Source organism: Methylobacterium sp. JK268, assembly GCF_054052225.1.
The window spans coordinates 56,601-112,723 of record NZ_JBSVZN010000034.1; the positions used below are offsets into that span (position 1 = coordinate 56,601).

General features: G+C 72.1%; 46 protein-coding genes (2 of these 46 cut by a window edge). 22 read left to right on the forward strand and 24 right to left on the reverse strand.

Going from position 1 to position 56,123, the window contains the following annotated elements; genetic code table 11:
* The 3 genes from ACW9J6_RS27620 to sciP form a co-directional block, all read left to right on the forward strand.
* A protein-coding gene (locus ACW9J6_RS27620) for a flagellar hook-length control protein FliK (protein WP_457119551.1) crosses the window boundary here: on the forward strand, positions 1–215 show its final stretch. Its footprint begins 982 nt before the window's first position; 215 of the gene's 1,197 nt are visible here — the last part of the coding sequence; the start codon falls outside the window, past its left edge; the stop codon is at positions 213–215.
* A gap of 18 nt (positions 216–233) precedes the next feature.
* Positions 234–917, forward strand: a complete 684-nt coding sequence (locus ACW9J6_RS27625) for a flagellar hook assembly protein FlgD (protein WP_457119552.1) — start codon at positions 234–236, stop codon at positions 915–917.
* 119 nt (positions 918–1,036) lie between these two features.
* Positions 1,037–1,312: a CtrA inhibitor SciP gene (gene sciP / locus ACW9J6_RS27630; protein ID WP_238241235.1), complete on the forward strand. Its 276-nt coding sequence runs from the start codon at positions 1,037–1,039 to the stop codon at positions 1,310–1,312.
* A gap of 55 nt (positions 1,313–1,367) precedes the next feature.
* On the opposite strand, the gene flbD is transcribed toward sciP, so the two are convergent.
* The 6 genes from flbD to ACW9J6_RS27660 form a co-directional block, all read right to left on the reverse strand.
* Positions 1,368–2,732 carry a sigma-54-dependent transcriptional regulator FlbD gene (flbD, locus tag ACW9J6_RS27635; RefSeq protein ID WP_457119553.1) on the reverse strand — a complete coding sequence of 455 codons (1,365 nt, stop codon included), beginning with the start codon at positions 2,730–2,732 and terminating at the stop codon, positions 1,368–1,370.
* 44 nt (positions 2,733–2,776) lie between these two features.
* Positions 2,777–3,127: a flagellar motor switch protein FliN gene (gene fliN, locus ACW9J6_RS27640; protein WP_457119554.1), complete on the reverse strand. Its 351-nt coding sequence runs from the start codon at positions 3,125–3,127 to the stop codon at positions 2,777–2,779.
* Between the two features lie 18 nt (positions 3,128–3,145).
* Positions 3,146–3,796 (reverse strand): FliH/SctL family protein, encoded by a 651-nt coding sequence (locus tag ACW9J6_RS27645; RefSeq protein ID WP_457119555.1) that lies wholly within the window; start codon positions 3,794–3,796, stop codon positions 3,146–3,148.
* Positions 3,796–4,848, reverse strand: coding sequence for a flagellar motor switch protein FliG (gene fliG, locus ACW9J6_RS27650; RefSeq protein WP_457119556.1), 1,053 nt, complete (start codon positions 4,846–4,848; stop codon positions 3,796–3,798). The genes ACW9J6_RS27645 and fliG overlap by 1 nt, the downstream gene beginning before the upstream one ends.
* 30 nt (positions 4,849–4,878) lie before the next feature.
* The gene (gene fliF / locus ACW9J6_RS27655; RefSeq protein ID WP_457119557.1) at positions 4,879–6,498 is read right to left on the reverse strand and encodes a flagellar basal-body MS-ring/collar protein FliF; all 1,620 of its coding nucleotides are present in this window, start codon (positions 6,496–6,498) and stop codon (positions 4,879–4,881) included.
* Positions 6,499–7,062: 564 nt separating this feature from the next.
* Positions 7,063–7,347 carry a hypothetical protein gene (locus ACW9J6_RS27660; RefSeq protein WP_457119558.1) on the reverse strand — a complete coding sequence of 95 codons (285 nt, stop codon included), beginning with the start codon at positions 7,345–7,347 and terminating at the stop codon, positions 7,063–7,065.
* Positions 7,348–7,548: 201 nt separating this feature from the next.
* Between ACW9J6_RS27660 and ACW9J6_RS27665 the strand changes: the two genes are divergently transcribed.
* The 5 genes from ACW9J6_RS27665 (at position 7,549) to ACW9J6_RS27685 (ending at position 11,201) form a co-directional block, all read left to right on the forward strand.
* Complete coding sequence (locus ACW9J6_RS27665) at positions 7,549–7,761, forward strand: hypothetical protein (RefSeq protein WP_457119559.1); 213 nt, start codon at positions 7,549–7,551, stop codon at positions 7,759–7,761.
* Positions 7,762–7,906: 145 nt separating this feature from the next.
* Positions 7,907–8,338, forward strand: a complete 432-nt coding sequence (locus tag ACW9J6_RS27670) for a hypothetical protein (protein ID WP_457119560.1) — start codon at positions 7,907–7,909, stop codon at positions 8,336–8,338.
* 142 nt (positions 8,339–8,480) lie between these two features.
* A complete protein-coding gene (locus ACW9J6_RS27675; RefSeq protein ID WP_457119561.1) occupies positions 8,481–9,104 on the forward strand; it encodes a periplasmic heavy metal sensor in 624 nt (207 codons plus the stop codon).
* 157 nt (positions 9,105–9,261) lie between these two features.
* Complete coding sequence (locus ACW9J6_RS27680; protein WP_457119562.1) at positions 9,262–9,957, forward strand: response regulator; 696 nt, start codon at positions 9,262–9,264, stop codon at positions 9,955–9,957.
* Positions 9,954–11,201 (forward strand): sensor histidine kinase, encoded by a 1,248-nt coding sequence (locus ACW9J6_RS27685; protein WP_457119563.1) that lies wholly within the window; start codon positions 9,954–9,956, stop codon positions 11,199–11,201. The genes ACW9J6_RS27680 and ACW9J6_RS27685 overlap by 4 nt, the downstream gene beginning before the upstream one ends.
* Positions 11,202–11,497: 296 nt before the next feature.
* On the opposite strand, the gene ACW9J6_RS27690 is transcribed toward ACW9J6_RS27685, so the two are convergent.
* Both ACW9J6_RS27690 and ACW9J6_RS27695 read right to left on the reverse strand, forming a co-directional pair.
* Positions 11,498–11,824, reverse strand: a complete 327-nt coding sequence (locus ACW9J6_RS27690) for a hypothetical protein (protein ID WP_457119564.1) — start codon at positions 11,822–11,824, stop codon at positions 11,498–11,500.
* 14 nt (positions 11,825–11,838) lie between these two features.
* Complete coding sequence (locus ACW9J6_RS27695) at positions 11,839–12,804, reverse strand: hypothetical protein (protein WP_457119565.1); 966 nt, start codon at positions 12,802–12,804, stop codon at positions 11,839–11,841.
* 458 nt (positions 12,805–13,262) lie between these two features.
* Between ACW9J6_RS27695 and ACW9J6_RS27700 the strand changes: the two genes are divergently transcribed.
* Positions 13,263–14,387, forward strand: coding sequence for a helix-turn-helix transcriptional regulator (locus ACW9J6_RS27700; protein ID WP_457119566.1), 1,125 nt, complete (start codon positions 13,263–13,265; stop codon positions 14,385–14,387).
* 269 nt (positions 14,388–14,656) lie between these two features.
* On the opposite strand, the gene ACW9J6_RS27705 is transcribed toward ACW9J6_RS27700, so the two are convergent.
* Positions 14,657–18,094 carry a hypothetical protein gene (locus ACW9J6_RS27705; RefSeq protein WP_457119567.1) on the reverse strand — a complete coding sequence of 1,146 codons (3,438 nt, stop codon included), beginning with the start codon at positions 18,092–18,094 and terminating at the stop codon, positions 14,657–14,659.
* A 224-nt stretch (positions 18,095–18,318) separates the two neighbouring features.
* Between ACW9J6_RS27705 and ACW9J6_RS27710 the strand changes: the two genes are divergently transcribed.
* Positions 18,319–18,783, forward strand: a complete 465-nt coding sequence (locus ACW9J6_RS27710) for a peroxiredoxin (RefSeq protein ID WP_457119568.1) — start codon at positions 18,319–18,321, stop codon at positions 18,781–18,783.
* Positions 18,784–18,862: 79 nt separating this feature from the next.
* On the forward strand, positions 18,863–20,071 hold the full coding sequence (locus ACW9J6_RS27715; RefSeq protein ID WP_457119569.1) for a peptidoglycan DD-metalloendopeptidase family protein: 1,209 nt from the start codon (positions 18,863–18,865) through the stop codon (positions 20,069–20,071).
* Positions 20,072–20,103: 32 nt separating this feature from the next.
* Here ACW9J6_RS27715 and prfB read toward each other — a convergent pair.
* The 5 genes from prfB to ACW9J6_RS27740 all read right to left on the reverse strand — a co-directional run bounded on the left by prfB (position 20,104) and on the right by ACW9J6_RS27740 (position 25,852).
* Positions 20,104–21,232 (reverse strand): peptide chain release factor 2 gene (gene prfB, locus ACW9J6_RS27720; protein ID WP_457119570.1). Its coding sequence is split into 2 segments (ribosomal slippage): positions 20,104–21,162 and positions 21,164–21,232, totalling 1,128 coding nucleotides; the frame shifts between segments, so codons are not numbered across the junction.
* 76 nt (positions 21,233–21,308) lie between these two features.
* Positions 21,309–21,605, reverse strand: coding sequence for an addiction module antidote protein (locus ACW9J6_RS27725; RefSeq protein ID WP_457119571.1), 297 nt, complete (start codon positions 21,603–21,605; stop codon positions 21,309–21,311).
* Complete coding sequence (locus ACW9J6_RS27730; protein ID WP_457119572.1) at positions 21,598–21,903, reverse strand: type II toxin-antitoxin system RelE/ParE family toxin; 306 nt, start codon at positions 21,901–21,903, stop codon at positions 21,598–21,600. The genes ACW9J6_RS27725 and ACW9J6_RS27730 overlap by 8 nt, the downstream gene beginning before the upstream one ends.
* Before the next feature lie 84 nt (positions 21,904–21,987).
* Positions 21,988–24,414, reverse strand: coding sequence for a penicillin-binding protein 1A (locus ACW9J6_RS27735; protein ID WP_457119573.1), 2,427 nt, complete (start codon positions 24,412–24,414; stop codon positions 21,988–21,990).
* Between the two features lie 148 nt (positions 24,415–24,562).
* Complete coding sequence (locus ACW9J6_RS27740; protein ID WP_457119574.1) at positions 24,563–25,852, reverse strand: N-acetylmuramoyl-L-alanine amidase; 1,290 nt, start codon at positions 25,850–25,852, stop codon at positions 24,563–24,565.
* A 701-nt stretch (positions 25,853–26,553) separates the two neighbouring features.
* Here ACW9J6_RS27740 and ACW9J6_RS27745 point away from each other — a divergent pair.
* The gene (locus tag ACW9J6_RS27745) at positions 26,554–29,712 is read left to right on the forward strand and encodes an Rne/Rng family ribonuclease (RefSeq protein ID WP_457119575.1); all 3,159 of its coding nucleotides are present in this window, start codon (positions 26,554–26,556) and stop codon (positions 29,710–29,712) included.
* A gap of 499 nt (positions 29,713–30,211) precedes the next feature.
* Positions 30,212–31,567 carry a methyl-accepting chemotaxis protein gene (locus tag ACW9J6_RS27750; RefSeq protein ID WP_457119576.1) on the forward strand — a complete coding sequence of 452 codons (1,356 nt, stop codon included), beginning with the start codon at positions 30,212–30,214 and terminating at the stop codon, positions 31,565–31,567.
* Between the two features lie 9 nt (positions 31,568–31,576).
* Here ACW9J6_RS27750 and ACW9J6_RS27755 read toward each other — a convergent pair whose 3' ends face one another.
* Positions 31,577–32,512 carry a LysR family transcriptional regulator gene (locus ACW9J6_RS27755; RefSeq protein ID WP_457119577.1) on the reverse strand — a complete coding sequence of 312 codons (936 nt, stop codon included), beginning with the start codon at positions 32,510–32,512 and terminating at the stop codon, positions 31,577–31,579.
* 125 nt (positions 32,513–32,637) lie between these two features.
* Between ACW9J6_RS27755 and ACW9J6_RS27760 the strand changes: the two genes are divergently transcribed.
* The 5 genes from ACW9J6_RS27760 to ACW9J6_RS27780 are packed head-to-tail and all read left to right on the forward strand — an operon-like array spanning position 32,638 to position 36,930.
* Positions 32,638–33,585, forward strand: a complete 948-nt coding sequence (locus ACW9J6_RS27760) for an ABC transporter substrate-binding protein (RefSeq protein ID WP_457119578.1) — start codon at positions 32,638–32,640, stop codon at positions 33,583–33,585.
* Positions 33,582–34,436, forward strand: a complete 855-nt coding sequence (locus ACW9J6_RS27765; RefSeq protein WP_457119579.1) for an ABC transporter permease — start codon at positions 33,582–33,584, stop codon at positions 34,434–34,436. The genes ACW9J6_RS27760 and ACW9J6_RS27765 overlap by 4 nt, the downstream gene beginning before the upstream one ends.
* Positions 34,429–35,208, forward strand: coding sequence for an ABC transporter ATP-binding protein (locus tag ACW9J6_RS27770; RefSeq protein WP_457119580.1), 780 nt, complete (start codon positions 34,429–34,431; stop codon positions 35,206–35,208). The genes ACW9J6_RS27765 and ACW9J6_RS27770 overlap by 8 nt, the downstream gene beginning before the upstream one ends.
* Positions 35,205–36,110: a polysaccharide deacetylase family protein gene (locus ACW9J6_RS27775; RefSeq protein WP_457119581.1), complete on the forward strand. Its 906-nt coding sequence runs from the start codon at positions 35,205–35,207 to the stop codon at positions 36,108–36,110. Before ACW9J6_RS27770 ends, ACW9J6_RS27775 begins: the two co-directional genes overlap by 4 nt.
* Positions 36,103–36,930 carry an alpha/beta hydrolase gene (locus tag ACW9J6_RS27780; protein ID WP_457119582.1) on the forward strand — a complete coding sequence of 276 codons (828 nt, stop codon included), beginning with the start codon at positions 36,103–36,105 and terminating at the stop codon, positions 36,928–36,930. The genes ACW9J6_RS27775 and ACW9J6_RS27780 overlap by 8 nt, the downstream gene beginning before the upstream one ends.
* Before the next feature lie 685 nt (positions 36,931–37,615).
* Here the strand turns inward: ACW9J6_RS27780 and ACW9J6_RS27785 are convergent.
* Positions 37,616–39,004: a peptidoglycan-binding domain-containing protein gene (locus tag ACW9J6_RS27785; protein WP_457119583.1), complete on the reverse strand. Its 1,389-nt coding sequence runs from the start codon at positions 39,002–39,004 to the stop codon at positions 37,616–37,618.
* 139 nt (positions 39,005–39,143) lie between these two features.
* Between ACW9J6_RS27785 and ACW9J6_RS27790 the strand changes: the two genes are divergently transcribed.
* On the forward strand, positions 39,144–44,426 hold the full coding sequence (locus ACW9J6_RS27790; protein WP_457119584.1) for an alpha-2-macroglobulin family protein: 5,283 nt from the start codon (positions 39,144–39,146) through the stop codon (positions 44,424–44,426).
* 204 nt (positions 44,427–44,630) lie between these two features.
* Positions 44,631–46,712, forward strand: coding sequence for a penicillin-binding protein 1C (pbpC, locus tag ACW9J6_RS27795; protein WP_457119585.1), 2,082 nt, complete (start codon positions 44,631–44,633; stop codon positions 46,710–46,712).
* 209 nt (positions 46,713–46,921) lie between these two features.
* Here the strand turns inward: pbpC and hemC are convergent, their stop codons facing one another.
* The 3 genes from hemC to ACW9J6_RS27810 form a co-directional block, all read right to left on the reverse strand.
* Entirely contained in the window at positions 46,922–47,857 is a 936-nt protein-coding gene (hemC, locus tag ACW9J6_RS27800; RefSeq protein WP_457119586.1) for a hydroxymethylbilane synthase, read from the reverse strand.
* A gap of 81 nt (positions 47,858–47,938) precedes the next feature.
* Positions 47,939–48,109 (reverse strand): hypothetical protein, encoded by a 171-nt coding sequence (locus ACW9J6_RS27805; protein ID WP_457119587.1) that lies wholly within the window; start codon positions 48,107–48,109, stop codon positions 47,939–47,941.
* A 58-nt stretch (positions 48,110–48,167) separates the two neighbouring features.
* On the reverse strand, positions 48,168–48,467 hold the full coding sequence (locus ACW9J6_RS27810; RefSeq protein ID WP_457119588.1) for an antibiotic biosynthesis monooxygenase family protein: 300 nt from the start codon (positions 48,465–48,467) through the stop codon (positions 48,168–48,170).
* Between the two features lie 189 nt (positions 48,468–48,656).
* Here ACW9J6_RS27810 and ACW9J6_RS27815 point away from each other — a divergent pair, with 189 nt between their 5' ends.
* Positions 48,657–49,085, forward strand: a complete 429-nt coding sequence (locus tag ACW9J6_RS27815) for an RNA polymerase subunit sigma-70 (protein ID WP_457119589.1) — start codon at positions 48,657–48,659, stop codon at positions 49,083–49,085.
* A gap of 79 nt (positions 49,086–49,164) precedes the next feature.
* Here the strand turns inward: ACW9J6_RS27815 and ACW9J6_RS27820 are convergent, their stop codons facing one another.
* Positions 49,165–49,632, reverse strand: coding sequence for an Hsp20 family protein (locus ACW9J6_RS27820; RefSeq protein ID WP_457119590.1), 468 nt, complete (start codon positions 49,630–49,632; stop codon positions 49,165–49,167).
* Positions 49,633–49,861: 229 nt separating this feature from the next.
* Here ACW9J6_RS27820 and ACW9J6_RS27825 point away from each other — a divergent pair, with 229 nt between their 5' ends.
* Complete coding sequence (locus ACW9J6_RS27825; RefSeq protein WP_457119591.1) at positions 49,862–50,866, forward strand: alpha/beta hydrolase; 1,005 nt, start codon at positions 49,862–49,864, stop codon at positions 50,864–50,866.
* A 1-nt stretch (position 50,867) separates the two neighbouring features.
* Here the strand turns inward: ACW9J6_RS27825 and hisN are convergent, their stop codons facing one another.
* From hisN to ACW9J6_RS27845, 4 genes are all read right to left on the reverse strand, one after another.
* The gene (hisN, locus tag ACW9J6_RS27830; protein ID WP_457119592.1) at positions 50,868–51,656 is read right to left on the reverse strand and encodes a histidinol-phosphatase; all 789 of its coding nucleotides are present in this window, start codon (positions 51,654–51,656) and stop codon (positions 50,868–50,870) included.
* 75 nt (positions 51,657–51,731) lie between these two features.
* A complete protein-coding gene (locus ACW9J6_RS27835; RefSeq protein ID WP_457119593.1) occupies positions 51,732–53,744 on the reverse strand; it encodes an AI-2E family transporter in 2,013 nt (670 codons plus the stop codon).
* Between the two features lie 508 nt (positions 53,745–54,252).
* The gene (gene pncB / locus ACW9J6_RS27840; protein ID WP_457119594.1) at positions 54,253–55,545 is read right to left on the reverse strand and encodes a nicotinate phosphoribosyltransferase; all 1,293 of its coding nucleotides are present in this window, start codon (positions 55,543–55,545) and stop codon (positions 54,253–54,255) included.
* A gap of 119 nt (positions 55,546–55,664) precedes the next feature.
* Positions 55,665–56,123, reverse strand: the 3' portion of a protein-coding gene (locus ACW9J6_RS27845; protein ID WP_457119595.1) for a pyridoxamine 5'-phosphate oxidase family protein. 51 nt of this gene lie beyond the right edge of the window; 459 of the gene's 510 nt are visible here — the last part of the coding sequence; its start codon lies off the right edge, out of view; its stop codon occupies positions 55,665–55,667.

Genomic DNA, 56,123 nt, shown 5'->3' on the forward strand with positions numbered 1-56,123 from the left:
CGCTGGCGCAGGCCGGCTTCTCGGGCACGGAGACCGCGCTCAGCTTCTCGCTTCAGGACGGGTCCGGCGGCCAGGGCCAGCCCCAGCGCGACGGTGCCGCCGCCCAGGCCGGGCGGGACGGGCCCGGCGCCCCGCAGCCTCCCCCCGATCCCGACCCGATCCCGCTCGCGCGCCTCTCCGGCGGCGGGCGGCTCGGCCTCGACATCCGCATCTAGCCCTCGCCCGAGACAGCCATGACCACCGGCATCAGCAGCGCGCTCTCCAGCCTCACGGGCACCGGCACCACCGCCTCGGCGACGAGCGACGCCTCGACCATCGCGGGCAACTTCACCCAGTTCCTGACGCTGCTCACCACGCAGCTGCAGAACCAGAACCCCCTCGATCCCCTCGACACGAACCAGTTCACCCAGCAGCTCGTGCAATTCGCCTCGGTCGAGCAGCAGCTCAAGACCAACGACCGTCTCGACTCGATCCTGGCGGCCGACAAGGCCTCGACGGCCGCCTCGGCCTCGGGCCTGGTGGGCAAGACCGTGACGGCGGACGGGACCACCGCCACCCTGTCGGGGGGCAGCGCGACCTGGACGCTCAACGCCGCCCGGGCGGCCACCAAGGCCGTGATCACGATCACCGATTCCAAGGGCAACGTCGTCGCCACCCAGACCAAGGCGCTGACCAGCGGCAGCCAGAGCTTCACCTGGGACGGGCGCGGCTCGACCGGGCTCACCGTCCCGAACGGCACCTACACGCTCAAGGTCCAGGCCACCGACGCCACCGGCCAGACTGTCAGCATCGACACCAAGGTGACCGGGACCATCGCGAGCGTGGACCTCACCGGGTCCGAGCCCGTCCTCAGCATCGGCGGACAGAGCGTCCCGCTGAGTCACGTCCAGGCGATCGGGGCCGCGGCAGGCTCGTGATCCACAGCCCGGAGGGATGCCGGGCGAACGAATCACATCCTAACGAGTCGATTCAAGCAATCTTAAACGCGGCTGGCTAGCCTGAATCGCGACAGGTCAGTCGAGTGTAAGAGCGTATCATGACCGAGCCACACCGCCCGAGGGTGAAGTACGTCATCGGGCCCGACGGAAGTCCGCTGACCATCGCGGACCTGCCACCGAGCAACACCCGCCGCTGGGTGATCCGGCGGAAGGCCGAGGTGGTGGCCGCGGTCCGCGGCGGGCTCCTCAGCCTGGAGGAGGCCTGTCAGCGCTACACGCTGACGACCGAGGAATTCCTGAGCTGGCAGTACTCGATCGAGCAGCACGGCCTCGCCGGCCTGCGCACGACGCGCATCCAGCACTACCGGCAGTGAGCCGGGCGCGGCGCGCCCCGGAGCGTTCGTCCGGGCGCGCCACCCCGTCCACGCCTCAGCCATAGGCGGCGATGGCCCGGGCCTGGCCGGGCTCCGGCACGGCGATGCCGGCCTGCATGTACTCGTTGAGCTTGTTGCGCAGCGTCCGGATCGAGATCCCGAGGATGCGGGCCGCGTGGGTCCGGTTGCCCAGGCAATGGTCCAGGGTGTCGAGGATCAGGTCCTTCTCCACCTCCGCCACGGTGCGCCCGACGAGGCTGCGCGTGACCGCCTCGGCGGTCTGGACCGCCCGGGTGGCGGCGCCGGCCCCGCCGTCGAGGGCCTCCCCCTCCGGCGAGCGGATCGCCTCCGGGCCGATCTCGGCGCCCTGCGCCAGCAGCACCGCCCGGTGGAGCGTGTTCTCCAGTTCCCGCACGTTGCCCCGCCAGGGATTGGCCAGGATCAGGCGACGCGCCTCCGCGGAGAGCGGGCGGGCGGGCAATCCGTTCGCCTCCGCGTATTTGCGGGCGAAGTGCTGGGCGAGTTCCAGGATGTCGGCGGGGCGCTCGCGCAGGGCCGGCAGGCGCAGGTGCACCACGTTGAGGCGGTAGAGCAGGTCCTCGCGGAAGGTGCCCTTGCGGACCTCCTCGGCGAGGTTGCGGTTCGAGGTGGCGAGGACCCGCAGGTCGACGCGCACCGGCTGCGCCCCCCCGACCCGGTCGATCACCCGCTCCTGCAGCGCCCGCAGGAGCTTGGCCTGCAGCCGCACGTCCATCTCGGAGATCTCGTCGAGGAGGAGCGTGCCGCCGGACGCCTCCTCGAACTTGCCGATGCGCCGCGCCACCGCGCCGGTGAAGGCACCCTTCTCGTGGCCGAACAGCTCGGATTCGAGCAGCGCGTCGGGGATCGCCGCGCAGTTGACGCTCACGAAGGGCTTGGCCGACCGGGTGGACTTGGCGTGGACGTGGCGGGCGAGCACCTCCTTGCCGGTGCCGCTCTCGCCGCTGATCAGCACCGAGGCGTCGGAGCGCGCCACCTGCTCGGCGAGCTTGACCACCCGCTCCATGGCGGGGTCGCGCCAGACGAAGGCGCGGGCATCCGTCGCCACCGCCTCCAGCACGGCGGCGATCAGCTCCGGGTCCGGCGGCAGCGGGATGTACTCCTTCGCCCCCGCCCGGATCGCCGCCACGGCGGCCTTGGCGTCCGAGCCGGTGCCGCAGGCGACGACCGGCGTGCGGATCCGCTCCTCCGCGAGGGCGTCGACGAAGGCGCGGATCGCCAGGCCGACATCGATCATCACGAGGTCCGCGCCCTTGGCGCGCAGCACCGTGAGGCCCTGCTCGATCCCGTCCGCCTGCGTGACGGCGGCGCCGCGGCTCATGGCGATCTTCGAGGCGGTGACGAGTTCGCCGTTCAGGCGGCCGATGATGAGAAGGCGCATCGCGGGCTCTCCGCTTGATCTCGGGGGACGGGTGGGGCCGGGACTCAGCCGTCGCCCTTGACGATCTCGGTCATGGTGACGCCGAGGCGCTCCTCGACCAGGACGACCTCGCCGCGGGCGACGAGGCGGTTGTTCACGAAGATGTCGATCGCCTCGCCGACCTTGCGGTCGAGTTCGAGCACGGTGCCGGGGCCGAGCCGCAGCAGGTCGCCGATCGGCATCCGCGAGGCGCCGAGCACCGCCGAGACCAGGACCGGCACGTCGAAGACCTGCTCCAGGTCGGAGGCGCTGCGGGGCGTGGGCGGACCGTCGCGCAGAGAGGCGTCGCCGTTCTGGTCGAAGGCGAGGTCCGCTTCGCTGAGCTGGGGCAGGCCGAGGTCGTCGTCGGGAATCATCGGGGTCCTTCCGGGCGATCAGGCGGGGTCGAGGGCGGCGCGCAGGGCGGCCTCGATGGCGGCGCGATCGCGCACGACGCCCCCGTCGGCCCATTCCATGCGGGCGTCGCCCGGCGGCAGGTCGGGATCGCCGAGCACGATCAGCCGCCCCTCGTAGCCGCGCTCGCGGGCGAGGGGCTTGAGGGCGGCCTCGGTCTCCTCGACGAGGGCGTCGTTCACCCGAACGGCGAGGTGGGGCACGCCGCGCAGGTGCTGGAGCACCGCGCGGGCGGTCTCCAGGATCGCCGCGACCGGGTGCGCATCGAGGGCGTCGCCCGCGAGCTTGCGGCCGAGCGCCAGGGCGAAGTCGAGGGCCTGGGCCTCGCGCGCGGCGTCGCGGGCATCGGCCGCGGCGAGCTGGCCCGCGGCGGCGGCGGCGAGGCGGTTCATCGCGTCGGCGAGGCGGGCGCGGACCTGGGCCTCGGCCTGGGCGAGGCCCTCCTGCAGGCCGGCCGCCCGGGCGGCGTGGAGCTTGAGGTCGAGCTCCGCCTCCGCGCGGGCCCGCGCCTGCGCCTCGTCGCGGGCGCGCGCCTCGGCGGCCGCGCGGTCGGCCTCCTCGCGGGCCCGCGCCTGGCTGCCGCCGGGCACCCGGAAGTCGTTGTCGAACAGGAAGCGGCGGGGGGCGCTCATCAGTAGACCAGCTCCTCCTCGGCGCTGTTCTTGGCGATCATGATCTCGCCCTTCTCGGCCAGTTCCTTCGCCATCTCGGTGATCTTGGCCTGGGCCTCGTCGACCTCCTTGAGGCGGATCGGGCCGAGCGAGGTCATCTCGTCCTGGAGGTTCTTGGCGGCGCGGGTCGACATGTTGCTGAAGAAGAAGGCGCGCACCGGCTCGGAGGCGCCCTTGAGCGCGCGGCCGAGCACGTCGCGGTCGATGCCGCGCATGAGCGTCTGCACGCTGCCGGCGTCGAGCTTGAGCAGGTCCTCGAAGGTGAACATGAGCTGGCGGATCTTCTTCGCCGCGCCCCGGTTGGCCTGGTCGAGCGCGGTGAGGAAGCGGGCCTCGGTCTGGCGGTCGAAGGCGTTGAACACGTCCGCCATCAGCTCGTGGGCGTCGCGGCGGGTGGTCTGGGCGATGGTCGAGACGAACTCGCTGCGCAGCGTCTCCTCGATGTGGCGCAGGGCCTCCTTCTGCACCGTCTCCATGCGCAGCATGCGGTTGAGGACGTCGATGGCGAAGTCCTCGGGCAGGATGGTGAGCACCCGGGCGGCGTAGTCCGAGCGCACCCGCGACAGGATCACCGCCACGGTCTGCGGGTACTCGTTGCGCAGGAAGGAGGCCAGGATCTCCGGGTCGATCTGGGTCAGGCTGCTCCAGACCCGGCGGGCCGAGGCGCCCTTCACCTCGGCCATGATCACCGAGACCTGCTCGGGCGGGAAGATCTTGAGGAGCAGGGCCTCGGTGCGCTCGTAGTTCGAGCTGACGCCGCCGCTCGCCGAGAGCTTGGAGACGAATTCCACGATCAGCTGCTCGACGGTCTCGACCTCGAGCGAGCCGAGCTGGACCATGGCGTGCGAGACCTTCTTGACCTCGTCCTCCTCCAGGAGCCGCCAGATCGGCGCGCCCGCCTCCTCGCCGAGCAGCAGCAGCAGGGCGGCCGCGCGCTGCGGGCCGGCCAGTTCCGCGAGCTGCGGCGCCGCCGCCAGGGCGTCGGAGAGGAGGGGCTTGGGGGAGGCGGCCATGGGGTCGTCCGGGATCCTCGTGCGGTCGTCTCAGCGGTCGTTGATCCAGCCGCGCAGCACCTCGGCGGTCTCGATCGGGTTCTGGCGCACGATGTCGGCCACGCGGGCGATCGTGTCGGCGTGGATCTTGCCGTTGACCTTGGCGTGCTCGACGAGCTGGCGGGTCGGGCTCTCGGCCGCCGGCGCCTCGATCGCCGCCTCGCCCGCCCCGGGCAGGGCCGCGACGCCGGCGAGCGCGAGGTCGGGGGACACCTCGACGGGGATGACCCGGCGGATCAGCGGCCGCAGCACGGCGAGCACCACCACCAGCGTCAGCAGCGCCAGCACGGACAGTTCCACGAGGCGCAGCACGTCCTCCTTGGTCGGATGCATCAGCGAGGCCAGCAGGCCGTCCTCGGGCAGGTCCGCCGGGGGGGCTGCGGTCTCGGCGAAGCGCAGGTTGGCGACCTCGACCTGATCGCCCCGCCCCTTGTCGTAGCCCACCGCCGTGCGCACGAGGGCAGTGATGCGGTCGAGCTCGGCCTGCGGGCGCGGCACGTAGACGGGCCTGCCGTCCGGCCCCGGCGCGTAGGTGCCGTCGATCACCACCGCCACCGAGAGGCGCTTGACCCGCCCGCCCTCGTTCACCTCGGTCCGGGTCGTGCGCGAGATCTCGTAGTTCGTGGTCTCCTCGTTCTTGTTCGAGGCCTCGCGGGTGCCCGATTGCTGGGTGTTCTCCTTGGCGCCCGGCAGCTCGTTGCCGACGCTGACGCCGGTCTCGCCCGCCCCCTGCGAGTTCGAGGCCTCCGAGCGGGTCTGGCTCGAGCGCACGACGCGGCTCTCGGGATCGTAGGTCTCGGAGCGGCTCTCGACCCGGGCCGCGTCGAGTTCGGCCGCGACCTGGACCCGGGCGCGCCCCGCCCCGACGATGCCGGCGACGATGCCCTCGACCTGGGCGCGCAGGCGCTGCTCCAGGGCGGCCTGGCGCTCGTCGAGACCGAGCGCCGCCTGCGCCTCGTCCTGGCCGGCGCCGTCCGCCAGCAGCCGCCCGCGCTCGTCCACGATCGAGATCCGGTCCGGCTTCAGGCCCTCCACCGAGGAGGCCACGAGGTGGCGCACCGCCCGCACCTGCCCGGCATCGAGGTCGCCCGCGATCTTCAGCACGATGGCGGCGCTCGGCGATTCGCGGTCGCGGTTGAACAGCCGCTTCTCCGGAATCACGAGGTGGACCCGCGCCGCCTGCACCCGGCCGATCGCCCGGATCGAGCGGGCAAGCTCGCCCTCCAGCGCCCGCAGGTGGTTCACGTTCTGGACGAAGCTCGTGGAGGAGAAGGCGTCGCCCTTGTCGAAGATCTCGTAGCCGACCCCGCCGGCGCTCGGCAGGCCCTTGCCGGCGAAGTCCATCCGCAGGCGCGCGAGGTCGGGACGGGGGGCGAGGATCGTCTGCCCCATGTCGCCGCGCGTCTCGTAGCGCACGCCGCGGGCCTCCAGGTCGCGGATCACCGCGGAGGCGTCCTGCACCGAGAGGTCGGCGTAGAGCACACCCATCTCGGGGCGCGAGACGCGCAGGATCACGAAGGCGAAGAAGCCGATCAGGGCGAGCGTCACCGCCGCCATCGCGGCAAGCCGCGCCGGCCCCAGCTTCGCCATCAGATCGAGAACCGGCTTCACGACGCCTGCGACCCGCACCCGGGGCCCGACCGGCCCCTCGGCAAAAATTGCCGAGGCATGGTTATTGGTCGGTTAACAGACCCCGAAACGGGCGATGCCGGGCGCTCGGGCGCGGTGCGACTCCGTCGCAGCGACTAACGCGCGGTTGCCGGAATACCGAGAATACAATGTTCGACCTGCAGCGGGACGGCAGATCTCGGGAGAACACGCCGGCACCCGAGGCTGTCATGACCTGAGCGCGGGAGATTTTATCCTGGCTCCTGACGGACGATCGCCGGGATCACGAGGAATCGGCGTGCTGGGGTGTGCGTGGGGCCGGTCTTGCGGCACCCCGCTTCGGCCGCTTCGGGGCAGCCCTCGACTGGAGGAGGCGACCCGGATTGCTTGGCGGCCGTCGCGCGACGCCCAAAGCCCGTGCGGCGATCGCTCAACGGTGCCGCCTCGAACGCCCCCGCCGCGCGCTCCGGGTGCCGCGCAGCAGGGGCCGGGCCCGACGCGCAAGGCCCGCCTCCCTCGCGGGAGACGGGTCATCGCTGGACCGAAGGAAGGGCCGGTTGGCGGTCCTCAGCAGACCGGGACGCGGCGCCAGCCGATCTGGTAGCCGTTCTCGTCGAAGACCGGGCGGCGCTCGGTGCCGCAGCCGCCGTAGCCGTATCCGTAGGCCGGCTCGCCGTAGGCCGGGACGTAGGCCGGGCGGGCCTGGGAGGCGATGGCGCCGGCCGCGACGCCGAGCACGCCGGCCGCGACGGCGGCGCCGCGCCAGCCGGCCTGGGCCGACGAGGTGGTGGAGGCCGTGGCGCTGGCCAGCGTGAGGGCGGCGACGGCGGCGGTCAGGGTCTTCTTGAGCATGGCACGGTCTCCCGGAGTGAAGAGGCGGTGCTGATCGGGGCGCCGCCGGCTGTTTCCCGTCGCGGCCTCTGCGCCGCCGACGGGTTCTTCACTACGGCAGCCCGGACCCGGCGACGGTGCGGGCCCGCACGCGCTCACGGACCGGGCGAACGATCGGGCGGGAGGCGGGTTGGTCGGAGGAGAGACCCAGCGGAGAGGCCCATGACCCGACCGACCACTCCCTCGTCCGACCCGCGGCCCACCGATGCCGGCGAGACGGGCCGGTCGCTCGCGGACCGGGCCGCCGAGGCGGCGCCGGGTCCGCGCCGGCCCGACGAGAACCTCGCGGAGCGCCAGGACAAGCTTCTCGACGAGGCCTTGGAGGAGACCTTCCCGGCGAGCGACCCGATCGCGCCGAAGCGCATCACCAAGTAGCCCGTGGACGCCGATGAGCCGGCGCCGTCGCGGACGCCCGTCGATGGCGGCGGGGCCGTCGATGTCACACGCGGCGATCCGACCTCGTCATCCGGGGGCGGCCTGCGTCCGCGCTCCTCCCTCTCGCGCCCGGATCGCCTTCCCGATGAACACGCTGCTCGTCGCCCTCCTCACGGCCTACGCGGCCTTCGCGCTCGTCAAACCCGTCTTCCTCTTCGCCCTCCGGTACGACCGGCGCCGGATCATGCTCGACCGGAGCTACGCGGGCCGCGCCCGCGCGACCGCCCGGTCCGACGTCGCGCTGATCGGCCTCTGCCTGGTCCTGGTCGCCCTGCTGATGCTCCGCGGCGCCGAACCCGTGAGCTTCCTCACGGGGCTCCTGGTCGGCATGACGCTGATCCAGGTCTACTTCCACCGCTACTCGGTTCCGCTGACCGAGCGCGAGGCGCCCCCGCCGCCCGTCTCCCCGATCAAGACCCTGTCCTACGCCATCCAGGCCGCGCCGGGCCGGGCCTGGATCGAACTCGCCCTCATCGCCGCCCTGGTGGTCTGGTCCCTGGTGGGCATGCTCGCGTGACCCCGGGCGGCGCACCTCCTCGATGGGCTCCGGCGGCGGAGCGGCCCGTTCACAAAACTTCACATGCGCCGACGAGACGCGAAACGCGGCGGCGTCATGATCCGGCCCGATCGATGCCGAGGGCATCGCGGGAGACACCACCATGACCGACGCGAGCACGACCGGACCGACCTCCGAGAGCGCGCGGCCCGCCGCGGCACCGCGGCGGCGCCTCCTGCGCCCGGCCCTGCTGGGCCTCGGGATCCTCGTCGGCGCGGGGACGGCGGGGTTCGCGCTCGCCACCACCGCCCCGTTCCAGGGCGGGCCGTTCGGCTGGGATCCGGGGCGGAGGCTCGCCGGGCTCCAGTTCATGACGCGGCGCGCCCTCGACGCCGTCGGCGCGACCTCCGACCAGGAGAACCGCATCCACGACACCATCGCGTCGGCCGCGGCCGCGCTCGCCAAGGAAGGCGCCCCGGCCACCGAGATGCGGGAGAAGCTCGTCGCACTCCTGAAGGCCCCGACGCTGGACCGCGCGGCGGTCGAGGCGCTGCGGGCCGACATGGTCCGCAGCCTCGACGCCCGCTCCAAGATCGTCGCGGGCGCCCTGGTCGACGCCGCCGGTCAGCTCAGTGCGGAGCAGCGCACGAAGCTCGCCGAGCGCGTCACGACAGAGATGGAGCAGCGGCGCGCCTCCGGTCTCTGGCGGCGCCCCTGGTTCATGGACGAGCGGCGGCCCGACCGGGCGCCGGGCGGCGGGGCGGACGCGGGGCCCGACCGGAACTGAACCGGCATCCCCATCACCGAGGCGGATCTGCACGACCATCGTCCGCTGAAGGGGATACCGGTTCAGCGTAGACCACGCGGCACCGTCGAACACCTCGCGCAGCGCCCGATTGCAGCGCGAGCGGGCGCTGCGCGAGGACAGGGTGCAGGAGACCGCGATGACCGAACGACTGCTCATGGTCGACGACGACCGGCGCCTCGCCGCGATGGTGTCGGACTACCTGTCGGGCGAGGGCTACGCGGTCTCCCTGCGCTTCACGGCCCGCGAGGGCCACGAGGCCGTCCGGCGCGAGCGGTTCGACGCGGTGATCCTCGACGTGATGCTGCCCGACCTCGACGGGTTCGAGCTCTGCCGGCAATTGCGCACGCAGTCCGGCGTGCCGATCCTGATGCTGACCGCCAAGGGCGAGGATACCGACCGCATCATCGGCCTGGAGATCGGCGCCGACGATTACCTGCCGAAACCGTTCAACCCGCGTGAGTTGCTGGCGCGGATCCGCGCCCTGCTGCGTCGTCACCGGGCGCCCGACGAGGCCGCGCCCCTCGCGTTCGGACGGCTGCAGATCGATCCGGGCTCGCGCACCGTGCGCGTCGACGGGGAGGAGCGCCGGCTCACCAGCCGCCAGTTCGACCTCCTGCTCGTCCTCGCCAACCATCCGGGGCGGGTGCTGAGCCGCGAGCGCCTGATGGATCTCCTCGGAGGCGACGAGCGGGACGCCTTCGACCGCTCGATCGACGTGCATGTCTCGCGCCTGCGCGCGCTGATCGAGGACGACCCGCGCGCGCCGCGGCGCCTCATCACCATCCGGGGCGCCGGCTACGTCTTCGCCCGCCGACAGGACCACGAGCCGTGAAGTCCCCGCGCCGCCGGCTGTTCTGGAAGATCTACCTGACCCTGCTGGCGGGCCTCTTCGGCTCGGCCTTCGCCATGGCGACCCTGTGGTGGGTCGTCGGCGAGACGCCGACGCGGCGCCTGGAGACGCTGGAGGCCCGGATCGCGACCGAGGCTGCCGCCCTCGCCGGGCCGGTGGCGGAGGCAGAGCCGGCTCTGCGGCGCCTCGGGGCCGCCTTCGGGGCCGACGTAGCCCTGTACGCGCGCGGCGGCGCCCTGCTGGCCGCCTGGGGCACCCACGCCATCCTCCTCGGCGACGAGGCCGGCGGTCCCCGGATGCGCTGGGTCCTGCGCACCGCGCTGCCGGACGGGCGGACGCTGCTCGTGAGCGCCCATCCCTCCCCGGGCACCCGCGTCGCGCGGATCGCGGTCCTGGCCCTGATGGTCGCCGCCTTCGTCGGGCTCGCCGCCCTGCCGGTGACGGCGCGACTGACCCGGCGGCTCGAACGGCTGCGCTCCGGCCTCGCGCGCTGGGGCGAGGGCGACCTGCGCGTCCGCGTCGACGAGCGCGGCGGGGACGAGGTCGCCGCGCTCGCGCGCACGTTCAACGTGGCCGCGGGGCAGGTCGACGCCCTGCTCGACGCGCAGCGGACGCTCCTGGCCAATGCCAGCCACGAATTGCGCTCGCCGCTGGCCCGCCTCCGCCTCGCCGTCGACCTCTGGTCCGACCGCCCGGACGGACCGGCCCGCGCCGAGATCATCCGCAACCTGGCCGAGCTCGACGCGCTGGTCGAGGAGATCCTGCTGTCGAGCCGGCTCGATCACCGGGGGACCGGCGGCGAGCACCGGGAGAGCGTCGACCTCCTCGCCCTCGCGGCGGAGGAGGCGGCGCGCATCGGTGCGGAGGTGGAGGGCGCGCCGGTCACGGTGTCCGGCGATCCCGCCCTCCTGCGCCGCCTGATGCGCAACCTCCTGGAGAACGGCGTGGTCCACGGTGCGCCGCCCGTCCGCATCCGGGCGGAGCCGACCGGGGCCTCGGCGCGCATCGTGGTGAGCGATGGCGGCCCCGGGATCCCGCCCGAGGAACGCCAGCGCGTGTTCGCGCCCTTCTACCGCCCGCGGGGGCGCGACGAGCGGGCGGGCGGATGGGGCCTCGGGCTCGCCCTCGTCCGGCAGATCGCGGAGCGGCACGGCGGGTCGGTCCGCTGCGAGGGCTCGGACCGCGGCGGCAACCGGTTCGTCGTCGAGATCCGGCGCGATCCCTGACGGAGGCGCGCGGGAGCCGGTCGGCCTAGAGTCAAAATCTAATCAGCTTGACCATGCGAGGGACTGCTTTCGACCCTGAGCGGTCCTTCGCGGTTGATGCCAGGAATGTCCGGTTGCGAGGGTTTTTCGGACATTTGATTACGTAAAGGTTTCCTGACATCCGAGGGCGAGTGGCGCTGTCGCGTCAGGTGTGTCAACCAATGTGTGTTTTCGAAGTGTCAGGAGAACGGTCGTTTTGTTGACATAAAAGTCCGCGATCGCCGGCACGGGCTCCGTAGCAAAGGTGGCGGACAGCGTTATTGGCGCCGTTCAATACGAGGCAGTGATCTGATCTGCGCCGGTTCAGGAGCGTGCGTTATGGCTGCCGCCGAGCGCGCCAATTCCTCGGACGGGCGCGGCCAGGGGAGCAGGCATTGCCGGATCAGGCTGACGAGCATGGCTTCGTAGCGCTCGTCCGGGTACTCGCGATAGTAGACCTCGAGGATCCCGGCCGTGTCGCCGAAGCTCATCGGCAACTCGACTGAGGACAGTGAACACTCGCAGCCTCGCTGGCGCGTTGCTCGGCACTCCGCCGTGAGGTCGCTGGCTTGGGTGCTCATCGCCGAAGCGAAAAGCGTCATCATCACCGCAGCACCTCTCATGTCGCACTGCTCCGGGCGGTGCGGACGCGAGCGGCCCGGGCACGTAGCGCAAAGGTGCTCTTGAGCACGAGCGGCAGGCTGAGAACCGGGATCACGCAGGCGGCGATATAGGCTTCGCTCGGGGCGGCGAGTGTCGTCCCGGCTGCCGCCCAGGCGAGCGTCACATTCCGGTTGCCGCTCACGAGCCCGACCGTGAGCGCGTCCCGCCCGCCCCAGGGTGCAAACAGCGCGGAAGCGGCAGCTCCCACACCAAGATTGACTGCCACGGCCGCTGCCACATAGGCGGCGAACTCCTGCGGTGAAGCGGCGAGTTGCGTGCGCACCCCGTGCGTGACCGCGAGACCGACGATCATGAGGCCGATCACTGCCACCCCAGCGGCTGCCACGGCACTGGGTAGAACATCAGCGAGATGTGCACGCCAACGGCGAGTCAGGGCGGACAGGAGTGCTGCCGCTCCGACGATGAGGAGCAGGCGCAACGCGAGCCGCCCCACGTCGAGCGAAACCTCGGCTCCAAGCAGGGCTGCCAGGAGCGGCATCAGGGCGGGTGCGGCGGCCGTGAGCAGGATCGAGGCGGTCAGGGCAAGGCGTGGGCTCAGGCCGAGCATGGTCGCGAGCGCCGCCGCGCTGCCGACTGGCGGCGCCACGACCGACAGGACCACGCCCGAGTACAAGGCTGGATCGAGGTGGAGGGGCACGAGAAGCGTGACGATGAGGAGCGGTACGCCCAGTCCGATCCAAGCGAGTGCAAGGATCAGACGTGAGCGGCTCAAGCCCTTCTCTGGTGGCGAGAGGGTTGCCGTAAGGAACGAGCCGAGCGTGAGAAGGAAAGCAGAGATAGAAAGTAGATCGTGAGCATAGCTCGCCAGATCACTCGAAACGGCACCGGCCGCTAGGGCCAGAACGAGCAGCAGAGGTCCGTGCCGTCCCAAAGCTGACAGAGCGACACCGATACTGCTCATGTCTGACCCCATTCGAAGGAATTGCAGATCAAGCTGATGACTGCCGATGCGTGGATGCGCTCAGTAGCAGGTGCGAGAACAACAGATCACAAACACAGCCATTGATCACCTGCGCACTTTAGTCAAACACCTTGCCGTGCATTGCGTCCTCCACCGTTTGGAGGAGGTGCGGCAAGCTGCCTCGCTTCCTGTACAGTAGCGTATGTCAAGCACTCAGAAGACCGCGGGCACAACGCTGCACGTCTGATCTTGGTCAGTTCTGCCAAGTCATAAATCAGGCGGGTGCAGTTGGTGATGCGAAGTGAGCAAACTCAACCGTGGCAGGCATGGCGCGCCACATGCGCATGGATCCAGCCTAGCTATTGTAGGAGTTTGGGGGTAGGCTTCAGTCGCCAAGTAAAATAACGGACATCGCAGATGAACAGCTGTTCACTCATTCGGAAGCGAGCCGGCGTGTCTTGCGTGATGACCATCGTATCACAATGAGAGCAGATCCAGCCTTCTCCGATTTGATCGGCCGTGTGTATGACTGCGCATTGGATGTATCTCGCTGGCCAGGAGTGCTGGAGGAACTGACCGCGATTGTCCGTGGTACAATGGCAGAGATCGCGATCTACAACCCCATCAACAACCAGTCCGAAATTGCTGCTCATTGGGGATGGCCAGATGATCTTCTCAAGCTTGTCCAGGATAATATGCATTTAAACCCAATAGCACCGCTTGGACTTGTTCTTCCGCTTCTCGAGCCCGTCTGCAAAAGCCGCGACGTCTACATGCCAAGTGAGGCATTTCATGCGAGTATATATTGGAAAAAATGCTTTGCCAATCGCGACCATTTCGATTATCTCACTACACCCCTGACACGAAGCACGACACAGTTTGGCTTTTGGGGGGTGTCTGGAGGGCGCGCACGAGGCCCTTTCAGTGATGAGGATATCGAGTTCGCGCGACTAATCTCGCCACATATCCGGCGGGCCGTCACGATCACGGGCATGCTCAAGCACCAGCAGGTCGAGGCCGGCACCCTGCGTGGCGCACTCGATGCGATCTCGGCCGCTGCTGTCATTCTGGCTCCGGGCGGCCGCATCATGTTCCGCAACGCTGCGGCGGAAGCTGAACTTGAGCGAGGCAGCACGGTGCAGGAGCGCCAAGGGCGGCTGACTGGCGCAACACCGGATGGGATACGGCTCGTAGCGAGTGTGACAACATCAAGCGGGAGCCCAGGGCGGGACATGCGCTTGATAGAGACCGAAGGGCGGGTACTCCATGCATCCTGGGTCGCACTGAAAAAGGTGAGCGAGGCAGCTGACGAGCCAATCTTGCTCCTCCTGCGCGAGCCGGAAAAGGAACTGGTCACGCCGCTATCAGCCGCAGCAACTTTGTTTCGTCTCACCCCTACTGAGTTACAAGTATTAGCACAGCTACTCCATGGGCGGACCTTAGCAGAGATCACCAAGATTCTCGGCATCGCGATGTCGACGGTAAAAACCCACCTCAATACTTTGTTTCATAAGACTGATACGGCGCGTCAGGCTGATCTACTGCGTGTGGTACTTGGCCTTGGGTCGCCTTTACAAAAGTAGCCAATGCTTGCGTTAACGTATGTCATCGAGCTGACATTGAGCAGAGACATTGGTTCCACACGTCGCCCTTATGCGAATCAGCGTGAGTGTTGCCATAGCGGCTATCGCAGGTCGCGAAGGGCTGCTGTCGGGTGTCGAGCGGCCATATCGGTGACCGCGGTCGAAGGTCCGGAAGTGGCGCATTCCTGCCCTTGGGGCGTGCATCCGCGAAGGGCAGAAAACCACCCACAGCAGTCCTTCGCACGGTCAAGCTTATTGAGTTTTTGACCCTAGCGCTCCGGCCGCGGCGCGGCGGCCGCCGCCGGATCGCCCCCGCCCCCCGCCCCGAACAGCTTGCGCAGGAAGCCCGGGGCGATGGCCGAGAGCGGGTTGACCGCCACGTTCGGCGCGCTCATCGGCCCCTTGACCGAGAAGTTGATGCCGAACAGCCCCTCGTTGTGGCCGCCGCCCAGGAGCGGGCCGACGATCGGCACCTGCGAGAAGACGTTGTTGAGCCCGTAGAGCGGCACGAAGGTGCCGCGGATATCCGTGGTGTTGCGGCCCGTGTCGAGGGAGCCGTCGAGGGTGAAGCCCATGGCCGGGCCGGAGATCGCCGCGTCCGCGATGTCGATGCGCGTGCCGGTGCGCACGAATTGCGCGGTCAGCCGGTCGAAGCCGACGTCGTTGGCCGGCCGGCGCGGGGTGCGGCCGCGCTCCTCGGGGGGCGGCTCGCCCTGCGCCATGATCCGGCCGAGCGCCGGCTCGTCACGCAGGGTGAAGGAGCGGATCTGCAGCGCGCCCGCCTGCGGCCCCTCGTTCATGGTGCTCTGGAGGGAGAGCCGCCCGCCCTGCATGCGCCGGTAGATGTCGAGGAAGCGCAGCACCGCGCCGGCGTCGCTCGAATCCGCCGTGAGGACGGCCGGCCCGCCCCGCTCGCCCTTCACCACGTCGACCTTGACGGCGGCGCCGCTGAGGCGCCCGCTGATGCGGGCCTGGCGCAGCTCCTCGCCGCGCAGGGAGAGCTTGAGCGTGGCGTTGGTCATCGCCTCGTCGTTGAAGCCGGTGAGAATCGCGAAGGAGAGATCCGCCTCCACGTCCTTGATCGCGTCCTTGCCGCCGCCCTTCCGGGCCGGGCCGGTGAGGGCCTTCAGGAAGGGGCGCGCATCCGCGACCGCGCCCTTCAGCACGACCCGGTAGCCGCCGCCGCCGCGCTCGACCTGGCCGCGCACGTCGTCGCCGGGCGAGAGCTTGAGGGCGGTGAGGTCGGCCCGCTCCAGGCCGCCCTCCGCCGAGACGACGGCGCTGCCCCGCAGCGTCACCCCGCCGGCGTCGAGGACGATGTCCTTCAGGTCCATCCCGGCGCCCGTGTCGGTGAGGGCGAAGCTCAGCTTCCCGGGCTTGCCCGCCGGCTTGCTCCAGCCCGGGAGGAGGCCGTCCACCGCGGCGCGGGAGAGGTCCGCCTCGACCCGCGCGCTGGTCCGGCCCGGCCGGCCCACCGGGACGACGAAGCGGGCCGGAACAGGCCCGGAGAGGGACGGGGCCGAGGGCAGGCCCCGGCGCGCCCTCGCCGCGTCGTCGAGGGTGAGCGTCACCTGCGCCTCGCCGGGCGCCCCGGCCTTGGGCTGGCGCAGGTCGACGGTCATCGGCGCGCCCGACAGCTTGCCGTCGCCCTTCAGCGAGAAGCCGGCGCGGTCATACGCGAGGGCGAAGCGGCCGCCCTCCAGCCGGTCCTTGCCGACGATGCGCTCCACGGCGACGTCCGCCAGCGTGCCGGACATCACCACGGGCAGGTCCGCGATGTCGGGCACCGCGTTGAGGCTCAACGGGAAGTCGATGCGCAGATCGGCCTGCCCGCGCGCGCCGGCCGGATCGATCTCCGTGGTGGTCAGGCCCCGGAAGAGCTTGGCCTGCAGCAGTTCCGCCAGGGCGTCGATCCCGCCCGTGAGGCGCAGGCCGATCTGCGCGCTGACGTCGTGGGGCACCGCGTCCTTGATGACGAAGGACCCGTCCTGGATCGCGAGCGCCCGCCCGTCCGGCATCCGGATCTCGGCGGCGGCATCGCGGATCGTGGTGTTGCGCCCGGTCACGATCCCGCTGACCCGGCCGCGCCCGAGGGGCGGCGCGTCGGGGGAGATCTGCAGGCCGCCATCGACGATCGAGAAGGCGATCTTGACGGCACTGTCGGGCATCGGGTCGCCGCGGGTCGCCGCGGCGAATTCCGCCTGGGTCATGTCGACCGTGATGTCGAGGCCGTCGAGCCGCCCCCCGCGCAGGTTGTCGACGAGGTAGGTCCGGATCGGCGGCGCGATGTGCTCGGGCCAGAGCCGCAGGGCCGTGCGGCCCTCCGCGCGGTCCGACCGGATCCGCAGGGTCAGGCCGCCCTCGTCGGCGCGGGTTCCCACGGTGCCCTCGATGGAGCCCGCGAAGCTCGGCCCCGCGAGGGTGAGGCGGTCGATCGCCACGCCGTCGTCGCGGCCCGCCAGCGCGGCCTCGATCGTGTCGATCCTCACCGGCGGGTCCCCGTCGACGGCCCCGCGCAGCACCGCGTCCTTGGCCGCGAGGCTGGCCGTCCAGGCCGCCTCCGCCCCGTCGCGCCCGGCCACCCACTCGCCGGACAGCCGCACCGCGTTGCCGGCGCCTCGGTAATCGAGGTCGTCGAGCTTGAGGGCACGCCGCGCCTCGTCCCAGCTCGCCTCGACCGCGACGGATTCGATCGTGACCGGGTTGAAGTCCTTCTCCTCGATCAGCAGGGTCCCCTCGCTCGCCCGCACCCCCAGGGTCATCGTGTCGAGGCGCGGGCCGTGCATGGCGACCGCGGCGCGGCCGGACAGCTTGACGTCGCTGGTGAGGGGCAGGCGCGACTGGCCGGAGAGGAGGAGCAGGTCCGTCGCCGGAAGGTCGTCGAGGGTGAGGATGCCGCGCCGGACATCGCCCTCCCCCTGCTCGACGTCGCCGCCGAAGCGCCAGGAGCCGTGCGGCCCGGTGATGCGCATCTCGAACACCCGCGCGTTGCGCGCCGCGTCGCGGCCGAACAGCCCGTCGACGCGCGGGTAGACGGCCCGCTCGACGCCGGCATCGTCCGTGAGGGTCAGGCGGGCATTGGTGAGCCGGGCGCGGTCGAGGTTGCCGACCACGCCGCCGGCATCGAGGGCGAAGCCCAGGATCGACGCCACCGTGGCGGCGATCGGCGAGACGGTGCCGCGGGTCGCCTCCACGCCCGGGGCCGTCGGCGGCGTCGGGTTCGACGGGTCCGCCGAGGCGGCGATCGACCCGTCCCGGTGGACCACCGCGCGCAATTGCAGGTCGCGGAACTCCACCGAGCGGGGCTGGATCGACAGGGTGAGGAGCGAGGACAGGTCGACGGAGACGAGCGCCAGCGGCGCGCGCACCACCGTCACCCCCTGCGGGTTGCGGATCTCGACGCCCGTCGTGCGCAGGGCCAGCGCCCCCTCGCGGTCGATCTCGACGGCGCTGTCGCGCAGCGCGACCTGCCAGCCGGGCCCGAGGCGGTCGGCGATGGCGGCGGCGAGACGCGGCTCCAGCCACGCGAAGCTCACCGGCCCGCTCGACAGGCGCAGATAGGCGAAGCCGCAGGCCAGCCCGAGGCCCAGCGCGAGGACGAGCTTGAGGACCAGCATGCCCCGCAGGCAGCGCTTCAGGGCCGAGGACCGCCGGACGGGGCAGGCCGCCGACGGCGGGGCGGGGCGGGAGGAGGAAACCTGATCCATGCCTGTCGCCGCTGGAGAAGGTGGACGCGGGTGGGACCACGCTGCACCTTCCCGGCTCGTTTCCTCTCGGTTAAGCCTGCCGCCTGCACCCGTCGCATCCGGCGCCCGCTCCGGGCACCGGGCCGCCGGGATGCGGCGCGGCCTCGCGTTCCTTGTCCCGGAGGTCGCCGCGGCGAACCCGGGATCCACGAGGCACACCATCAATCGGCCGAAAGGAAGGCACGATGCCCCTGAATCCCGGAGAACAGGCCCCCGACTTCTCCCTGCCGGCCACGGGCGGCGAGACGATCAGCCTCACCGCCCTGAAGGGCCGCAAAGCGGTGCTGTATTTCTACCCGAAGGACGACACCAGCGGCTGCACGCTGGAGGCGAAATCCTTCAATGACCTTCGGGACGCCTTCGCGGCGAGCGACACGGTTGTGATCGGGGTGTCGCCCGACACGATCGCCAGCCACGACAAGTTCCGCCAGAAATACGATCTCGGCTTCCCGCTCGCCTCGGACGGCGAGAAGGCGATGCTCCAGGCCTACGGCGTCTGGGTCGAGAAGAGCATGTACGGCCGCAAGTACATGGGGGTGGAGCGCACCACCGTGCTGATCGACCGGGAGGGGCGCGTCGCGCAGGTCTGGCCGAAGGTGAAGGTGCCCGGCCACGCCGACGAGGTCCTGGCCGCCGCCAAGGCCCTCTGATCGCGCCGCGAATCGCGGCGGCTTGCGCCTTTCTTAACCTTAATCGGTTCATATCGGGGTGTTTTCCCGGAACGCCCCGATGTTCACACGCCTCCATCGACCCGGTGTGCCGACCCCCGCCGTGCCCTCGCCCGCGGAAGCGGGCGAGTGGGTCATCCGGCGCAGCACCGCGGTGCTCGCCGGTGCGGCCTTCGTCCTCCTCGCCCTCTGGGCCAGCGCCGCCACGTGGTTCATCGTGTTCCACGACGCGGCCCTGGCGCAGTTCATGGCGCAGCAGAGCACGATGCACTACGCCTACGAGGAGCGGGTGAGCGCCCTGCGCGCCCGGCTCGACCGCGTGGCGACCCAGAAGCTCCTGGAGCAGGACAGCGTCGAGACCCGGGTCGCCGAACTGGCGAGCCGGCAGGTGGCGCTGGAGAACCGGCAGGCGATGCTGCTCGGCCTCGGCGAGGCGGGCGGCGAGCCGGTCACCACCGGCGCCCTCCCCGAGCGGGCGGTCCCGCGGCCCGCCCCGCTGCCGTCGCCGGAGAGCCTCGGCCTGCGCAGCGAGGCGGCGGATCCGGCGCCCCTCCCGGCGGCACCCGCGAGCCTGCCGCTGCGCGTGGCGAGCCTCGAAGGCGCCCTCGATGCCGTGGAGGCGCGCCAGAGCTTCGCCCTGGACCGGATCCTGCGGCAGAGCCAGGGCGAGGCCGCCCGCCTGCGCCGGCTCGTGGCCGACCTCGGACTCGATCCGCACCGCTTCGCCGCGAGCCGGACCGCCGGCATCGGCGGACCGCTGGTGCCGGTGGGCGCCGGGGCCTTCGAGACGGCGCTCGCGCAGGCGCAGCGCAGCGTCGGCGAGCGGGACGACCTGCGGCGCATCGTGCGCGGCCTGCCGCTGACGCGGCCGACGCTCGTCAACGCGGGCGTGTCGAGCCCCTACGGCTACCGGGTCGACCCCTTCACCCGGGGCCTCGCCCTCCACACGGGCGTCGACCTGAAGGCGGAGTACGGCGCTCCCGCCCGGGCGGCCGCCGCGGGCCGGGTGGTCAGCGCCGATTACGCGGGCGGCTACGGCAACATGGTGGAGATCGACCACGGCCACGGGCTCTCGACCCGCTACGGCCACCTCTCGGCCTTCGCGGTCTCGCCGGGCCAGACCGTGGAGGCCGGACAGGTGATCGGCCGCGTCGGCTCGACCGGGCGATCCACCGCCCCGCACCTGCACTACGAGACCCGGATCGACGGCGAGCCGGTCGACCCGCAGCGATTCCTGCGGGCGAGCGCGCTCGCCTTCGCGGAGCGCTGAGAGGAGCGGGATTGCGCCCCGCTCCCCGGCCCTCAGTCGATATCCTCGACCGTCTCGGTCGCGCCGTAGACGCGCTGGGCCAGCGACGCCTCGATGAAGGGGTCGATGTCGCCGTCGAGCACGTCGTCCGGGCTCGTCGACTGCGTTCCGGTGCGCAGGTCCTTCACCAGCTGGTAGGGCTGCAGCACGTAGGAGCGGATCTGGTGGCCCCAGCCGATCTCGGTCTTGGAGGCCGCCTCGGCATTCGCCTTCTCCTCCCGCTTCTTCAGCTCCAGCTCGTAGAGCCGCGCCCGCAGCATGTTCCAGGCGGTGGCCCGGTTCTTGTGCTGGGAGCGTTCCTGCTGGCAGGCGACCACGATCCCGGTCGGGAGGTGCGTGATGCGCACGGCCGAATCCGTGGTGTTCACGTGCTGGCCGCCGGCGCCCGAGGAGCGGTAGGTGTCGATCCGGCAGTCCGATTCCTTCACCTCGATGGTGATGCGGTCGTCGACGACCGGGTAGACCCAGACGCTCGCGAAGCTGGTGTGCCGCCGGGCGTTCGAATCGTAGGGCGAGATCCGCACCAGCCGGTGCACGCCGGACTCGGTCTTGAGCCAGCCATAGGCGTTGTGGCCCTTGATGAGGAGCGTGGCGCCCTTGATGCCGGCCTCCTCGCCCTCGGACCACTCGACGATGTCGACCTTGTACTTCCGGCGCTCGGCCCAGCGGGCGTACATGCGCTGGAGCATGTTGGCCCAGTCCTGGCTCTCGGTGCCGCCCGCGCCCGCGTGGACCTCCAGGTAGGTGTCGTTCCCGTCGGCCTCGCCGGCGAGCAGGGTCTCGATCTGGCGGCGCGCGCCCTCGGCCTGCACGGCGCGGATCTGCTCCTCGCCCTCGCGGATGCTGGCCTCGTCGCCCTCGATCTCGCCGAGCTCGATCAGGGTGGCGCCGTCCTCAAGACCCTGCTCCATGCGCCGGATGGCAGCGACCGCCTCCTCCAGCTCGGTCCGCTCGCGCATGACCTTCTGGGCCGCCTCAGGGTCGTTCCAGAGGTCGGGATCCTCCGAGCGGGCGTTCAGCTCCGCGAGGCGCTTGTCGGCAGTGTCCCAGTCAAAGATGCCTCCTCAGCAGTCCGATCGACTGCTTGGCGGCATCCGAGAGTTGTTCGATCTCGGCGCGCATCTGGTGTGTCGGGGTCCGTGCGATGGGGCGCCGTGATAGCGCCCCGGCGGGGCAGTGTAAACGGAGGGCCGGGGGGTCAGGAGGCGGGGCGCAGGCGAACGGCCGAGACGCCGAGACCGAGAGCCCGGAGAACCGCGAGCGTCGCCTCGAGGCTCGGCGTTCCCCCCTCCTCGAGCGAATGCCGGAGCTGCTCGCCGGGCAGGCCGGCCTGCCCCGGCACCTGGGCCAACCCCTTGGCGCGCGCCGCGGTGGCGAGCGCGGCCGCGATGTGGCGTGCGTCGCCCGTCTCGAACGCATCGGAGAGGAACACCGCGATCGCCTCATCCGACTGCAGCATGTCGGCGAGGTCCAAGTCGAGAATCGTCTCAGCCATCATCCTGACTCCAGGCCGCGGCGAGCCCGATCGCCGTCTCAATGTCCCGCGACTGGCTCGCCTTGTCGCCACCGCAGAGCAGGAGAATGATGTCGGTGCCGCGCTGCTGGAAGTAAACCCGGTAGCCCGGCCCGTAGTGGATGCGCAGCTCGCTCACGCCCGAGCCCACGGGCGCGACGTCCCCGGGAAGGCCGCTCGCCAGGCGCAGGAGCCGCGCCGCGACGATGGCCTTGACCTTGGGATCCTTGAGTCGGCGCTCCCACCGGCGAAACGTCTCCGTCTGCTTGAAACGGACCATGCCGGCTTCCGGGCCTCACGCGGCAACAGGTCGGCACTGACGATCAGGCCAGGACACGGCAGCGGCGGGACGGCCCTTCCCCCGTCAGTACAGCCCGCCCGCCTGCGCGGCCCGGTCCGCGTCGGGCGGCGGTGCGCCCGGGACGCCCGGCTGGGCGGTCGGCGGGGCCGAGTAGCTGTCGGGCGGCGCCGTGCCGGGCTTGAAGGCCTCCAGGATGCTCCCCTCCCCGCCCGAGGCGCGGGTGCCGCTCGCGAGGTTGACCCGGATCAGCTTGATGCCCGGCGGCACCCGGAAGGGCGTCGGCGGCTTGTCGGCGAGGGCCGCCTTCAGGAAGTCGCGGGCGATCGGCGCCGCGAGCCCGCCGCCGGTGGCGCGGTCGCCGAGCGAGCGCGGCTTGTCGTAGCCGAGATAGATGCCCACCGCGAGGTCCGGGGAGAAGCCCACGAACCACGCGTCCTTGGCCTCGTTGGTGGTGCCGGTCTTGCCGGCGAGCGGCTTGCCGAGTTCCTTCAGGATGGTCGCGGTGCCGCGCTGGACCACGCCCTCCATGATCGAGACCATCTGGTAGGCGGTGAGCGGGTCGAGCACCTGCTCGGATTCGTCGACCACCTTCGGCTCGTCCTGGCCCGACCATTTCTCGGCGTCGCAGCCGACGCACTTGCGGTTGTCGTGGCGGTAGATCGTCTCGCCGGTGCGGTCCTGGATCCGGTCGATCAGGGTCGGGCGGATGCGCCGGCCGCCGTTGTCGAGCATCGAGTAGGCCGTGACCATGCGCATGACCGTGGTCTCGCCGGCGCCGAGCGACATCGGCAGGACCGGGAGCAGGTCGTCGTAGACGCCGAAGCGGCGGGCGTACTCGGCGATCAGCGGCATGCCGATGTCCTTGGCGAGCCGCACCGTCATCAGGTTCTTCGAGTGCTCGATCCCGTAGCGCAGGGTGTGCGGGCCGCCCGACTTGCCGTCGTAGTTCGAGGGCGTCCAGGCCTCCTGGCCGGGGCCGGCCTCGATGGTGATCGGCGTGTCGAGGACGATCGAGGAGGGCGTGTAGCCATTGTCGAGGGCCGCCGAGTAGACGATCGGCTTGAAGGAGGAGCCGGGCTGGCGCATCGCCTGCGTGGCGCGGTTGAACTCGCTCTCGTCGAAGGAGAAGCCGCCGACCATGGCGTGGACGCGGCCCGTATGCGGGTCCATGGCCACGATGGCACCGGAGATCTCCGGCACCTGCCGCAGCCGGTAGGCGTTGCCGGCGCCGTCCATGCGCTCGACGTAGACGACGTCGCCGGGGCTCAGCGCCGCCGCCACGCTGCGGCCGGTCCAGCGCACGCCGTCGGCACCGATGATCCCGGTCTCGCGGTCCTTCGAGACCTGGCCCGAGGTCTCGCGCTTGGGCTGCAGGCCGATCTGCGCCCGGCCGCCCGCATTGTCGAGCACGACGGCGAGGCGCCAGGGCTGGACGTCGCCGAGGGAGGCCACCTCCGCCACCGCCTGGCCCCAGTCGCGCCCGGCGAGATCGATCCGCGCCTGCGGGCCGCGATAGCCGCGCGCCTGGTCGTAGCGCACGAGCCCGTCCACCAGGGCCTTGCGGGCCTGGGCCTGCATCTTCGGGTCGAGGGTGGTGCGCACCGACAGGCCGCCCTCGTACAGCTTCTTCTCGCCGTAGCGCTCGGCGATCTCGCGGCGCACCTCCTCGGCGAAGTAGTTGGCGTTGGCGGTGTTGGGCGAGATGCTGCGCGGATTGACCCCGAGCGGCAGCTTGCGCTCCGACTCGGCCTCCTCCTTGGTGATGTACCCGTTCTGGGCCATCAGGCCGATGATCTCGTTGCGGCGCGCCAGAGCGGCCTGCGTCTTGCGGAAGGGGTGGTAGTTGTTCGGCCCCTTCGGCAGCGCCGCCAGGTAGGCCGCCTCGTGGATCGTCAGCTCGTGCACCGACTTGCCGAAATAGTCGAGGGCGGCGGCCGCGATGCCGTGCAGGTTGCGGCCCGGCTGCAGCGTGCCGAGGAAGATTTCGTTCAGGTACAGCTCGAGGATCTTGTCCTTCGAGTAGGTCGACTCGATGCGCAGCGCGATCAGCGCCTCGCGGAACTTGCGGTCGAAGGTCTGCTCGCTGGAGAGCAGGAAGTTCTTGGCGACCTGCTGGGTGATGGTCGAGGCGCCCTGCTTCTTGCCGCTCGATGCGTTGGTGAGCACCGCGCGGATGATGCCCTCGGGGTCGATGCCGCCGTGCTTGTAGAAGTTCTTGTCCTCGGCCGACAGGAAGGCCGCGACCACGATCCGGGGCACCGCCTGGATCGGCAGGTAGAGCCGCCGCTCGCGGGCGTACTCGGCGAGCAGGCTGCCGTCCGCCGCGTGGACGCGGGTCATGACGGGCGGCTCGTAATTGGCGAGCGCCGCGTGGTCCGGCAGGTCCTGGGAGTACTTCCAGTAGAAGTAGCCGCCGACGGCCGCGCCGGCGATGAACATCATCGCGGCGATGCTGAACAGGAAGCCGAAGAAGCGAAGGACAAAGCGCATCCGAACCCGATCCGTCGATGGTGAGCCGCAGGGGCTGCAGGCCGCGCCGCGGCCAGGATATCCCCATCGCGCCGCTTCGGCGAGAGGCGCGCCGCGGCCCGGAGGCCTGGGGAATCGAGGCGCCGACAGGCGCTCATCCACACGGGATCTATGGTGAAACTGGGGCGATGCCCTGCGCGGTCCGGCGCGCGACGGTCGTCGGAGGCGGGGCGGAGCGGGCCGCGAAGAAGGTCTCGATCGCCGCCGCCATCCGGGCCGTGACGGTGGCGCGCCACTCCTCCGAGAGCAGCAGATCGAGGTCGCGTTTGCTCGACAGGTAGCCGAGTTCGACGAGGACCGAGGGCACGTCGGGCGAGCGCAGCACGCGGAATCCCGCCTCGCGGTGGGGCTTGGCGCTCATCTCCATCACCCGGTCGAGCTGGCCGAGCAGCCCCTGGGCGAACCGGGCCGAGAAGCCGCGGGTCTCGCGCAGGGTGAGTTCCTGGAGGATGTCGGCGACGTCGCCCGGCCCCTCGGCGCTGTCGGCGCCCGCCGCCTGGTCGGCCGTGTTCTCGCGGTCGGCGAGGCGCGCGGATTCCGCGTCCGTCGCCTTCTCGGACCCGGTGTAGATCGTCGCGCCCCGCACCTGCGGCGCCGCGGAGATCGAATCCGCGTGGATCGACACGAAGAGGTCGGCCCGCGCCTCCCGGGCGATGCGCACCCGCTCGCCGAGCGGCACGAAGACGTCGCCGTCGCGGGTCATGCGCACCCGCACCCGGCCACCCTGCTCCAGGCGCCGGACGAGGTCGCGGGCGACCCCGAAGACGATGTCCTTCTCGAAGGCGCCGTTCGCCGCGATGGCGCCCGGATCGGTGCCGCCATGGCCCGCATCGACGATGACCAGGGGCCGGGAATCGCCCGGCGCGGAGGCGACCGGCGCCGGCGCGGGGGGCGTCTCGGGCGCCACGGCGGCCCGCCGGAACCCGTCGCGGTCGATGCGGGCGAGGTCGATGGTCAGGAGAGTCGCCCCGTCGCGCTGGTGCGGGGCGCTGGCGACCCGCGCCACGGTGGCGGTCTGGGCGAGGTCGATCACGATCCGCGAGCGGCCCGGCGCGAACAGCCCGTACCGGAACGAGGCGATCAGCCCCTCCCGCCGCCGCCCGGTCTCGGGAGGGAGCTGGAAATTCACCTCGGGCAGATCGACGATCGCCCGGTCCGGTCGCTCCATCACGAAGGCCTTCGCGGCGACGGGCCGGGACAGGACCACGGTGATCCGGGTGCCGCCCTCCGGCGCGGCCCCGACCTCCGCGGCGATCGCCACGGCCGGCGGCTCGCCGGCCCGCGCGGTCCCGGGGACGAGGAGGGAGCCGGGCACGAGGACCCAGACGAGCGCCAGCCACAGGGCCGCCCCCGCCCGGAGGACGGCGCTCGATGCGAAGCGGGCGGCGCGTGTCGGCATGGAATCGAGGCGAATCGGTCGGACCCTGTCCGGTTACGCGATAACCGCGCCATGGTTAACGCGCGGCAAAGCTCCCGCGTGCCGCCGCGCGAGGATGTTGCCTCTCGGTCACAGGCCGGGGCATCGCGCCCGGATCGCCGCCACGGACCGATCGTCGCGTTTCGCCTTGCAAATCCGGATCAACACTCTGTATTGGTACTGACCCCGCCCGTCGCCGCCGGTTTGCGTCGCGGCCCACGGTCCCATCCGGTCTCGTTGCGAGCCCGGGCCCGGGTCCGTCGCCGGCTTTCCGCCAGACCTTTCGGCCCCGAGCCGGGCAGGTGTCGCCTTCGCGGCGGTGACGCGCTCTCGCGAGAGAGCCGTCGCTGCCACTTCATCACCGGCCGGCCTCCCCGCGAGCGCCGGCCCGTCGTTTCGAGAGGTCGGTGGGAGAATGCGCGGACGCACAGCTTCGGGTTCCGTTGCTGACGCTCCTGGCGCGCGCATCCGGCGTCGCGCCCTTCCGCGCTCCCTGCCCCCGGCCGTGGTCAACCCCTCGCGCGTGAGGACGCGCGCAGCGGCGATTGACGGCAATCCCAGCACGAGATCAGCCGCCGCGATCCCCGGATCGCGGCCCATGAGAGCCTTCCGGAGGCCGGCGTCACCGCCGGGCCGGCTCGGTCGGGCTTTGCTGCCGCCAATCGCCATGCCGAAAGTACGTCATGGCCAACAAGATGCTCATCGATGCCTCCCACCCGGAAGAGACCCGGGTGGTGACGGTCAAGGGTTCGAAGGTCGAGGAATTCGACTTCGAGGCTGCTAACCGCCGCCAGCTGCGCGGCAACATCTACCTCGCCAAGGTCACGCGGGTCGAACCGTCGCTGCAGGCCGCCTTCGTCGAGTACGGCGGCAACCGGCACGGCTTCCTCGCCTTCAGCGAGATCCATCCCGACTACTACCAGATCCCGATCGCCGACCGCCTCGCCCTCCTGGAGGAGGACGCGCAGGCCGAGCGCGAGCACGAGGAGCGGCCGGAGCGCACGGAGCGCGAGCCCGACGAGCGCCGCCGCCGGCGGCGGCGGGGCCGGCGCGCCGAGGCCGCCTCGGCCCGGCCCGACCCCGTGGTGAGCGTGCCGGCCGAGGGGCTGGAGGCGGAGGACGGCGAGAACCCGGCGGCCGAGACCGCCTCGGTGACGCCGGAGCGTACACCGGACGACGCCGCGCCGCCCGCGGGTGAGCCGTCCGCCGAGGCGGTCCTGGCCGAGTCCCAGCCGGCGCACGAGCCGGTGGAGACGGCCGAACCGGTCGCGGGCGGCGCGACGGCCACGTCCGAGGCGCCCGCTGCGGCGGCCGAAACTGCGGCCGAGGCCCCGGCCGCGGCGACCGCGCAGGAGGACGAGGCGGCGCCGGCTGCGGCCGCGCCCGAGCTGGCAGCCGTCGTCGAACCAGAGTCGCACGATGCCGCCGCGGAGAGCCGGGGCGCGCAGGACGACACGCAGGATCACCGCGACCCGGATCACGAGGCGCGGCATCACGAAGCCCAGGATCACGAAGCTCACGACCACGACGTCCAGGACCACGTCGCCGGGGATCACGACGACGGCGAGCACGACGACGGTGAGCACGACGAGCACGCGGCCGAGCACGACGACGCCGAGGCCCGGGCCGAACCGTCCGACGATTCCGACGAGGAGGAGGACGACGAGGAGGACGAGGACGACGAGGAGGAGATCGTCGTCGAGCAGGTCGGCGGCCACGGCGACGCGCTCGCGGAGATCCCCGACCGGCCCCGTGCGCCGCGCCGCCACTACAAGATCCAGGAGGTGATCAAGCGCCGCCAGGTCATCCTGGTCCAGGTCGTCAAGGAGGAGCGCGGCAACAAGGGCGCGGCCCTCACCACCTACCTGTCGCTCGCCGGCCGCTACTCGGTGCTGATGCCCAATACCGGGCGGGGCGGCGGGATCTCCCGCAAGATCACCAGCGCGGCCGACCGCAAGCGCCTGAAGGAGATCGCCCAGGACCTCGAGGTGCCGGAGGGGATGGGCGTCATCCTGCGCACGGCCGGCGCCTCGCGCACCAAGCCGGAGATCAAGCGCGACTTCGAGTACCTGATGCGCCTGTGGGAGAGCGTGCGGGAGCTGACGCTGACCTCCTCGGCCCCGGCGCTGGTCTACGAGGAGGGCTCGCTGATCAAGCGGGCCATCCGCGACCTCTACAACAAGGACATCGACGAGGTTCTGGTCGCGGGCGAGGACGCCTACAGCGAGGCCAAGGACTTCATGCGGATGCTCATGCCGAGCCAGTCCAAGGTCGTGAAGCCCTATCGCGACCCGACGCCGCTCTTCGCCCGCTACGGCGTCGAGCAGCAGCTCGACGCGATGTTCTCCAACCACGTCTCCCTGCGCTCGGGCGGCTACCTCGTGATCAACCCGACCGAGGCCCTGGTCTCGATCGACGTGAATTCGGGCCGCGCCACCCGCGAGCACGACATCGAGGACACCGCGCTCAAGACGAACCTGGAGGCCGCCGAGGAGGTCGCCCGCCAGCTCCGCCTGCGCGACCTCGCCGGGCTGATCGTCATCGACTTCATCGACATGGAGGAGAAGCGCAACAACCGGGCGGTGGAGCGCAAGCTCAACGAGTGCCTGAAGGACGACCGCGCCCGGATCCAGGTCGGGCGGATCTCGCCCTTCGGCCTCCTGGAGATGTCGCGCCAGCGCATCCGCACGGGTGTTCTCGAATCCTCCTCGGTGCCGTGCCCGCATTGCGGCGGCTCGGGCTTCGTGCGCGCCACCGCGTCGGTCGCCCTGCAGATCCTGCGGGCCATCGAGGAGGCGCTCATCAAGTCGGCGACCCACAACCTCGTGCTGCGCACCCGCACGGACGTCGCCCTCTACATCCTCAACCAGAAGCGCGTGCACCTGCGGGAGCTGGAGACGCGGTTCGGCGTCACCCTCACGGTCTCGGCCGACGAGCGGCTGCCCCCGACCTCCGCCTTCCACCTCGACCGCGGCGAGCCGGCCCACCCGCCGGAGACGCGTCAGCCCGTCACCAGCATCCGCGCGGAGGCCGTTCAGCCGCCGCCGCTGGAGGATGAGGAGGAGGACGAGGAGGTTCTCGACCAGGCCGAGGGCGGGGACGAGGAAACCGAGGGCGAGGGCGCGGCCCAGGGTCAGGAGGGCGAGGGCGGCGGTCGCCGCCGCCGTCGCCGCCGCCGCCGCGGGCGGAGCGACGCCCGGCGCGGCGAGCTGGACACCGTCGAGGCCGGCGACGCGGAGGGTGGCGAGGCCGAGGGCGACGAGCCCGGCGAGGCCGAGACCGATGTCGAGCTCGGGGCCGCGGAGCGCGCCATCTCGATCCCGATCACCGAGGGCGGCGAGGCGGCCCGGGACGCCGACGAGGGCGCCGGCCGCCGCCGCCGCCGCGGTCGCCGGGGCGGGCGCAGCCGCGACCGCCAGGATCTGCCGGCCGACGCCCAGGACGAGACACGGGACGAGGCTCAGGACGAGGAGGTCGTCCATATCGGCGACGAGGTCGTGATCCGGGAGGACGAGACCGCGGAGACTGGCCCCGCGGGCGGGAGCCTCGCGCAGGACGCGCTGGCCGAGGAGATCGTCGCCGTGGGCGAGATCAGCGGTCCCTCCCCGGAGGCCGTCGCGTCGGCCGGCCCCATCGAGACGCCGGATCTCTCCGCCGTCGACCGGGAAGCCGCGAGGGCCGCGGCGATCCAGGAGCCCTCGCTCGGGGCGGTGCCCGAACCCGCCGCCCCGCCGGCCCCGGAGCCCGAGCCGGTCGCCGTGGTGCTGACGCCGCCCGACCCGGACCGCCCCAAGCGCGCCGGATGGTGGTCCCGGACCAAGGCGGCGATCAGCGGCGAGTAGCCGGTGGATCGACCGGTCGGCTCGGGCACGGTCCCGCCGGCCCGGTCCGCGCCCGAGCGAAGCCGAGTTCCGTCGTTCAGGGCGACGGAGCCGGCGGCGAGCAATCCATCGAGCATGGTCGGAGGCGCGGCTCCACCCGCACCTCCGACACGCCCCCTTCCCGGCCCGATCTCGAACCGAGATCGGGCCTTTTCAGTATCTCAGGCACGCAAAACAAGAGTGCCCATTCCATTTGCACTCCAACCATACGATAGATGCGTTCAGCTCCCTCTATCGTCGCGAGCGACCCGAGACGTTGCTGTCGAAGCGGCATCGCCATAAGATTCTGCTTAGCCGATGCCACCTCGCGCGAAGGGAAGCCCGATACGTAAGGTGGGGTTGACTGTCGAAATACCGATCACGACCGTCTAAAGGCATAGGCCATTGGGGTCACAGCGCGTTAATGGAGCGGCAACTGCCTCGGACGACAACGGTGGGACCGAACTGCGAGTCCCTCCCGATGTTCCGCGCCCTCCGCCCGTCACGCCCGCAGCCCACCGCCACCACCGAAGCGCCGGCCGCCGCCGAGGATCGCATCGCCAATCTCCTCGACGAGGCCGCGGCCTCCGGCAGCACCGCCTCGCTCGGCGGTCGGATCGGCGCGGCGCTCGGGCGGCTCGTCGAGCGCAGCCGCCGCGCCGCGTCCGGCGACCTCGCCCTCGGCGCCCGGATCTCGGCGGAAGCCTCCGAGGCCGGCACGATCCTGGTCTGGATGACGCACGACGCCTCGGAGGTCGCCCGGCAGACCAGCACGATGGCGGCGGCTGTCGAGGAGGTCGCGGCCTCCACGCGGGAACTCTGGACCCGCTCCCAGGGCAGCGCGGACCTCGCCGAGCGGGCGCGGACGGGCATCGCCGGCTGCGCCGCCGACATGCGGGAGGCGACCCGCACCATGGAGGTGATCGAGGCCGGCGCCGTGCAGATGGAGCAGCGCCTGCGCGGCTTCGAGGGCGCCGCCCAGCAGATCCAGGAGATCGCCGGGGCCATCGAGGCGATCTCCAGCCAGACCAACCTCCTCGCCCTCAACGCCACGATCGAGGCGGCTCGCGCCGGCGAGGCCGGCAAGGGCTTCGCCGTCGTGGCCGCGGAGGTGAAGCAGCTCTCCGGGCAGACCGCCCGGGCGACGGACCAGATCCGCACGCGCCTCGCGGCGCTGCTGCAGGAACTCGCGGCGATCCAGGGCGCGGTGACCGAGAGCCGGCAGGCCGTCGCCTCCGGCACGGCGGCGGTGAGCCGGGTCGGGACGCGGATCCTGGAGGAGGGCCAGGCGGTCGCCGGCTCGGCCGAGGGGATCCGGGCCCTGGCCGACGTGCTCGGCCAGCAGCAATCGGCGACGCAGGAGATCTCGTCCGGCGTGCAGCAGGTCGCGGCCAAGACCGAGAAGACCCGCCAGGAGATCGACGGGCTGATGAACCAGCTCGGCCGGGCCGAGGCCATGGCGCGCGAGACCCTCGACGCGGCCGGCCGCCGCGACCTCCCGGCCTACGGGCTGGTGCGGATGCCCGCCGACCTCGCGGCCTGGAAGCGCCGCCTCGCCATGGTGCTGGTGGGCCTGCGCCCGGCCACGCCCGCGGAGGCGGCCTTCGACACCGTCGACCTGCCGGCCCTGGCCCAGTCCCTCAAGGCCGATCCGGCCTATGCGGGCGCGCCGCTCGACGGGCTGGTGGCGGCCCTGGCCGAGGCCAAGCGCCACGCGGCGGGCGTCGTCGAGGGCGTGAGCGCCCACAACTGGGACAAGGCCACCCCCGCCTTCCAGGCCTTCGAGAAGACCGTCCGCACCATGGCGGAGCAGGCCCACGCCATCCTCCAGCGCTGACCGGCCCCCCTACCGGCCCGCCGTCCCGGCGGCGGTCGGAGCGGCCTCGCCGGCCCCGTAGCGCCGGTTGAGGCTGCTCGCGAGCTGGTCGGCGAACTTGGCCGCGGCCACCGGGAGCATGCGGCCGCGCAGCTGGCCGAGGATCATCGCCATCGTGTCGAGGTCGCGGGGATCGATCGCGCGCGCGCGCAGGCGCGGGTCGTCCGGAATGCCGCTCGGCACCTGGAAACTCACCACGTCCTCCCGCAGGACCAGCCCGCGCAGGAATTCGAGCGAGCCCGACTCGATCGCCGGGCGCGGGGCGCCCGTCCGCGCCAGCGCCCCGTCGAGGTGGTGGCGCAGCGCCAGCGAGCGGTCCGGCAGGGCGAGCGGGTGGGCGAGGCAGTCGCGCAGGCGCACCGGTCCGGCCTCGCGCCCCAGCGGGTGCCCGGCCCGCACCATCGCGCAGACCGGCTGCCGGCAGGCGAACAGCACCTGAAGGTCCGCCGAGGGCGGCGGCTGCAGCACCAGGGCGAGATCGGCCTCGAAGGCGGTGAGCGCCGCCACCGCCTGGACGTGATCGCGCACCTGCACCGCGAAGGTCACCTGCGGGAAGCGCGCCCGGTAGAGCTCCACCTCCTCCGGCACCACCTGGTTCACGAAGGCCTGGCTGCAGGCGAGCGCCACGTGGCCGCGGCGCACGCCGGAGAGGTCCGCGATCTGCGAGCGCACCCGCTCCAGGTCGGCGAGCTGGTCGCGGATGTGCCGCACGAGCAATTCGCCCGCCGCGTTGAGCCGCATGCCCTGGGCGATCCGCTCGAAGATCTGCGTGCCGAGCTCGTATTCCAGGTCCTGCACCTGCCGCGTCAGGGCCGAGGGCGTGATGGCCAGCACCTCGGCGGCCCGGCGGATCGAGCCGCTGCGGGCGATCTCCGCGACGTAGGACAGCGTGCGCAGGTGCTTCATGGCCAGTCATGCTCGCGTGCGGGAAAGGTGTTGCCGAAGTCGCAACGGGTCAATCGAAATCCAGCACTCGCTTGCAACACGGGGGCGCACTAGCGTGTCCGCATCGCCTTCTCCGGGATGCCGCCATGATGCGCCGCCGTGATGTCCTGACCGGCCTCGCCGCCGGATGGGTGCTGAGCCCGCTGCCCCTGCGCGCCCAGGCGCCCACCGTGATCCGGATGGGGTCGCTGAAGCTCATCCACTCGATCGCCCCGCATTTCTACGACCAGTTCACGCCCGCCGGCGTGCGGGTCGAGGTGGTGCCCTTCGAGAGCCCGACCGAGTGCAAGAACGCCGTCGTCACCAAGTCGGTGGATTTCGGCATGTTCGGCATCGCGGCGGCCACGCTCGGCGCGGCGGCGGGCGAGCCCCTGGTCGTCATCGCCTCGGCCTGCAACCGCGGCATGGCGATCATCGCCCGGAAGGATGCGGGCCTCGCGAGCCTCAAGGATCTCAAGGGCAAGCGGGTGGCGATCTGGCCCGGCTCGACCCAGGAGGTCTTCGTGCTGGAGCGCCTGCGCCAGGAGGGCATGAGCGTCCGGGACATCACGCCGGTGCGGGTCTCCTTCAGCGAGATGCACATCGCGCTCGCCCGCGGGGACGTCGACGCCTATGTGGGCGCCGAGCCGGGACCGGGAGTGAGCCTCTCGACCGGGATCGGCAGCCTCGTCGAGTATCCCTACGGGACCGAGATGGGCGCCCTCAACATGGTGTTCGGGGCGCATCGCGACACGCTCGCCGAGAAGCCCGACCTCGTGCGCACCATGCTCGACATCCACCGCAAGGGCACCGAGTACGCCGCGAAGAACCGCGACGCCATGGTGGCGATGGCGGTGGCGAAGCTCGGCCAGAAGCGCGAGGCGATCGAGGTCTCGGCCCCGAACGTCGAACTCACCTGGCAGCTCGGCGACACCGAGGTGCGCCAGGCCAAGGCGTACGCGGAGCACATGCTGGCGCTCAAGCAGATCAAGCGCCTGCCCGACTTCGCGAGCTTCATCGACACCCGGTTCGTGGACGCGATGAGGGCCGCGTGAGCACCGCCGAACTCTCCCCGGCGGCCAATCCGGCCGCGCCGGAGGCGGCCCTGCGCCGGCCCTCCCTCCCCCTCGGCCGCCTGCGCGAGACGCTGCTGGCGCTGGCCTTCCCGCTGGCGCTCGGCCTCGTCTGGCACCTCGCCACGGCGGACAGGCCCTACAGCCTGATCCCTCCGCCCGCCGAGGTCTGGACGGAGCTGCGCGACCTCGCGGTGGGCGGGATCAACGACGACGCCTTCAGCGGCACGCTGCTCACGCACCTCGTCGCCTCCGTGAGCCGGGTGCTCGGGGGCTTCGGCCTCGCGGTGCTGGCCGCGCTGCCCCTCGGGCTCCTGATCGGGCGGGTGCCGCTGGTGCGCCAGCTCCTCGACCCGACCTTCCAGATCCTGCGGCCGGTGCCGGTCACGGCGTGGCTGCCGCTGGCCATGATCCTCTTCGGGCTGGGGCCGCGCTCGGCCTATTTCCTGGTCTTCCTCGGCGCCTTCTACCCGATCCTCGTCAACACGGTGTTCGGGGTGCGCTCCGTCGAGCCGCGGCTGTTCGAGGCGGCGTCCATGCTCGGCTGCCGGGGCTCGTCGCAGTTCGTGCGCGTGGTGCTGCCGGCCGCCCTGCCGTCGATCTTCACCGGGCTCCGGCTCGGCCTCGGCTTCGCCTGGGTGGTGATCGTGGTCGGCGAGATGACCGGCGTGCCCACCGGCCTCGGCGCCATGATCATGGAGGCGCGCCAGCTCTCCCGCACCGAGATCGTCATCTGCGGCATGGTGGTGATCGGGGTGGCGGGCTTCGTCTCGGACCGGATCGTCACCCTGATCGGCCGCCGCCTACTCGCCTGGAGCCCCAGCCATGGCTGATCCGACGCTGCCGATCCTCGACATCCGCGACGTCTCGAAGACCTTCACGACGAATAACCGCCGCGTCGACGCCCTGCGGGGCGCCAATCTGACGGTCAGGCGCGGCGAGTTCATCTGCCTGCTCGGCGCCTCGGGCTGCGGGAAGTCGACCCTGCTGCGGATCGTGGCGGGCTTCGAGGCGGCGAGCGAGGGGCAGGCCCTGATGTGGGGCAAGCCCATCGCCGGGCCGGATCCGGGCCGCGGCATGGTCTTCCAGGATTACGGCCTGTTTCCCTGGCTCACCGTCCGCGACAATATCGGCTTCGGGCCGAGATCCCGCGGCCGTCCGGCCGCCGAGCTGCGCGACACCGTCGATCGCTACATCGAGGTGGTGGGGCTCCAGCGTTTCGCCGACGCCTATCCGCACCAGCTCTCGGGCGGCATGAAGCAGCGGGTGGCGATCGCCCGGGTGCTCGCCAACGAGGCCGAGGTGGTGCTGATGGACGAGCCCTTCGGCGCGCTCGACGCGATGACCCGCGAGCGGCTGCAGGACGAACTCCTCGACCTGTGGAGCCGCACCGGGCTGACCGTGTTGTTCGTGACCCACGCGATCGAGGAGGCGGTGTTCCTCGCCGACCGGGTGGTGATGATGTCGCCCGGTCCCGGCCGCATCGAGGCCGTGCACGAGATCGCGCTGCCGCGCCGCCGGGACGTGTCGAGCCCCGAATTCAACGACCTGCGCCGGATGCTCGCCGGCCAGCTCCACAGCCACCACGCCAGACGGGCCGCATGAGCCAGGATCCCCGCCGTCCCGAGGCCCGCCTCGCCTACCGGGCGGCGGTCGACCGCCCGCGCCTGTCGCTCCCGGGCGGGAAACGCGTCGCGATCTGGCCGGTGGTCAACGTGGAGCACTGGCTCATCGACAATCCGATGCCCCGGCAGGTGCTGGTGGCGCCGACGGGCGCGGTGCTGCTCCCCGACATCCCGAACTGGGCCTGGCACGAATACGGGATGCGGGTCGGGTTCTGGCGCTTCCTCGACGCCTTCGGGCGCCGCGGGATCCGCCCGACCCTGTCGATCAACGGCTCGGTCTGCGCGGCCTATCCGCGGGTGGCGGGCGCGGCGCGCGACGCGGGCTGGGAATTCATGGGCCACGGCTTCCACCAGGTGCCGACGCACAGGGTCGAGGACGAGGCGGCGATGATCGCCCGCACCGTCGAGACGATCCGGCGCTTCACCGGGGACTCGCCCGTCGGCTGGCTCGGCCCCGGCCTCACCGAGACCCTCGACACGCCCGACCACCTCGCGGCGGCGGGGATCCGTTACGTCGGCGACTGGCCGATGGACGACCGGCCCTGCCGGCTCGCCACCCGGCACGGCCCGCTCGTGACGCTGCCCTACTCGGTGGAACTCAACGACATCCCGGTCCTGGCGATCCAGCACCAGCCGGCGGAGGAATTCCTCGCCCGCGCGCTGGCCCAGGTCGAGCGACTCGCGGCCGAGGCCGCGAGCGACGGGCCGCTCGGCGGCGCCAAGGTGATGGGTTTCGCGATCCACCCCTATCTCACGGGCGTGCCGCACCGGATCGGCGTGGTGGAGCGGCTGCTCGACGCGCTGGCGGAGCGATCCGACGTGCTGTTCTGGCAGGGCCGGGATATCCTCGACTGGTATCTCGGGACGGGGGACGATGGCTGAGACCTGGAGAAATTGGGACCGCGAGACCTTGAGCGCGGCCTACAACAATTCGGCGGCGGTGGCCGGCAGCGCCGAGACCGTGGCGGGCTGGCGGGAGCGGAGCGCGGCCTTCCGCGAGGCGCATCCGGAGGAGCTGGACCTCGCCTACGGCACCGAGGCGCGGCAGCGGATCGACCTCTTCCGCAGCGGCGACGCGCAGGCGCCGCTCTTCGCCTTCCTGCATGGCGGCTATTGGCAGCGGAACGCCAAGGAGGGCTTCGCCTGCATGGCCGAGGGTCCACTCGCCCGCGGGCTCGACGTGGCGCTGATCGGCTACACGCTGGCGCCGGAGGCGAGCCTGACCCGGATCGCCGCGGAGGTCGGGACGGCCCTCGCCTTTCTCCGTCGGCACGATGCGGAGCGCGGGGTGCGGCGGCGGCTCGTCGTGTCGGGCTGGTCGGCGGGCGGGCACCTCGCGGCGCTCGCCCTGTCGCGCGGCGAGGCCGATGCGGGGCTCGCGGTGAGCGGCGTCTTCGACCTCGCACCGATCCGCGGCACGAACCTGAACGACGCGCTGACCCTGACGGAGGCGGAGGTCGAGGCGCTGTCGCCGATCCGCCACCTGCCGGCGGAGGCCGGTCCCCTGACGGTGGCCTACGGGGCGGCGGAACTGCCGGAGCTGTGCCGGCAATCGACGGAGTACGCGGCGGCGTGGCGCGCCGCCGGGCTGACTGGGTCGCTGCTGCCGCTGGCGGGGCACGACCACTTCTCGGTGCTGACCGAGTTGATCCGGCCGGACGGGGCGCTCACGGAGGCGGCGGTGGCGCTGGCGCGGGGGTGAGGCGCGACTCCCCCGCTGCGACACGGCTGTCCGTGGACAAGGTGAGGCACGTCTCCCCTCTCCCGAGTGGGCTAGCGTGTTCACACTTCGCCTCCCGGCATCAAAGAAGCGCTTCTTTCGCAGTTGCTTGAACGGAACCGAGGAGACCCGCGGGATCCCCTCTCCCGTGCGGGAGAGGGGTAGGGGTGAGGGTCCCGGACCCTGCCGTCATCAAGCGAAGACGGTCGTGCTGGCAGCGGGACACTTCAGAATACTTGCGGAACCACCTGGACCCTCACCCCTGCCCCTCTCCCGCACGGGAGAGGGGTTCCCCGCGCCCCACCCGGGAACCGTCGTGCGTCGACGCAAGTATCTGCCGTGTTTGCATTTCTCGCGTTCTGTGAATCCGCTAGCCCGAGTGGGAGAGGGGTCGGGGGATCGAAGATCCCGCGTGAGGGTGGCTCGGTCTCAGCAAGAAAACTGAGCCGTGCCGCTGGCAGCTCGACGGTTGAGTTTACTGGCTGAACCGTCCGTCCCTCACCCCTACCCCTCTCCCACTCGGGAGAGGGGATCCCGCGCGTGCTGAATATTGTAGAGTGTTGAAGAAGCAGCCGTTTCTGGAGGCCAAGGCGCATTTCAGGGAGCCTTGGATCTTCCCCGGACAGCCCTGCCGCGAAGGGGAGAGGGCTCAAACCCCACCCGCACCTCACCCCCGGCACTGCACCGCCACCACGGCCCCGGCAAGCGGCGCCACCACCGCCCCCGTGCTCCTCGCATCCGCCCCTCCCGCCGCCGCGAACGCGACCCCCTCCTGTTCGGCGAGGCGTCGCAGGGCGTCGGATCCGATCAGCGGATGCGTCATCGGCGGCATCAGGCCGGCGACGAGCCGTGCCCCGGCCGGCATCCGGGCCACCAGCCCGACGAGGCGCCCCGCCCGATCGAGCACCGGCGCCCCGGCCGCTCCCGGCTGGAGCGGGGCCAGGACCCCGCCCTCCCCCGCCGCCCCGGGCGCCGCGTCCGGGCCACCCTCATGGCCCGCCGCGAGCACCACGACATCCGCGCCCGCTGCCGGGGCGGCGGGCGCGAGCGGCGGCAGCGGAGCGCTCCGTGGGAAGGGCCGTTCCGGTTCGAGGAGCGTGAGCCCGCCCTCCTGGCGGAGCACCCGGGCGGGCGCGCCGGCGATCGTGGGCGCCGAACAGGCCGAGAGGGCGGCCGCCGCGGTCACGACGCGCTTCGGCCCGAGCACCAGCCCCGTCGCAGCCGGGCCGGCCGGGAGCGCCTGCGGGGCGGGCGGCGGCTCGGGCGCCCGTGCGGCCGCGACCGGGGCCGCCTCCGCCGGGAAGGGCGTGAAGCTGTTCGCCACCGCGATCACCAGCCGGTCGACCTCCGGCGCCAGGGCCTTGTCGTAGGCGAGCGAGAAGCCGCGGAGACCCGAAGGGCCGGAGGCGTAGCGGATATAGAACTTCCCCTGCGCCGTCTCGCCGGTGACGACCACGAAGTCGGGCTTCTTGAGCTTGTAGGTGACCTTGCGGTCGGGCGTCGCCGCGGCCGCCTTGTCGAACAGGGCGTCGAGATCGGTCTCGCCCGGCCTGAACCCCTTGGTGTCGAGGGTGACGCGGCCGTCCTGGCTCTGCCAGCGGGTGCCGTTCGGCAGCGCGCTGCGCTTTGCCAGGAGCCGCTCCGGCACCCCGAGCGCGATGCCCGTCGCCGAATCGGTCTGGGGCGTGAACTTCGCCGCCTGCCGGGCCGCCTGGCCGGCCGCCAGGAGCCGCGCGCGGGCGCGGTCGTCGAGGAGGCCGGTCGGGTCGAGGCCGTTGCGGCCCTGCCAGGCCGCGAGCGCCTCGAAGGTGCGGCGGCCGAAGCTGCCCGTCGTCACGCCGTTGTAGTCGCTCGCCCAGACCAGGGAATCCTGTACCGCCCGGCGCTCCGATTCGGGCCGCGCCTCGAAACCCGCCCGCGCGGCCTCGAAGACAGGGTCCGGGGCGGGCGCAGGCTTCGCGGCGGGAGCGGCCGGACGCGGGGCGGGCTGCTGGGCCGAGGCGGCACCGGGCAGGAGGGAGAGGGCGGCGAGGAGCGGGACGAGGCGGCGCGGCATGGGCGGCGGGCTCCGGAGGAGGGTCGGGAGCTTGGCAGAAGCCGCCGCCGTCATCCAGCCGAAGCCTGCCGAGCGTTGCGGCGGCGCGCCCAAATGATAGGCTCCGCGACCGGGACCGTGAGCCGCACGAGGCCAGACGATGTCGACAGCAACCCGGACGGGGCGCCTCGCGGCCGCCCTCGCGTTGGCGCTGACCCTCGCCGTTCCGGCCGTCGCCCAATCGCCGCAGCCGCCGCGCCCGGTTCCCTCCGCCCTCGCGCCCACGCCCAAGAGCTTCGCGCGGCCGAACCTCGCGAGCGAAGCGGTGCGGCTCGAGGCCGAGATCAAGGACGAGACCGCCTCCAACGCGCGCAAGCCCGCCGCCCAGTGGCGGCGCGAGGCGGAGGGGCTGTTCAAGGACGACGACAACGACGGGGCGCTCGCCGCCTATGCGGGCGCGATCGCCGCCGAGCCCGGCGACTGGCGCAACTGGTACGCCCTCGCCGAGACCGCGAACGGGGTCGAGAACGACGATTACGAGGAGAACCAGCGCCTGCGCCGCCGCGCCCGGGCCGGCGCCTACCTGGCCTACCAGCGCGCGACCGGGCGGGCCGACGAGGCCAAGGCCCTGGCGCTCCTCGGCCGGGTCCTCGCCGAGCAGGAGAGCTGGCGCCCGGCGCTCGACGCCTACAAGGCGAGCCTCGCGCTCGCGGACGATGCGGAGATCCGCGGCAGCTACGAGGAGTTGCGCGACAAGCACGGATTCCGCATCACCGACTACAAGGTCGATTCGGACGCGGCGGCGCCGCGGGTCTGCTTCACCTTCTCGGAGGCGCTCTCGACCAAGACCGACCTCGCGCCCTTCGTGGCGGTGTCGGGTGCGGCGAACGCCGCCGTCACGGCCGAGGGGCAGCAGGTCTGCGTCGACGGGCTCAAGCACGGCGAGCGCTACGCCATGGTGCTGCGCCAGGGCCTGTCCTCCGCTCTCCCCGACGAGGTTCTGCGGACATCCGCCGATTACGAGATCTACGTCCGGGACCGCTCGCCCCAGGTGCGGTTCACCGGCCGCAACTACGTGCTGCCGCGCACCGGCCAGGCGGGCGTGCCCCTCGTCTCGGTGAACGCGCCGAAGCTCGACGTCGAGGTGCTGCGCATCGGCGACCGCGGCCTGCTCCCGGCCCTGCGCTCGGAGGAGTTCCTGGCGCAGCTCTCGGGCGCCACCGCCCGGACCATCGCCCGCGAGAAGGGCGTGCGGGTCTGGAAGGGCACCCTCGACGCGGCCAAGGCCGAGCCGAACCAGGAGACCGTGACCGCCTTCCCGGTGCTGCAGGCCCTCGGCAAGGTGGAACCCGGCCTCTACATCATGACCGCGCAGCCGAGCGGCATCGCGGCCTTGGCCGACGACGAATCGGGCGGCTACGAGACCCAGGCGACGCAGTGGTTCGTGGTCTCCGACCTCGGGCTCACCGCCCTCAAGGGCCCGGACGGGGTCCACGTCTTCGCCCGCTCGCTCGCCAATGCGACGACCGTGGCCGGAGCGGAGATCCGCCTCGTCGCCCGCAACAACGAGGTTTTGGGCACCCGCACCACCGACGCGCAGGGCCACGCCGCCTTCGAGGCCGGGCTGGCGCGGGGCGAGGGCGGCACGGCGCCGAGCCTCGTCGTGGCGCGCCTCGGCGACGATTACGGCTTCCTCGACCTGTCGCTCGGCGCCTTCGACCTCGCCGACCGCGGCGTGAAGGGCCGGCCCGCCCCGGTGGCCGCGGAGGCCTTCGTCTTCCCCGAGCGCGGCGTCTACCGCTCGGGCGAGACGGTGCAGCTCACCGCGCTCCTGCGCGACGCCCGGGGGGCGGCGATCACCGGCCTGCCCCTGACGCTCGTCGTCAAGCGGCCGGACGGGGTCGAGTACCGCCGCGCCGCGGTGGCGGATGCGGGGCTCGGCGGGCGCGCCTTCCCGCTGGCGCTGCTCTCGGGCGCGCAGGCCGGGACGTGGCGGGTCGCCGCCTACACCGACCCCAAGGCGGCGCCGGTCGGCGAGGCGAGCTTCCTCGTCGAGGATTACGTGCCCGAGCGGCTGGAGGTGACGCTCACGCCGAAGACGCCGGCGCTGGCGGCCGGCCAGCCGGCGGCGATCGACGTGGCGGCCCGGTTCCTCTACGGGGCGCCGGGCGCGAACCTGCAGATCGGCGGGAGCGTCGCCGTCCAGGCGGCGACGGGAAGCGGCATCAAGGGCCTCGACGGCTACGCGATCGGCCTCGACGACGAGAGCGTGGTGCCGACCACGGCCGAGATCGACGAGAAGGTGACCACGGACGCGCAGGGCAAGGCGACACTCCGCGCACCCGTGCCGCCGCTCAGCGCCCCCCGCCCCCTGGAGGCGAAGATCTCGCTGCAGGTCGGCGAGCCGGGCGGGCGGGCGGTGCAGCGCAGCCTGACCCTGCCGATCCTGCCCGCCGGCCCCGTCGTCGCCGTCAAGAAGACCTTCGGCGAGTTGCGCGAGGGCGGCAGCGCCACCTTCGATGTGGCAGCGGCGCAGCCCGACGGCACCCGGCTGGCGGTCCGCGGCGCCACCTGGACGCTCAAGCGTGTCGAGCGCACCTATCAATGGTACCGCGCCGATGGCCGCTGGTCCTTCGAGGCGGTGAAGACCAGCCGCAAGGTGGCGAACGGCGCGATCGACCTCGCGGCCGACAATCCGGCCCGGATCGCCGCGCCGGTGGAACTCGGGACCTACCGGCTGGAGGTGCAGGCGCCGAACCTGCAGGCGGCGAGCGTGAGCTTCACGGTCGGCTGGGGCGGGACCGAGAGCGCGGACGCGCCCGACCTCCTCGACCTCACCCTCGACAAGGCCGCCTACGCCTCCGGCGACACGCTGAAGGCCCGGCTCAACCCGCGCTTCTCCGGCACCGCCACGGTGGCGGTGGTGAGCGACCGCGTGCAGGAGATCCGCACCCTCGACGTGAAGGCGGGCGGCACGTCGGTCGAGATCCCCGTGAAGGCGGAGTGGGGCGCGGGCGCCTACCTCGTCGCCACCGCCTACCGGCCCCTCGACCAGGCGGCCAAGCGCCTGCCGGGCCGGGCGCTCGGCCTCGCCTGGTTCTCCGTCGACCGCCCGGCCCGCAGCCTCGACGTGGCCGTCGAGGCGCCCGCCAAGGTGCGCCCCCGCGGGGAGCTGCGCCTGCCGATCCGCCTCGCGGGGCTGAAGCCCGGCGAGGAGGCGCGGGTGACGGTGGCGGCGGTCGATGTCGGCATCCTCAACCTGACCCGCTACGCGACGCCCGACCCGTTCGGGTTCTTCTTCGGCCAGAAGGCCCTCTCGGCGGAGATCCGCGACCTCTACGGCTACCTGATCGACGGCATGCAGGGCACGCTCGGGGCGATCCGCTCGGGCGGCGACGGCGGCGCCCCGGACCTCGCCGACGCGCCCCCGACCCAGGAGCCCCTGGCGCGCTACTCGGGCGTGGTGACGGTGGGGCCGGACGGGCGGGCGGAGGTCGTGTTCCCGCTGCCGGCCTTCAACGGCACCGCCCGGGTGATGGTGACGGCCTGGACCGCCGGGCGGGTCGGCTCCGCCGCCGCGGACGTGATCGTGCGCGACCCCGTGGTGCTCACCGGCACCCTGCCGCGCTTCCTTAATGTCGGCGACCGCTCGCGCCTCCACGTCGCCCTCGACAACGTCGAGGGGCCTGCGGGCGACTACGCGGTGGATCTCGACCTCGCCGGGCCGGTCCTGGTGCCGGCCGAGGCGCTGACGCGCAAGCTGCGGCTGGAGGCCGGGCAGCGGGGCGCGGTGGAGATCCCGGTCACGGCAGCCGGTCCCGGCCTCGCCCGGATCGACCTGAAGCTGACCGGCCCCGGCCTCGACGGGGCGGCAGGCCAGAGCTTCGCGCTCGCGGTCCAGCCCGGGACCGGGGCTCTGCTGCGCCGCTCCGTGCGGCCGCTCGATCCGGGCGCGAGCGTGACCCTGTCGAACGACCTCCTCGCCGAGATGCTGCCGGGGACAGGCTCCGTCTCGGTCTCGGCCGCGCCGCTCTCGGGCCTCGACGTGCCGGCCCTGCTCCAGGCCCTCGACCGCTACCCTTACGGCTGCACCGAGCAGACGGTGAGCCGGGCGATGCCGCTCCTCTACGTGAACCGCCTCGCCTCCCTGGACCGGCTCGCCCTCGACGACGCGGTGGACGAGCGGGTGCGCGGCGCCATCGAGCGGGTGCTGTCGCGCCAGGACGCGAGCGGGAATTTCGGCCTGTGGTCGGCGAGCGGCGCCGAGGACATCTGGCTCGACGCCTTCGTGACCGACTTCCTGACCCGGGCGCGGGAGCGCGGCTTCGCGGTGCCCCAGACCGCCTTCACGCTCGCCCTCGACCGGCTGCGCAACGCGGTGGCCAACACCAACGAGGTCGGCGGCGGGGGCATGGACCTCGCCTACGCGGCCTACGTGCTCGCCCGCAACGGCCGCCCGGTGATGGGCGACCTGCGCTACCTCGCCGACACGAAGCTCTCCGACTTCACGACGCCGCTCGCCCGCGGGCAGATCGCGGCGGCGCTGGCGCTGCTCGGCGACCGCGGCCGGGCGCAGAAGGCCTTCGAGTCGGCCATCACGGCGCTCCGTGCCGAGAAGGACAAGGCGGATTACCGACCGGATTACGGCTCGCGCCTGCGCGACGGCGCCGGGCTGATCGCGCTCGCGGCCGAGACCGGCTTCGCGCGCGACACCATCGCGCCGCTCGGCGCGGTGGTCGGCGAGGAGCGGGGGACGAGCCGCGTCACCAGCACCCAGGAGAACGCCTGGATGGTGCTCGCCGCCGAGGGGCTGAGCAAGGAGGCCGAGACCATGGCCTTCGCGGTCGACGGCGTGGCGGGGACCGGTCCCCTCTACCGCACCTTTCGGGCGCGGGACCTCGACGCCAAGCCGGTGACGGTGACCAATCGGGGCGCGATGACGGCCCAGCTCGTGCTCGGCGTCGCAGGCAGCCCGATCGCCCCCGAGCCGCCGGAGGCGAAGGGCTACAATGTCGAGCGCAGCTACCATCGCCTGGATGGGTCGCCGGTCGATCTCGCGCAGGTGCGCCAGAACGACCGGCTCGTGGTGGTGCTGAAGGTGACGGAGGACAAGGCGCGTGCGGCGCGGCTTCTCCTCGTCGACCGCCTGCCGGCGGGGCTGGAGATCGACAACCCGAAACTCCTCGACGCGGACGCGGTCTCGGCCCTGTCCTGGGTGAAGTCGGACGTGCAGCCGACCCACACGGAGTTCCGCGACGACCGCTTCGTGGCCGCCTACGACCGCGACCCGTCGCAAGCGGCCTTCTTCACGGTGGCCTACACGGTGCGGGCGGTGACGCCGGGCCGCTACGTCCATCCGGCCGCGAGTGTGGAGGACATGTACCGCCCCGACCGCTACGGGCGGACCGCCTTCGGGGCGATGGAGGTGGGGGCACCGCGGTGAGGGGCGGAGCACAACGGCGGACCCTCTCCCCTCTGCGGGAGAGGGGAACCACGTTTCCGGATGTGGCGCGCGTCACCACGGTTCCGCCCTCTTCTCCACCGTGGTTCCCCTCTCCCGCCGCGCGCACGAACGCTTCGCACTCGCCGCGGGGCACCCTCCCCCGCAGAGGGGGGAGGGTCACGCTTCGCGTGCCGCCCGCAGCTCATGCCTATCGCCCGTAGCCTGCGCGGTACCGCCCTCGGCGCCGCCGCTCTCATCTTCACCGGCGCCGGGCTGCTCGCGGACTTCGTCCGGCAGCTGCCGCCCCTCGATCTCGCCGCCGCCGAGGCCCGCTCGGTCGTCGTCCTCGACCGGACCGGCACGCTGCTGCGCCCCTTCGCGACGTCGGACGGGCGCTGGCGGCTGCCGCTCGCGGCGAAGGCGATCGATCCCCGCTTCCTCACCCTGCTCACCACCTACGAGGACCGGCGCTTCCACCAGCATCCCGGCATCGATCCAGGGGCGCTGCTGCGCGCCGCCGGGCAGTGGCTGCGCGCCGGCCGCATCGTCTCGGGTGGATCGACGCTGTCGATGCAGGTCGCCCGCCTCGTCGAGCCGCGGGCCGAGCGCTCGCTCGCCGCCAAGCTGCGGCAGATGGTGCGGGCGGTCGCGCTGGAGCGCCGGCTCGGCAAGGAGGGCGTGCTGCGCCTCTACCTCGCGCTGGCACCCTATGGCGGGCCGCTCGAAGGGGCGCGGGCCGCGAGCCTCGCCTATTTCGGCCACGAGCCGGGGCGCCTGACGCTCGCGGAGGCCGCCCTGCTGGTGGCGCTGCCGCAAGCCCCCGAGGCGCGTCGCCCGGACCGCTTCCCGGAGGTGGCCAAGCGCGCCCGCGACCGCGTCATCGACCTCGCGGCGGCGCGGGGCGCCATCCGGCCCGACGAGGCCGCCGCCGCCAGGGCCGAGCCGGTGCCGCGCCAGCGCCGGCCCTTCCCGATGCTGGCGGCGCACGCGGCCGAGGCGGCCCTGGCCGAGGCCCCCGGCCGCCCCGTGCACCGCCTCGCCCTCGACGCCCGCCTGCAGGCGAGCCTCGAAGCGCTCGCCGCCGAGCGCGCGGCCTCCCTCGGGCCGGGCCTGTCCGCGGCGATCGTGGCGCTCGACACCGCGACCGGCGAGGTGCGGGCGCAGGTCGGCAGCCCGGGCTACCTCGATGCGGCCCGGGCGGGCGCCATCGACATGACCGGCGCCCTGCGCTCGCCGGGCTCGGCCCTGAAACCCTTCGTCTACGCGCTCGCCTTCGAACTCGGTCTCGCCCATCCGGAGACGCTGATCGAGGACCGGCCCTCGCGCTTCGGCGCCTCCTACGCGCCGGAGAATTTCGACCTTACCTTCCAGGGGACGGTGACGGCGCGGCGCGCCCTGCAGATGTCCCTCAACGTCCCGGCGGTGGAACTGATGGACCTCGTGGGGCCGGCCCGCTTCATCGCCCGGCTGCGCTCAGCCGGCGCCGGGATCGCGCTGCCGCGGGATGCCGCGCCCGGCCTGCCGGTGGCGCTCGGCGGGCTCGGCATCACGCTGACCGACCTGACGCGGCTCTTCGCCGGCCTCGCCCGGGGCGGCCCGGTGCCCGACCTCGTGCGCCGGCTCGACACCGATCCCCCTCCCCCGCGCGACCCGCCGCGCATCGCCGAGCCCGTCGCGGCCTGGTACGTGGCGGATACCTTGCGCGGCACGCCCCCGCCCGAGAACGCCCTGCCGAACCGCATCGCCTACAAGACCGGCACCTCCTACGGCTACCGCGACGCCTGGGCGGTGGGGTTCGACCGCCGCGTGACGATCGGTGTCTGGGTCGGGCGGCCGGACGGGGCGAGCGTGCCGGGGCTGGTGGGGCGGATCGCGGCCGCGCCGATCCTGTTCGACGCCTTCGCGCGCTACGGCGGCGAGCCGGAGCCAGTGGCCGCGGTGCGCGACGCCCTGATCACCACCACGGCCGGCCTACCGCCGCCCCTGCGCCATCTCCGCCGGGATGCCCCGAAGGTGGTGGGCGAGGCGCCCGGCGCGGCCCTCAAGATCGCCTATCCGCCGGACGGCGCCCGGGTGGATGTCGGCTTCACCGAGGGTGCACCGGCCGGCCTCGCTCTCAAGGCGCTCGGCGGCACGCTTCCGCTGACCTGGATGGTGAACAGCCTGCCGCTCCCCGAGGCGGCCCGCCGGCAGGCGGAGTGGCAGCCGGACGGAGCGGGATTCGTGCGCATCTCGGTGATGGACGCGACCGGCGCGAGCGACAGCGTGGTGGTGCGGCTGGAGTAGACGGTGGAGCGCCGCCCCAACCCTCCCCCCTTTGCGGGGGAGGGTGCGCCGCGGAGCGGGGCGGGAGAGGGGATCCCCGGTGCCGGAGAAGCCTGAACTTTTTCGACGAGCGCTCCCTGGAAGAGCGTCGCGCCGGCCCCTCTCCCGGCCTGCTCCGCAGGCCACCCTCCCCCGCAGAGGGGGGAGGGCTCTCCGGCGCGCCAGGTTTCCTATTGCAGCTCGGTCCGGTAGGTCTCGCCCGCCTGCGCCTTGAGGTCCGCCCCCGCCTCGCGCCCGATCGCCACAGCCTCCGCAGCCGGGCCCCTGCGCCGGGTGCCCCACTGCGCGCTGCCGTCGGGCCGAAACAGCAGCCCGTCGAGGGTGAGCGCGTCGCCCTCGATCCGCGCCAGCGCGGCGATCGGCGTTCGGCAGGAGCCGTCGAGCTCGGCGAGCAGCGCCCGCTCCGCGGAGACCGCGATCGTCGTCTGCGGGCAGGCCACGGCCTGGAGGAGGGCGATGATCTCGCTATCGCCGGCCCGGCACTCGATGCCGAGTGCCCCCTGCGCCACCGCCGGCAGCATCGTCTCGACCGGGATGACGTCGCGGGCGAGATGCGCGAGGCCGAGCCGCTCCAGCCCGGCGATGGCGAGCAGGGTCGCGTCGCAGGCCCCCTCCTCCAACCGGCGGATGCGGGTGTTGGCGTTGCCCCGCAGGGGCACGATCCGCAGGTCCGGCCGGCGCATCAGCACCTGGGCGCCGCGCCGCAGCGACGAGGTGCCGACCCGGCTGCCCGGCGGCAGCGCGTCGAGGCTCTCCGCCTTGAGCGACAGGAAGGCGTCGCGGGGATCGTCCCGCGCCAGGATGCAGGCGATGACGAGCCCGTCCGGCAGCCAGGTCTCCACGTCCTTCATCGAGTGGACGGCGATGTCGACCTCGTCGGCGAGCAGCGCTTGCTCCAGCTCCTTGGTGAACAGACCCTTGCCGCCGATCGCCGAGAGCGGCCGGTCCAGCACCTTGTCGGCGACCGTGGTGACGGGCACCAGCTCCATCGCGCCGGGCGCGGCGAGGTGCGGATGCGCCGCGGCGATGCGGTCGCGGACCATGCCGGTCTGGGCGAGCGCCATCGGGCTGCTGCGGGTGCCGATGCGCAGGGGACGGTGGGCCATGGGCGGGGACTTGCCGTCAGAGAAGCGTCACGTTCTCCGCGAGTAGACCGCCAGCCCCGCCCTGTCACCTGCGGCGAAGCCTTACTCCTTCGGGATCTGCTCGTCGGCGATCCTCTCGCCCTGCGGCGTGCCGGCCGGGTGGGCAGGCGGGGCCGGCCCGTCCGGCGCGCGGCCGGCCGGACGTCGGCTGCTGGCGAGGCTATCGTTCGCGAGGCCGTCCTCGTCGTCCTGTCGGTCGCGATCCTGGGTCATGCGGGCGCCTTCGGCCGAGTCAACCGTCAGAGGTCAACGGCCGAAGGCGCGCAACCGTTCAGAAGCCCGCCGCCGTCGTCTGCGTGTGCTCGACGGCGGGCGGGGCCGCGAAGTGATCCGACACCAGCGCCCGCCAGGCCTGGAAGTCGGGCGAGCCGCGGAAATCCACCGTGTGGTTCTCCAGCGTCTCCCACTTGACCATCAGGCGGTAGCGGGTGGGGGTCTCGATCGAGCGGTGCAGTTCCATCCCGCGGCAGCCCTTGGCGCGGCGAAACAGGGCGGTCGCCTCGGCGACGCCGTCCTCGAAGGCGGCCTCGTGGCCGGGCTTCACCTCGATCTGCGCGATCTCCAGAACCATGGTGGTCCTCCCGTGAACGCCCCCTCCTGCGCGATCCCGACGCGGGAGTCCACGCGAGAGCGGTGGATGACGCGCCGGGGCGGTTGCATCGGCGGCGGCCGGCGCGCACAAACCGTGAATGCGCCGTACTGCCGGAAACCCTGCGCAAGCGGGACCGTTGCTCCGATCAGCCGATCCGAGGTTTCGCCGATGACGACGCTGAAGGAATTCGAGGAGGCCCTGCGCGAGCACGGCATGCTGATGGCGCTGGCCATCCTGGAGCGGCTGCGCGAGCGCGACCGGGCGAACCGCACCGTGAAGCCGGGCCGGCGCATCGTCGGCAAGAAGATGACCCCGGAACTCGCCCGGGCGATCCTCGACCTGCACGGCTCGACGGACATGACCCAGCAGGAGATCGCCTTCAAGCTCGGCGTCAACCAGGGCCGGGTGAACGAGGTGATCAAGCGCGGCAAGTGGCTTTCGGGCGACCAGACCGCGCCCGAGGCGGTGGCCCGCGACAAGGGCAAGGCCCGCATCCGCGGCACCGACGTCAAGCGCCCGCCGCGCAAGGCGAAGCCGAGGCCCGCTGCCGCCCGGAAACCCAAGGCCCAGGCCGAGCTGCTGTTCGGGGATCCGTAGCGGCGGAGGGTTTCGAGCCCACACGCGAAAACGCCCCGGCTCTCGCCGGGGCGCTCCACTCGGAACGGGGGATCGTCGCTTACGCGGCCTGCTGCACCGTGCCCTCGATCGACTTCGGGCCGCTGGCCGAGGCGATCTGGATGGTGCGCGGCTTCTTGGCCTCCGGGATCTCGCGGACGAGATCGATGTGGAGCAGGCCGTTCTCCAGCGTCGCGCCCGTCACCTGGACGTAGTCCGCGAGCTGGAAGCGCCGCTCGAAGCTGCGCGCCGCGATGCCCTGATGCAGGAACTCGCTCTTGCGGGCCTCGGCCACCTTGCGGTCGCCCTTCAGCGTCAGCGCGTTCTCACGGACCTCGATCGACAGATCCTGGTCGGTGAAGCCGGCCACCGCCACCGTGATCCGGTAGGCGTTCTCGCCGGTGCGCTCGATGTTGTAGGGCGGATAGGTGGGGGCCGCATCCGCGCTGACGAACTGGTCGAGCGCAGAGAACAGCCGGTCGAAGCCGACGGTCGAGCGATAGAGGGGAGCAAGGTCGAACTGACGCATGACATATTCTCCGTCCGAAGCAATATGTGATCTTCAGGTTCGCCGGATGGCCGAACCCTGGGTCTTCGTGCACCGCCGTCTGGCCGGTGCCCCTAGGAGATCGGTGGCGCGCGGCGGCGGTTCAAGACCCCGGATGCACAAAATCGCGCGGCCCGCGCTTGCTTTTGCGGGCCGGACGCGGTGCTCTCGAAGCGTCGCCTTTCCGGCTCGCATCCAGGGGTCCGCGCCCGTGACGGTTCCGCTCATCGCCACCCCGGACAACCCGATCCCGCCCGGGGCCCGGATCCTGTCCGTGCCGACCCGGGACGGGCTCAGCCTGCGCGCCGTGACCTGGGCGGCGACGGCGCGCCAGCCGAAGGGCACGGTCTGCCTCGTCCAGGGCCGGGCGGAGTTCATCGAGAAGTACTTCGAGACCGTGACCGACCTGCGGGAGCGGGGCTTCGCCGTGGTCGCCTTCGACTGGCGCGGCCAGGGCGGCTCCGACCGGACCGTGGACGACGCGCGCAAAGGCCACGTGGGCGATTTCGAGGAGTACCGCGCCGACCTCGACGCCATCGCCGCGGAGGTGCTGGAGCCCGCGATGCCGCGGCCCTTCTTCGGCCTCGCCCACTCGATGGGCGGCGCGCTCTGCCTGACGGCGGCGAAGGAGGGCTGGCTGCCCTTCTCGCGCCTCGTCGCCATCGCGCCGATGCTCGGCATCGTGATGGTGCGCCACCCGCGGGCGGCGATGCGCCTCGCCGCGCTCCTGAACGGGCTCGGCCTCGGGCGCCGCTACGTGCCGGGCGGCGGCCCGGTCTCGATCGCCACCAAGCCCTTTCCGGGCAATCGGCTCACCACGGACCCGATCCGCTACGCCCGCAACGCCGCCGCGGCCCTGGCGGTGGGGGCGGGCGCGGTGGGCGACCCGACCGTGGCCTGGCTCGCCGCCGCCTTCCGGGCGATGCGGCGCCTGGAGGATCCGCGCTACCCGCTCGGGATCCGGCTGCCGGTGCTGGTGGTGGCGGCGGGCGACGACCCCGTCTGCAGCACGCCGGCCATCGAGCGCTTCGCGGCTCGCCTCCGGGCGGGTCACGGCCTCACCCTGCGCGGCGCCCGCCACGAGATCCTGATGGAGCGCGACGGGATCCGCGAGCAGTTCTGGGCCGCCTTCGACGCCTTCGTGCCGGGCACGCCGCTCCCCGAGCGGCGCCCGGAGGAGGACGACATGGTCGCCCTGGAGCGGGTGCGGCCCTGACTCACCCGTTGATGAGCGTCAGCGCCGCCTCGTGCAGGCGCTTGTCGCCGGCCGCCACGATGTTGCCGCCGGCGCCCGCGGGCCCGCCGTCCCAGGTGGTCACGACGCCGCCCGCGCCCTCGACGATCGGGATCAGCGCCACGATGTCGTAGGGCTTCAGCCCGGCCTCGATCACGAGGTCGATCTGCCCGGCGGCGAGCATGCAATAGGAGTAGCAGTCGGTCCCGTAGCGCATCAGGCGCACCGCGTCCTCGACGCGCCCGTAGGCCGCGCGGTCCGCTCCCTCGCCGAACAGGCGCGGGTCGGTCGTCGCCGCGATCGCCTCGGACAGGACGGAGCGGCGGCGCGTCAGCAGCCGGCGCGTGCCGTGCGGCCCGCGATACTGCGCAGTCCTGCCGTCGCCCGAGAAGCGCTCGCCGAGGAAGGGCTGGTTCATCATCCCGTAGCAGGGCGTGCCGCCGCGGTTGAGGCCGATCAGCGTGCCCCAGAGCGGCAGGCCGGCGATGAAGCCGCGGGTCCCGTCGATGGGGTCGAGCACCCAGACGTACTCCGCGTCGCCGTTCTCGGTGCCGAATTCCTCGCCCAGGATGCCGTGGTCCGGGAAGGTCTGCCGGATGAGCTGGCGCATCACCACCTCGCCCGCCCGGTCGGCCTCGGTCACCGGGTCGAAGGGCTTGGGGCCCACCGCCTTGTCCTCGGTCGTGAAGGCGGCGCGGAAGAAGGGCAGGATCGCCTGCCCCGACACCGTGGCGAGCTCGTCCACGAACCGCGCGAAATCCACCACGCTCATCGGCCAACCCCTGCGGGCCGACCCCGCGCGGCCCGTGGCGGATCGAAAGGACGGCGCGCGCCCTGCGTCAAGTCCTCACGCCGGTGCGGCGGCCGGGACGGCCTCGGGGCGCGGCCCGGCGGCCACAGCGGCGGCCTCCGGGACGCGCTGCGGCCGCTCGGTCTGCGCCCCGGCGGCAGCCTTCAGGCAGGCCTCGACGCCCTCCCGCAGGGACGTGACGTAGTCGTCCGCGCCCAGGGAGGCGCGGGCCTCCGAATCCGCCAGCACCACGTCGTCGACCGGCCAGAGGCCGACGAGCACGCGCGCCCCGGGCAGCCGCCGCCGCACCCGCTGGATGAGGTAGCGCAGATGGGCGGGCGTGCCGCTGATCTCCAGGTAGGAGATGCAGACCATCCGGGCCTCGCCTGCGTCCAGGGAGGCGATCTCGGCCCGCGACACCGCGCCGAAGGGCACCACCCGGGTCCCGAGGCCCCGCTTCTCCAGGAGCTGCGAGAGCATCGTGGAGGCGGCCTCGTCGAGGAGACCGCGGCCCGCCACGCAGAGCACGGCGCCCTTCTGGCGCCAGGCGGCGGGAAGGGCCTCGGGCGGGGGCCCGTCCGGGACGGCCGGGGCGGCGTCGCAGGGGCCCTCTGTCTCGCGGTTCAGGAGGCGACCGGCGAGGCTCGGCGCCGCCTGGGGGGCGGCGTCGTCCCGGTCGGCGAGGTCGGTGACGAGTTCGTCGATCGCTTTGCGGATCCGCTCCAGCTGCTCGCCGGTCAGCACGCCGCGCCGCGCGTCGGAGGCGGCGAGCTGCAGCCCCTTGAGCACCACGTCGTCATAGTAGGACGAGAGCGAGCACTCGCTCAGCAGCGCCTCGGCGAGGGCCTGCGCCTCGTCGGGATCGTCCGCCAGGAGGCGCTGATAGAAGTTCTCGACCGGCGTCAGGGCCGGGCGATCGCCGAACAGCACGTCGAGGAATTCGAGCTGGTCCACGTGGCGACCGAGCACCACGAGGCAGACGGTGAGCGGCGTCGAGAGCAGCAGCCCGACCGGTCCCCACAGCCAGGTCCAGAACAGGGCCGAGACCAGCACCGCGAAGGGCGACAGCCCGGTCGAGTGGCCGTAGAGCAGCGGCTCCACCACCTGCCCGACCAGGGGTTCGAGGACGAGGAACAGGGCCGCGGTCTCGATCACCATGGTCCAGCCGGGATCGACCGCCGCGGCGAGCGCCAGCGGCAGCAGCGCCGACACGAACGCGCCGATATAGGGCACGAAGCGCATCAGCGCCGAGAAGATGCCCCACAGGATCGGGCTCGGCACGCCGATCGCCCAGAGGCCGACGCCGATCGCGACGCCGAAGCTCGCGTTGAGGGCGAGCTGGACCAGGAAGAAGCGGCTCAGGCGCCGCGCCGCGTCGTTCATCGCCACGGTGGTGCGGTGAAGGTCACTCGATCCGGCGAGGCGGATCAGCCGGTCGCGCAGGTCCTCGCGCTGGCCGAGGATGAACATCAGCACGACGAAGACGATGCCGGTGGTGGCGAGCGGGGCGGCGATCGGGGCGAGCAGGCGCTCGGCGAGTTCGAGGGGCGGCAGGCCGCGCTCGCGCATCTCGACCAGGACAGGCTTGTCCGGGTTCTGCACAGTCGGGGTCGGGTGCGGGGCGGTGGGATCCTGGGTCTTCGCCGAATCCTCGGAGGCCGCGCCGGCCTGCTGCAGGTGCTGGCCGAGCGTGCGCAGGTAGGTGGCGGCGGATCCGACCGGACCCTCGCGCAGGCGCTCCAGCTTGTGCTCGATCGTGCGCTGGTAGCCGGGCAGGTTGGTGCCGAGATCGGCGACCTGCATGCCGATGACGAGGGCGAGGAGCCCGACGATGCCGAGGCAGGCCAGGACCGAGAGGCCGATCGACGGCATCCGCCCGAGGTGAAGCCGCCGCAGCAGGCTGACGAGCGGCCAGAGCACGAAGCTGAGCAGGACCGCGATGGCGATCGGGATCAGGATCTCGCGGCCCACATAGAGGGCCCCGACGATCAGGGCGGCGACGAGCATCGGGATGGCGACGCCGCGGCCGGGCGTCTCGGCGGCCGGGATGCGCGTGGGCACCGCCGGCATCAGGGACGACCTACCGTTCTGCGCCATACGCCGCCTCACGCTCGGAGCCCGGGAAGCCGGGCGGTACACGGGGCAGGAACGGCCGGGACGCATGAATGGATCCCCGGATTGGTGCGGGGGGATCGGGTTGGACGGCGGGGGACGGGTGCGCCCGGGGAAACCTGCCTCTGCGGCAGGATGTCCGCGAGCAATGCGTGGCGCTTCTCCCCTCTTCCGAGTGGGAGAGGGGCCGGGGGATCGAAGATCCCGCGTGAGGGTGGGTCGGCTTCAGGATTGAACTCGGAAGGTTGAGCTGCGAGCTGCACCGTTCAGACTTCTTGCTGAAGCCGAGCCACCCTCACCCCTACCCCTCTCCCACTCGGGAGAGGGGATCCCGCGTACGCTGGACTGGCGTCGTTTGTTGTCGACACAGTGCTTCCCGGAGATCAAGACGCATTCGTCGGTGGCTTGGATTGCCCCGGACAGCCGTGCGTAGCGGGGGAGGGCTCGCGCGCGATCCCCCGCCCCCTCACACCACCACCGGCTGCGCCACCTGCGCGCCCACGGCGAAGACCCGCTTGTAGCGGTCGACCTCCTCCTCCGGCCCGAGCGCCTTGGTCGGGTTGTCGGAGAGCTTCACGGTCGGGCGGCCATTGGCCGAGATCACCTTGCAGACGATCGAGATCGGGTCGAGGCGCCCGTCCGGCGCCAGGCCGCGGAAGTCGTTGGTGAGCAGCGTGCCCCAGCCGTAGCCCAGACGCAGGCGCCCGTGGAAGCGGTGGTGGATCGTCTCGATCGACTCCACGTCGAGCCCGTCGGAGAAGATCGCGAGCTTGTCGCGCGGGTTGCGCCCGTGCTCGCGCCACCACGCGATCGCCTCCTCGCCCCCGATGATCGGGTCCTTGGAATCGATGCGGATGCCGGTCCAGTCCGCCATCCAGGCGGGCCCGTTGGTGAGGAAGCCGGTGGTCCCGTAGGTGTCGGGCAGGATGACCAGGAGGTTGCCGGCGTAGTCCTGCTGCCAGTCGGTCAGCACCGCGTAGGGCGCGCGGGCGAGCGCCGCGTCGTCCTCAGCGAGAGCCGCGTAGACCATCGGCAGTTCGTGCGCGTTGGTGCCGACCGCCTCGATGTCGTGACGGAGCGCGATCAGGCAGTTCGAGGTGCCCAGGAAGGCCGGCCCGAGCCCCTCGATCATCGCCTCCACGCACCAGTCCTGCCACAGGAAGCCGTGGCGCCGCCGCGTGCCGAAATCGGCGATCGACAGGCCGGGCAGCAGCTTCAGCCGCTCGATCTTCTCCCAGATCCGCGTCATCGCCCGGGCGTAGAGGATCTGGAGGTCGAACTTCCCCATCCCCTTCAGCACGCCGCGCGAGCGCAGCTCGTTGAGGATGGCGAGCGCCGGCACCTCCCACATCGTGGTCTCGATCCACGGGCCGTGGAAGGTCAGCACGTACTGCCCGTCCTGCTTCTCCAGCAGGTAGTCCGGGAAGCGGAACCCCTCCAGCCAATCCATGAAGTCCGGCGAGAACATCTGGCGCTGGCCGTAGAAGGTGTTGCCGCGCAGCCAGGTCGACTCGCCGCGGGTCAGGCGCAGGGAGCGGCAATGGTCCAGCTGCTCGCGCAGCTCGCCCTCGTCGATGATCTCGGCGAGGCGCACCCGCGCGGTGCGGTTCTGGATGCCGAAGGTCACGTCCACGTCCCGGTGGCGGCGAAAGATCGTCTGCGCCATCAGGAGCTTGTAGAAGTCGGTGTCGAGCACCGAGCGGATGATCGGGTCGATCTTCCAGGTGTGGTTGTAGACCCTGGTGGCGAGGTCGAGCATCACCCGTGCCTGACTGACCCGGCGCGCAGGGCCGGGCGGGGTGGGTCACCCCGCACCGATCGGCGGCCAAAGTCAAGCTGCGGCCGGGGACCTGTCCCCGGCCGCGAGCATCGGCGCGCTCAGCGGGCGGAGAGGTCCACCGCCTTCTTCTCGGTCTTCGGCGATTCGCCCGTCACCGCCGCCTTCACGTAGCCGTAGAGGTGCAGCATCGTGGCGTTCGGGCTGTCCCAGTACTCGCCCTTCTCCGGGTGAACGCGGATCAGCGTCACCTCGGGATCGTCCTTGCCCTTGGGAAACCAGGTCTTCAGGCTCTCGTTCCACTTGGACTCGATGGTGGCCTTGTCGCGCACGATCTCGGCCTTGCCGGAGACCGAGACGTAGTTCTGGTTCGACGGATCCGCGTAGGCGAGGTTGACCTGCGAGTCGCGGCTGATCTCGCCGGTGACGGGGGCGTCGAGCTTGACGAAGAACCAGAGGTCGCCCTGGTCGTCCGCCTCCTGGCTCCACATCGGCCGGCTGCGCAGCTGGCCCTGCGCGTCCACGGTCGTCATCATGGCGACCTTGACGTCCTTGATGAG

Bases quoted from the DNA above. Each gene is read 5' to 3' on its own strand.
- ACW9J6_RS27625 (WP_457119552.1), top strand. From the start codon at position 234: ATGACCACCGGCATCAGCAGCGCGCTCTCCAGCCTCACGGGCACCGGC.
- sciP (WP_238241235.1), top strand. From the start codon at position 1,037: ATGACCGAGCCACACCGCCCGAGGGTGAAGTACGTCATCGGGCCCGAC.
- flbD (WP_457119553.1), bottom strand. From the start codon at position 2,732: ATGCGCCTTCTCATCATCGGCCGCCTGAACGGCGAACTCGTCACCGCC.
- fliN (WP_457119554.1), bottom strand. From the start codon at position 3,127: ATGATTCCCGACGACGACCTCGGCCTGCCCCAGCTCAGCGAAGCGGAC.
- ACW9J6_RS27645 (WP_457119555.1), bottom strand. From the start codon at position 3,796: ATGAGCGCCCCCCGCCGCTTCCTGTTCGACAACGACTTCCGGGTGCCC.
- fliG (WP_457119556.1), bottom strand. From the start codon at position 4,848: ATGGCCGCCTCCCCCAAGCCCCTCCTCTCCGACGCCCTGGCGGCGGCG.
- ACW9J6_RS27660 (WP_457119558.1), bottom strand. From the start codon at position 7,347: ATGCTCAAGAAGACCCTGACCGCCGCCGTCGCCGCCCTCACGCTGGCC.
- ACW9J6_RS27665 (WP_457119559.1), top strand. From the start codon at position 7,549: ATGACCCGACCGACCACTCCCTCGTCCGACCCGCGGCCCACCGATGCC.
- ACW9J6_RS27670 (WP_457119560.1), top strand. From the start codon at position 7,907: ATGAACACGCTGCTCGTCGCCCTCCTCACGGCCTACGCGGCCTTCGCG.
- ACW9J6_RS27675 (WP_457119561.1), top strand. From the start codon at position 8,481: ATGACCGACGCGAGCACGACCGGACCGACCTCCGAGAGCGCGCGGCCC.
- ACW9J6_RS27680 (WP_457119562.1), top strand. From the start codon at position 9,262: ATGACCGAACGACTGCTCATGGTCGACGACGACCGGCGCCTCGCCGCG.
- ACW9J6_RS27690 (WP_457119564.1), bottom strand. From the start codon at position 11,824: ATGATGACGCTTTTCGCTTCGGCGATGAGCACCCAAGCCAGCGACCTC.
- ACW9J6_RS27695 (WP_457119565.1), bottom strand. From the start codon at position 12,804: ATGAGCAGTATCGGTGTCGCTCTGTCAGCTTTGGGACGGCACGGACCT.
- ACW9J6_RS27705 (WP_457119567.1), bottom strand. From the start codon at position 18,094: ATGGATCAGGTTTCCTCCTCCCGCCCCGCCCCGCCGTCGGCGGCCTGC.
- ACW9J6_RS27710 (WP_457119568.1), top strand. From the start codon at position 18,319: ATGCCCCTGAATCCCGGAGAACAGGCCCCCGACTTCTCCCTGCCGGCC.
- ACW9J6_RS27715 (WP_457119569.1), top strand. From the start codon at position 18,863: ATGTTCACACGCCTCCATCGACCCGGTGTGCCGACCCCCGCCGTGCCC.
- ACW9J6_RS27725 (WP_457119571.1), bottom strand. From the start codon at position 21,605: ATGGCTGAGACGATTCTCGACTTGGACCTCGCCGACATGCTGCAGTCG.
- ACW9J6_RS27730 (WP_457119572.1), bottom strand. From the start codon at position 21,903: ATGGTCCGTTTCAAGCAGACGGAGACGTTTCGCCGGTGGGAGCGCCGA.
- ACW9J6_RS27735 (WP_457119573.1), bottom strand. From the start codon at position 24,414: ATGCGCTTTGTCCTTCGCTTCTTCGGCTTCCTGTTCAGCATCGCCGCG.
- ACW9J6_RS27740 (WP_457119574.1), bottom strand. From the start codon at position 25,852: ATGCCGACACGCGCCGCCCGCTTCGCATCGAGCGCCGTCCTCCGGGCG.
- ACW9J6_RS27745 (WP_457119575.1), top strand. From the start codon at position 26,554: ATGGCCAACAAGATGCTCATCGATGCCTCCCACCCGGAAGAGACCCGG.
- ACW9J6_RS27750 (WP_457119576.1), top strand. From the start codon at position 30,212: ATGTTCCGCGCCCTCCGCCCGTCACGCCCGCAGCCCACCGCCACCACC.
- ACW9J6_RS27755 (WP_457119577.1), bottom strand. From the start codon at position 32,512: ATGAAGCACCTGCGCACGCTGTCCTACGTCGCGGAGATCGCCCGCAGC.
- ACW9J6_RS27760 (WP_457119578.1), top strand. From the start codon at position 32,638: ATGATGCGCCGCCGTGATGTCCTGACCGGCCTCGCCGCCGGATGGGTG.
- ACW9J6_RS27770 (WP_457119580.1), top strand. From the start codon at position 34,429: ATGGCTGATCCGACGCTGCCGATCCTCGACATCCGCGACGTCTCGAAG.
- ACW9J6_RS27775 (WP_457119581.1), top strand. From the start codon at position 35,205: ATGAGCCAGGATCCCCGCCGTCCCGAGGCCCGCCTCGCCTACCGGGCG.
- ACW9J6_RS27780 (WP_457119582.1), top strand. From the start codon at position 36,103: ATGGCTGAGACCTGGAGAAATTGGGACCGCGAGACCTTGAGCGCGGCC.
- ACW9J6_RS27785 (WP_457119583.1), bottom strand. From the start codon at position 39,004: ATGCCGCGCCGCCTCGTCCCGCTCCTCGCCGCCCTCTCCCTCCTGCCC.
- ACW9J6_RS27790 (WP_457119584.1), top strand. From the start codon at position 39,144: ATGTCGACAGCAACCCGGACGGGGCGCCTCGCGGCCGCCCTCGCGTTG.
- pbpC (WP_457119585.1), top strand. From the start codon at position 44,631: ATGCCTATCGCCCGTAGCCTGCGCGGTACCGCCCTCGGCGCCGCCGCT.
- hemC (WP_457119586.1), bottom strand. From the start codon at position 47,857: ATGGCCCACCGTCCCCTGCGCATCGGCACCCGCAGCAGCCCGATGGCG.
- ACW9J6_RS27805 (WP_457119587.1), bottom strand. From the start codon at position 48,109: ATGACCCAGGATCGCGACCGACAGGACGACGAGGACGGCCTCGCGAAC.
- ACW9J6_RS27810 (WP_457119588.1), bottom strand. From the start codon at position 48,467: ATGGTTCTGGAGATCGCGCAGATCGAGGTGAAGCCCGGCCACGAGGCC.
- ACW9J6_RS27815 (WP_457119589.1), top strand. From the start codon at position 48,657: ATGACGACGCTGAAGGAATTCGAGGAGGCCCTGCGCGAGCACGGCATG.
- ACW9J6_RS27820 (WP_457119590.1), bottom strand. From the start codon at position 49,632: ATGCGTCAGTTCGACCTTGCTCCCCTCTATCGCTCGACCGTCGGCTTC.
- hisN (WP_457119592.1), bottom strand. From the start codon at position 51,656: ATGAGCGTGGTGGATTTCGCGCGGTTCGTGGACGAGCTCGCCACGGTG.
- ACW9J6_RS27835 (WP_457119593.1), bottom strand. From the start codon at position 53,744: ATGCCGGCGGTGCCCACGCGCATCCCGGCCGCCGAGACGCCCGGCCGC.
- pncB (WP_457119594.1), bottom strand. From the start codon at position 55,545: ATGCTCGACCTCGCCACCAGGGTCTACAACCACACCTGGAAGATCGAC.